Origin of the sequence: Burkholderia sp. Bp9099, from assembly GCF_003857805.1 — a bacterium.
Classification (GTDB): domain Bacteria; phylum Pseudomonadota; class Gammaproteobacteria; order Burkholderiales; family Burkholderiaceae; genus Burkholderia.
Map to the genome: position 1 here is coordinate 1 of NZ_QTPU01000045.1, position 49,025 is coordinate 49,025.

40 protein-coding genes and 4 pseudogenes are annotated in these 49,025 nt (G+C 69.8%); 16 read left to right on the forward strand and 28 right to left on the reverse strand.

Annotated elements, in window-relative coordinates:
- From DIE17_RS33955 to bcsB, 4 genes are all read right to left on the reverse strand, one after another.
- The coding region (locus tag DIE17_RS33955; protein WP_260439292.1) for a cellulose biosynthesis protein BcsE at positions 1–1,140 on the reverse strand (1,140 nt) is incomplete at its 3' end.
- A 16-nt stretch (positions 1,141–1,156) separates the two neighbouring features.
- Positions 1,157–5,092 (reverse strand): cellulose synthase subunit BcsC-related outer membrane protein, encoded by a 3,936-nt coding sequence (locus DIE17_RS33960; protein ID WP_124523901.1) that lies wholly within the window; start codon positions 5,090–5,092, stop codon positions 1,157–1,159.
- The gene (gene bcsZ, locus DIE17_RS33965) at positions 5,077–6,306 is read right to left on the reverse strand and encodes a cellulose synthase complex periplasmic endoglucanase BcsZ (RefSeq protein WP_124523921.1); all 1,230 of its coding nucleotides are present in this window, start codon (positions 6,304–6,306) and stop codon (positions 5,077–5,079) included. The genes DIE17_RS33960 and bcsZ overlap by 16 nt, the downstream gene beginning before the upstream one ends.
- Before the next feature lie 6 nt (positions 6,307–6,312).
- Positions 6,313–8,646 (reverse strand): cellulose biosynthesis cyclic di-GMP-binding regulatory protein BcsB, encoded by a 2,334-nt coding sequence (gene bcsB, locus DIE17_RS33970; protein WP_124523903.1) that lies wholly within the window; start codon positions 8,644–8,646, stop codon positions 6,313–6,315.
- 517 nt (positions 8,647–9,163) lie between these two features.
- Here bcsB and DIE17_RS33975 point away from each other — a divergent pair.
- A complete protein-coding gene (locus DIE17_RS33975; protein WP_044848432.1) occupies positions 9,164–10,186 on the forward strand; it encodes a sensor domain-containing diguanylate cyclase in 1,023 nt (340 codons plus the stop codon).
- Between the two features lie 138 nt (positions 10,187–10,324).
- Here the strand turns inward: DIE17_RS33975 and DIE17_RS33980 are convergent.
- Positions 10,325–10,578: pseudogene (locus tag DIE17_RS33980) on the reverse strand (class I SAM-dependent methyltransferase family protein); the annotation flags it as partial.
- Positions 10,579–10,865: 287 nt separating this feature from the next.
- Positions 10,866–11,471: a CDP-alcohol phosphatidyltransferase family protein gene (locus DIE17_RS33985; protein WP_124489496.1), complete on the reverse strand. Its 606-nt coding sequence runs from the start codon at positions 11,469–11,471 to the stop codon at positions 10,866–10,868.
- Between DIE17_RS33985 and DIE17_RS33990 the strand changes: the two genes are divergently transcribed.
- The 4 genes from DIE17_RS33990 to DIE17_RS34005 all read left to right on the forward strand — a co-directional run bounded on the left by DIE17_RS33990 (position 11,456) and on the right by DIE17_RS34005 (position 14,466).
- Positions 11,456–11,917 (forward strand): hypothetical protein, encoded by a 462-nt coding sequence (locus DIE17_RS33990; RefSeq protein WP_260426331.1) that lies wholly within the window; start codon positions 11,456–11,458, stop codon positions 11,915–11,917. The genes DIE17_RS33985 and DIE17_RS33990 overlap by 16 nt on opposite strands.
- Positions 11,914–12,546: a lysophospholipid acyltransferase family protein gene (locus tag DIE17_RS33995; protein WP_124489497.1), complete on the forward strand. Its 633-nt coding sequence runs from the start codon at positions 11,914–11,916 to the stop codon at positions 12,544–12,546. Before DIE17_RS33990 ends, DIE17_RS33995 begins: the two co-directional genes overlap by 4 nt.
- 36 nt (positions 12,547–12,582) lie before the next feature.
- The gene (locus tag DIE17_RS34000) at positions 12,583–13,512 is read left to right on the forward strand and encodes a phosphatidate cytidylyltransferase (protein WP_044848429.1); all 930 of its coding nucleotides are present in this window, start codon (positions 12,583–12,585) and stop codon (positions 13,510–13,512) included.
- A 132-nt stretch (positions 13,513–13,644) separates the two neighbouring features.
- Positions 13,645–14,466 (forward strand): carbon-nitrogen hydrolase family protein, encoded by an 822-nt coding sequence (locus DIE17_RS34005; protein WP_124523905.1) that lies wholly within the window; start codon positions 13,645–13,647, stop codon positions 14,464–14,466.
- A 52-nt stretch (positions 14,467–14,518) separates the two neighbouring features.
- Here the strand turns inward: DIE17_RS34005 and DIE17_RS34010 are convergent, their stop codons facing one another.
- The 3 genes from DIE17_RS34010 to DIE17_RS34020 are packed head-to-tail and all read right to left on the reverse strand — an operon-like array spanning position 14,519 to position 17,530.
- Positions 14,519–14,830 carry a hypothetical protein gene (locus tag DIE17_RS34010; protein WP_124489499.1) on the reverse strand — a complete coding sequence of 104 codons (312 nt, stop codon included), beginning with the start codon at positions 14,828–14,830 and terminating at the stop codon, positions 14,519–14,521.
- A complete protein-coding gene (locus DIE17_RS34015; protein WP_124523907.1) occupies positions 14,830–16,191 on the reverse strand; it encodes an acyclic terpene utilization AtuA family protein in 1,362 nt (453 codons plus the stop codon). The genes DIE17_RS34010 and DIE17_RS34015 overlap by 1 nt, the downstream gene beginning before the upstream one ends.
- A gap of 40 nt (positions 16,192–16,231) precedes the next feature.
- The gene (locus tag DIE17_RS34020; protein WP_124523909.1) at positions 16,232–17,530 is read right to left on the reverse strand and encodes a CitMHS family transporter; all 1,299 of its coding nucleotides are present in this window, start codon (positions 17,528–17,530) and stop codon (positions 16,232–16,234) included.
- Between the two features lie 97 nt (positions 17,531–17,627).
- Between DIE17_RS34020 and DIE17_RS34025 the strand changes: the two genes are divergently transcribed.
- Complete coding sequence (locus DIE17_RS34025) at positions 17,628–18,524, forward strand: LysR family transcriptional regulator (RefSeq protein ID WP_124523911.1); 897 nt, start codon at positions 17,628–17,630, stop codon at positions 18,522–18,524.
- Positions 18,525–18,563: 39 nt separating this feature from the next.
- Here the strand turns inward: DIE17_RS34025 and DIE17_RS34030 are convergent, their stop codons facing one another.
- Positions 18,564–19,148: a flavin reductase family protein gene (locus DIE17_RS34030; protein ID WP_124523913.1), complete on the reverse strand. Its 585-nt coding sequence runs from the start codon at positions 19,146–19,148 to the stop codon at positions 18,564–18,566.
- 452 nt (positions 19,149–19,600) lie between these two features.
- Here DIE17_RS34030 and DIE17_RS34035 point away from each other — a divergent pair, with 452 nt between their 5' ends.
- Positions 19,601–20,761, forward strand: a complete 1,161-nt coding sequence (locus tag DIE17_RS34035) for a porin (protein WP_124489503.1) — start codon at positions 19,601–19,603, stop codon at positions 20,759–20,761.
- A gap of 422 nt (positions 20,762–21,183) precedes the next feature.
- Entirely contained in the window at positions 21,184–22,431 is a 1,248-nt protein-coding gene (locus DIE17_RS34040; RefSeq protein ID WP_124523915.1) for a transglycosylase SLT domain-containing protein, read from the forward strand.
- A gap of 21 nt (positions 22,432–22,452) precedes the next feature.
- Here DIE17_RS34040 and DIE17_RS34045 read toward each other — a convergent pair whose 3' ends face one another.
- Together DIE17_RS34045 and DIE17_RS34050 are read right to left on the reverse strand one after the other, a co-directional pair.
- The gene (locus tag DIE17_RS34045) at positions 22,453–22,788 is read right to left on the reverse strand and encodes a hypothetical protein (protein WP_124489505.1); all 336 of its coding nucleotides are present in this window, start codon (positions 22,786–22,788) and stop codon (positions 22,453–22,455) included.
- A gap of 301 nt (positions 22,789–23,089) precedes the next feature.
- The gene (locus tag DIE17_RS34050; RefSeq protein ID WP_124523922.1) at positions 23,090–23,836 is read right to left on the reverse strand and encodes a MipA/OmpV family protein; all 747 of its coding nucleotides are present in this window, start codon (positions 23,834–23,836) and stop codon (positions 23,090–23,092) included.
- 248 nt (positions 23,837–24,084) lie between these two features.
- On the opposite strand from DIE17_RS34050, the gene DIE17_RS34055 reads away from it, so the two are divergent.
- From DIE17_RS34055 to DIE17_RS34095, 8 genes and pseudogenes are all read left to right on the forward strand, one after another.
- Complete coding sequence (locus DIE17_RS34055; RefSeq protein ID WP_124523917.1) at positions 24,085–24,813, forward strand: response regulator; 729 nt, start codon at positions 24,085–24,087, stop codon at positions 24,811–24,813.
- Positions 24,814–26,154 (forward strand): ATP-binding protein, encoded by a 1,341-nt coding sequence (locus tag DIE17_RS34060; protein WP_124523919.1) that lies wholly within the window; start codon positions 24,814–24,816, stop codon positions 26,152–26,154.
- Positions 26,155–26,539: 385 nt separating this feature from the next.
- Positions 26,540–27,178: a hydrolase gene (locus tag DIE17_RS34065; protein WP_124921720.1), complete on the forward strand. Its 639-nt coding sequence runs from the start codon at positions 26,540–26,542 to the stop codon at positions 27,176–27,178.
- A 658-nt stretch (positions 27,179–27,836) separates the two neighbouring features.
- Positions 27,837–28,790 carry a LysR family transcriptional regulator gene (locus DIE17_RS34075; protein ID WP_124521317.1) on the forward strand — a complete coding sequence of 318 codons (954 nt, stop codon included), beginning with the start codon at positions 27,837–27,839 and terminating at the stop codon, positions 28,788–28,790.
- 126 nt (positions 28,791–28,916) lie between these two features.
- Positions 28,917–29,060, forward strand: a pseudogene (locus DIE17_RS34080) (FUSC family protein); the annotation flags it as partial.
- 12 nt (positions 29,061–29,072) lie between these two features.
- Positions 29,073–29,348, forward strand: a pseudogene (locus DIE17_RS34085) (efflux transporter periplasmic adaptor subunit); the annotation flags it as partial.
- A gap of 53 nt (positions 29,349–29,401) precedes the next feature.
- Complete coding sequence (locus tag DIE17_RS38180; protein ID WP_260426340.1) at positions 29,402–30,001, forward strand: DUF3331 domain-containing protein; 600 nt, start codon at positions 29,402–29,404, stop codon at positions 29,999–30,001.
- A gap of 385 nt (positions 30,002–30,386) precedes the next feature.
- Positions 30,387–30,587 (forward strand): hypothetical protein, encoded by a 201-nt coding sequence (locus DIE17_RS34095; protein ID WP_044848408.1) that lies wholly within the window; start codon positions 30,387–30,389, stop codon positions 30,585–30,587.
- An 83-nt stretch (positions 30,588–30,670) separates the two neighbouring features.
- Here DIE17_RS34095 and DIE17_RS34100 read toward each other — a convergent pair whose 3' ends face one another.
- From DIE17_RS34100 to DIE17_RS34175, 16 genes and pseudogenes are all read right to left on the reverse strand, one after another.
- Complete coding sequence (locus DIE17_RS34100) at positions 30,671–31,108, reverse strand: nuclear transport factor 2 family protein (protein WP_124521289.1); 438 nt, start codon at positions 31,106–31,108, stop codon at positions 30,671–30,673.
- Positions 31,109–31,199: 91 nt separating this feature from the next.
- Complete coding sequence (locus tag DIE17_RS34105; RefSeq protein ID WP_124487620.1) at positions 31,200–32,180, reverse strand: NADPH:quinone oxidoreductase family protein; 981 nt, start codon at positions 32,178–32,180, stop codon at positions 31,200–31,202.
- Between the two features lie 140 nt (positions 32,181–32,320).
- Positions 32,321–32,518: pseudogene (locus DIE17_RS38185) on the reverse strand (acyl-CoA dehydrogenase C-terminal domain-containing protein); the annotation flags it as partial.
- Between the two features lie 186 nt (positions 32,519–32,704).
- Positions 32,705–33,451: a winged helix-turn-helix domain-containing protein gene (locus tag DIE17_RS34115; RefSeq protein WP_124487619.1), complete on the reverse strand. Its 747-nt coding sequence runs from the start codon at positions 33,449–33,451 to the stop codon at positions 32,705–32,707.
- Positions 33,452–33,568: 117 nt separating this feature from the next.
- Positions 33,569–34,306 carry a TenA family transcriptional regulator gene (locus DIE17_RS34120; RefSeq protein WP_124521293.1) on the reverse strand — a complete coding sequence of 246 codons (738 nt, stop codon included), beginning with the start codon at positions 34,304–34,306 and terminating at the stop codon, positions 33,569–33,571.
- A gap of 20 nt (positions 34,307–34,326) precedes the next feature.
- Entirely contained in the window at positions 34,327–36,726 is a 2,400-nt protein-coding gene (locus DIE17_RS34125; protein WP_124487618.1) for a putative bifunctional diguanylate cyclase/phosphodiesterase, read from the reverse strand.
- Positions 36,727–36,866: 140 nt separating this feature from the next.
- Entirely contained in the window at positions 36,867–37,643 is a 777-nt protein-coding gene (locus DIE17_RS34130) for a Crp/Fnr family transcriptional regulator (protein ID WP_124487617.1), read from the reverse strand.
- 421 nt (positions 37,644–38,064) lie between these two features.
- Positions 38,065–39,075: a lipase secretion chaperone gene (locus tag DIE17_RS34135; RefSeq protein ID WP_260426338.1), complete on the reverse strand. Its 1,011-nt coding sequence runs from the start codon at positions 39,073–39,075 to the stop codon at positions 38,065–38,067.
- A gap of 18 nt (positions 39,076–39,093) precedes the next feature.
- A complete protein-coding gene (locus tag DIE17_RS34140; protein ID WP_124521295.1) occupies positions 39,094–40,248 on the reverse strand; it encodes a triacylglycerol lipase in 1,155 nt (384 codons plus the stop codon).
- Positions 40,241–40,657 carry a DUF4345 domain-containing protein gene (locus tag DIE17_RS34145; protein WP_124521297.1) on the reverse strand — a complete coding sequence of 139 codons (417 nt, stop codon included), beginning with the start codon at positions 40,655–40,657 and terminating at the stop codon, positions 40,241–40,243. The genes DIE17_RS34140 and DIE17_RS34145 overlap by 8 nt, the downstream gene beginning before the upstream one ends.
- A 16-nt stretch (positions 40,658–40,673) precedes the next feature.
- Positions 40,674–42,002: a hypothetical protein gene (locus DIE17_RS34150; protein WP_124521299.1), complete on the reverse strand. Its 1,329-nt coding sequence runs from the start codon at positions 42,000–42,002 to the stop codon at positions 40,674–40,676.
- Entirely contained in the window at positions 41,999–42,778 is a 780-nt protein-coding gene (locus tag DIE17_RS34155; RefSeq protein ID WP_124521301.1) for an outer membrane lipoprotein-sorting protein, read from the reverse strand. Before DIE17_RS34155 ends, DIE17_RS34150 begins: the two co-directional genes overlap by 4 nt.
- Before the next feature lie 51 nt (positions 42,779–42,829).
- A complete protein-coding gene (locus tag DIE17_RS34160; RefSeq protein ID WP_124573151.1) occupies positions 42,830–44,239 on the reverse strand; it encodes an ABC transporter permease in 1,410 nt (469 codons plus the stop codon).
- Positions 44,236–44,952 (reverse strand): ABC transporter ATP-binding protein, encoded by a 717-nt coding sequence (locus DIE17_RS34165; RefSeq protein WP_124487611.1) that lies wholly within the window; start codon positions 44,950–44,952, stop codon positions 44,236–44,238. Before DIE17_RS34165 ends, DIE17_RS34160 begins: the two co-directional genes overlap by 4 nt.
- Positions 44,949–46,334: an NAD(P)/FAD-dependent oxidoreductase gene (locus DIE17_RS34170; RefSeq protein ID WP_124521305.1), complete on the reverse strand. Its 1,386-nt coding sequence runs from the start codon at positions 46,332–46,334 to the stop codon at positions 44,949–44,951. Before DIE17_RS34170 ends, DIE17_RS34165 begins: the two co-directional genes overlap by 4 nt.
- Positions 46,335–46,354: 20 nt before the next feature.
- A complete protein-coding gene (locus tag DIE17_RS34175) occupies positions 46,355–48,841 on the reverse strand; it encodes a KR domain-containing protein (RefSeq protein WP_260426337.1) in 2,487 nt (828 codons plus the stop codon).
- Positions 48,842–49,025: the final 184 nt, after the last annotated feature.

The following is a 49,025-nucleotide window of genomic DNA, read 5'->3' on the forward strand; positions in this document are numbered from 1 at the left end:
AGTGTTTGCGCCTTCGCTTTCATTCGGCGCGGGGTTCTGGTGCCTCCCCCTCCCCCCCCCCCCCACCCCCCCCGCCCCCCCCCCCCCCCCCCCCCCCCGGGGGGCGGGGGGGGGGGGGGGGGCCCCCCCCCCCACGACCGCCGCGTTGTCGTCGACGATTTCCCAGTCGGCCGGCACGCGTCCGCCTTCGTCGAGCACCGCGCGGCTGACGACGACGCGATCCTCGTCGGTCGCGAGCTTCATCCGGCGCAGCGGTTCGGCGGCGGCGCCGTCGACGATCGCCGCGAGCCGGCCGCCCGGCGCGAAGCGCAGCGGCCGCACTTCGCCGGCCGCGAGCGTCTCGCCCGCGCGCCAGAAATCGACGACCCACAGCAGCTCGCCGTGCGTGCGCTGCAGCTGCGCGACGCCCGCGCACACGCCGTGAAAGCCGCTGCGTGGCGCGCGATTCGCGTCGCGCACGAGCGGCGGATCATCGGTGTCCGGATCGGCGCCGGTGCGCACGATCTCGGGATCGACCAGCAGCACCAGCGCGATCCGGTGCGTGCGGCACCAGTCGGCGAGCGCGTGCGCTTCTTCCGCGAGCGCCGTCGGATCGTCCCAGCTGAACCAGCGTTGCGCGCCTTCGATGAAATACAGCGAGCGCGCGCGAAAACCGTAGCGCTTCATCGCGCGCAAGCCGCCCGTGAGCCGCGCGAACGGACCGGGCGCGGCACGGCGCGGCGCACCGGGCTCGCGCGCGGCATCGCCGTCGGCCGCCGCGGGCGCGGGCGGCATCGCCAGCACGTTGAGGTTGCGCGGCCAGCCGGCCGGCTGCGCGCCGCCCGAGAAACCGCGCGCCTGCAGCTGCGCGGCAACGTGCGCCGCGGCGCGCGACAGCACGACCGTCACGTCGCGCGTGCGCGACTGCCGCGCGCTTTCCCACACCAGCGCATCGCACGCCGGCGTGCCGGCGGCGGCATAGATCGCGTACAGGCCGCCCGCTTCCAGCTGCGTCCACGTGTCGGGCAGCCCGTCGATCGCGAGCCGGCTCAGCGGGCCGGCGCGGCCGCCGGCCGGCCCGGTGCGCAGCAGCGCGCGCAGGCGGCCCAGCAGGCCGGCGGCGCCGAGCGCGGGACGGGTTGCATCGAGTTCCGTATTCACGTGTTCTCCCAGTCCCCTAGTAATCCGAATAAAGCCGCACCGGCGTCGGCGTGACGAGCCAGCTGCGCGCCGCGCGTGCGTCGAACGCATAGCGCAGGTACACGAGCGCCGAACTCGGCGCGTAGTCGTGCGACCGGTCGACGTGCAGTTGCGCGCCGACGCTCAGGTGCGGATTCACGCGATACTCGACGATGCCGTTCACGCCGTACGAGAACGACACGCCGCGCGTCGAACTGCCCGCGTAGACGAGCCCCGCCGCCGCCTGCGCGGCGCGCTGGTCCGCGAAGGTCGGGTAGAACAGCGAATCCTTCTCGTAGCTGTTCGAGATCCCGCCCGTGACGGTCAGGTCCCACGACAGCGCGTCGCGCCGCCCCGCCCACTCGAGCGGCACGCCGAGCGACAGGTAGCGCTGCGGGCTGTAGTAGCCGCCCTGCCCGTACGTGTAGTAACGCAGGTTCTGCGCGTAGTGCCACGCATTGCCGACGAGCCCCGTGCTCACCTTCATCGTCGCGCGTTCGTACACGGGCACCGTGAAGCCCGAGCGCAGCGTGACTTCCGCGTTGCGCTCGACGTTGCGGCCGGACAGCACGCCCGCGCCGAGTTCCGCGAACAGGTTCACGCGGCCGACGTCGAGCGCCGCGCGCAGGTTCACGCCGTCGCGGCGCACGCCGCCCCACACCGCGCCCGTCCACGGATCGCGCATCCCCGCATACGACAGCACGCTGCTCGTTTCCGGCCGGCGCGACGCGTTCACGGTGAAGCTCGCCGGGCCCGCGTCGAAGCGGTAGCGCACGCCGCCGACCAGGTAATGCACCGGGAAGCCGAGCGGCGACGTGCCGAGATCGACGCGCCACGCATCGGTGCGATAGCCGGCGCCGAGCGCGACGCCCGTCATCGGCTGGTGCAGGTCGCCCTGCGGATGCGCGATCAACGCGGCGGCCTGCTGGTTCAACGGTGCCAGCGACGAGCCGGCCAGCGCGTTGAGCGCGCCGTAGGTGCCGAAGGTCTTCAGCGAATACGCGTTCGGCACGCTCGTATCGAGCGTGCCGGCGTCCAGATGCACGGTGTCGAGCTGCAGGAACGCGTGCCCGTCGTAGCGCACCGGCATCTGCGCGTAGATCGGCACCTGCTGCGCGCGGTACGCGGAAATCCCTTCGTCGCCCGACTTGTACGCGGGCAGCCAGCCGATCTCGATCTCCGGATCGCGCCGCTGTTCGAGATCCGCGAACGCGGCCTGCGCGGGCGTGCGGCCGTCGCGGCCCGGGCTCACGCCGCTCGTGCGTTCCTGCGACAGCGACAGCCGGTACAGCGACGCGGCATCGTCGTAGCGGCCCTGCGCCTCGGCCACGCGCCCGGCGGCAACCGTCACGTCGGCGCGCGCCGGATACGCGGCCTGCAGCGGGTCGATCACCTGCGCGGCTTCGTCCGGGCGGCGCAGCGCGTTCAGCCGGCGCACGACCGACAGCCGCGTATCGACGTCGTCGTCCGGCGTGCGCGCCAGCACGGCCTGCACGCGCGCGCGCGCGGCCGCGCGCTGGCCGCTGTCCTCGTCGATGCGCGCGAGCGCGAGCTGCGTGTCGGCATCGTCCGGCGTGCGCGCGATAACGGGCGCGAGCGCGTCGCGTGCCGCGTCGTAGTGACCTTGCGCGCGTTCGAGATCGGCCAGCTCGAGTGCATAGCGCTTGTCCGCGCGGCCGGCCGGGCTCGCGCGATCGAGCAGCGTGCGCGCGCGCGCATAGTCCTGCTGCGCGATCGCGTCGTCCGTCCGGCGCAGCACGAGCCGCAGCGACTGATCCTCGATGCGCGCGGTCTGTGCCGGCGTCAGCGCCGGTTCGCGGCGCAGCGTGTCGAGCCACGCGGCGAGCGCGTCGTCGCGCCCCGCGCTGCCGAGCAGGTCGCCGTAGCGCAGCCGCACGTCGGGATCGGCCTCGCGCGGATGCGCGGCGATCCAGTCGCGCAACGGCGCGAGGCCGCGCTCGGGCTCGCCCGCGTCGATCCACTGCGCGCCGATCGCGGCCAGCATGTCGGGATCGTCCGGCGCGCTCGCCTGCGCATGCGCGAGCGACGCGGCGAACGCCGCGCGATCGCCGCGGCCGAGCGCGCCGCGCGCGTCGGCCAGCGCGCTTTGCGCGTCGAGCTTGCGGGCGAGCGCACGCATGCCGTCCGAGCGCTGAGCATCGTCGACACCCGCGAGCGCGGCCTGCGCGCCGGCGACATCGTCGAGCGAGTTGCGATACAGCGCGGTCGCATAGCGCATCTCGGGCGTATCGCTTTGCGCAAGCCCATCATCCATCACCGTGCGGCCGAGCTGCGGCAGCCCCATGTCGCGATACAGCCGCGCGAGCGCGAAACGCGTCCACGGTGCGTCGGGCGCCGCGCGCACGGCCGCCTCGTAGCGTTGCACGGCCGGCCCGCGTTCGCCCTTGTCCGCGAGCGCGCGCGCCTGGCTCGCGAGCAGGTCGGCGCGCAGCCCGTCGAGCGCGCGGCGATCGTCGCTGCCCGTCACGCGGCCTTGCAGCGCGTCGAGCAGCGGGCCGACGCGGTCCGCGCGGCCGGTGCTCTCGTACAGCATCGCCGTGCCGCGCACCGCCGACACGTTCGGCGAACGTGCGGCCAGCAGTTCGCGCAGCAACGGCTCCGCGCGCGCCCAGTCGCGCTGCGCGAGCAGCGCGTCGGCGAGCTGCAGCTTCGCGTCCGGGCTGTCGGGCTGCATCGCGAGGGCGGCGCGCGCCGCGCGCTCGGCATCCTGCGGCCGCCCGGCCGACGCCGCCGCGCGGCCTTGCGCGAGCAGCCCCCAGAACTGCGCGGTACGCGCGAGGCTCTGCCACTTGCCGCGCTGGTCGGTCGACAGCGCCGCGGCGCGCGTGAACAGCGCGCGCGCTTCGTCGTGCCGGCCTTCGCGCAAGCGCAGCAGGCCGAGCCCGCCGAGCGCATCGGCGTCGCCGGCGCGCGCCTGCGCGGCGCGCGCGAGCAGCGGATCGGCACCGGCCAGGTCGCCGCGCGCGAGCGCCTGCAAGCCGCGCTGCTGCGCGATGTAGTCGGGGTCGCGTTCGAGCCGGCGCTGCGCGTCGCGCTGCCGGTCGAGTTCGGCGCTGCGATCGCGGAATTCGGTGTCGTCCGGCACCAGCGCGAGATACGCGTGCAGCGCATCGAGATACGCGGGATCGCTGCCGGCGGACTGCAGCACGCGTCGCCACACGGCCATCGCTTCCGTGTGATCGGCGTCGGCGCGCTTCGCGAGCGACCACGCGATGCGGTTCGCTTCCGCGCGCGTATCGGCGCGCTGGTTCAGCAGCCGCGCGAGCGCGAGCGCCGCGCTCGTGTCCTGCGGGTCGGCCGCGACCGCGCGGCGCAACGCGGCGAGCGCCGATTCGCGGCCACCCGGCGCATTCGCGACGATCTGGTAATACTCGGCGCCGAGCGCGCCGGACGGCGCGCCGTTCGGGAACAGCGCGACGATCCGCCGGGCCGCTTCGTCGGCGCGACCGCTGCGCGCGAGCAGGCGGATCTGCGCCATCTCGCCGCGCCCGCTCGTCGCGACGCGGTATTCGTCGGCCGCGCGCCGCGTGCCGGGCGCCGCGGGCGCGCGGGCCTGCAGGCGTGCCAGCGCGGCCTGCGCGCCTTGCGCGTCGCCGAGCCGCAGCAGCACCCGCATCTGTTCCGCGAGCAGTTCGGGATCGTCCGGCGCGATCAGGAGCCCCTTGCGCAGCGCGTCGCGCGCGAGGTCGTCGCGATGCTTCGCGCCCCACATGCGGGCGGTCGCGAGCTGACGCTGCGCGTCGGGCAGGTCGGTCGTGGCCGGCGCCGGCGCCGAGATGGCCTTCGGCGCGACGGTTTTCGGCAACGCGGGCGCGGGTGTGGCGACGGCGGCCGGCGCCGCCGCCGTGACCGACGACGCGAGCCACGCGAACCCCGCGACGCGCGGTGCGGTGCGCTTCATCGGGCCGCGCATGAACGGTCCTCCCAGCGCGCAGCGAGCGACCCGTCCGCGCCGAACCGGTAGCGGCCGTCGCGCCAGCCCAGGCCGAACAGCGTCAGCACGCTCGTGTAGTAGCCGGGCGCCGCCTGGCGCGCGAGCGCATCGACACGGGCCGCCTGCGCATCGGCGAGCGCATGCTGGCCGCGCGCGTCGAGGAACGGCACGGCCGCCGCGGAGAAGCCGCCATTGCCGTCGTTCGGCCCCGCGACGCCGGTCGTCGTGTCGACCTTCTCCGGCGGCGCGCCATGCGCGGCGATATGGTCGGCGAACGGCGCGAAGCGCGCGAGCAGCGGCGCGGCGAGCGGATCGGCGCGATCGAGCATGCCGGCCCACAGGTACACGCGGATCGCGTTGTACGCGCTTTCCGCATGGGTCTGGGGATCGGGGCCGAAGCCCGCGCCCGCGCGATACAACGCCCAGTCCGGCGAGAAGCCCTTCGGCGCGGTGTCGAGCAGCACGCGGCCGGTACTGGCCGCGAGCGCGGCCCAGCGGCGCTCGTCGGGCAGGCGCGCGGCGAGCCCGCGGATCACCTGCGGCGGCGAATAGCTCGGGTTCACGCGCCATTGGCCATCGGCCAGCTTGAACCCGGTCGGCCCGGGCAGCAGCGTGAGGCCGAGGCCCGGCACGCTGGCCGTCTCGTCGTCGAGCACGCGCTTCGCGAGCAGCGCGCCGCGCGCGGTGTAGCTGCGCTCGTGCCACAGCCGCCCGGCTTCGACGAGCGTGTAGGCGATCCAGAGATCGGCATCCGACGCCGCGTTCGCATCGAGCACGCGCCACGTGCCGTCCGGCGCGCGGCCCCACAGCCACGCCGGCAGCCGGGCGCTCAGGTCGCCCTGTGCGAGGTTGTTCTCGGTCCATGCGAGGATCGTGTCGAACGTGCGTCGGTCGTTCGCGACGAGCGCGAAGAACAGTCCATACGCCTGCCCCTCCGATACCGTGCGCGAATCGGCCGAGCCGACGTCGATCACGCGGCCGTCGGCCGACACGAAATCGCGCTTGAACGCGTCCCAGCGCGGCCACGCCGCGCCGCACCGCACGTCGGCCGCACCGCCTTGCGCCGCCTGCGCGCGCCCGGCCGTCCCGGCTACCCCGGCCGCTGTGCACGCCGCCGCGACGGCCAGCACGAGCGTCGTGCCGCCCCGCCGCGCCGGCCGCGCTGCCCGTCGCCTTGCGAATGCCCAAGCCATCATCCGTTACATCCCCCGGCGGCGCGCGGCGATTTTCTGCAGCACGCTGAACACGCCGAGCGCGAGCAACAGCCCCGCGACGACGCCGACCACGCCGAGCGCCACCGGGTACCGCGCCGCCTGCGTCCAGACGCGCGCATACCACGGCACGAAACCGACCACGTACGGATCGCCGACGCGCAGGCTGTCGACCTGTCCCGGCCGCACCAGCGCGAGGTCGCCCTGCAGTTGCGACACGAGGCCCGGCTTTTCGAAGACGTCCAGCAGGTCGGCCAGGCGCGTCTGGTCGGTCGCGGTCAGCGCGACGACGCTGCGGCCGTGGCTGCCCGGCAGTTCGAACCCGGCGAGCGCGGCGAGCGCGCCCGTCTGTTCGATATGCGCGCCACCGTCCGCCATGCCGACGCCATTGCGCCAGCGCTCCTTCACCGAGAACGCGACACGCGTCGCGCCCGTGCCGGCCTGCTGGTCGATCGCCAGCGGCAGCGCCGCGCGCCAGTGCGACAGCAGCGGCGACGCGGGCGAGCCGTCGATCACGAGCAGGTCCTTGCGGCCCGCCAGCGCGGTGACGTCGCCGGGCCGCGCGACCTGCACGCGCAGCGCCGGGAAGCCGGTCCACTGCCCCATGTGGCCGAGCATCGTCAGGTAGGTTTCCAGCTCCTGCGGCGACGGCCGGTCCGGGATCACGACCGCCGTCTGCGACAGGTCGGCGAAGCGCGTGAACGGGAAGCCGCTGTTCGCGAAGAATGCGAGGTTCGGCAACTGCGCGTAGTGGACGAAGTGCGAGAAGTCGATCGTCGAATCGGGATCGATCGCCGCGCGCTGCGGCTCAGTCGCGGTGCTCGAGCAGAGCCCCGTCTTCTGCGAATCGAGCGTGAAGCGGAACTGCAGCTGGTTGCCGCTGCCGACGCGGAACGCCGGGATATCGACATCGCTCGTCACGCGCCCTTCCGGCACCGCCAGCAGCGGCAGTTGCATGCGCCCGCGCGCGTCTTCGGCATGGGCCGGCCCGAGGCGGTACGACTTCACGAGCTGTTCGTTGATCTCGACGGCGAGCGTCGAGTTGTCCTGCACGGTCGGCGCCGTGTAGCGGTAGCGCAGCGTGATCGGCACGCCCGAGCCGTTCCACGAATGCAGGTCGGCCGGCACCCGCAGGTTCAGCCGGATCGCGTCCGGCGACGTGCCGCGCACTTCGAGTTCGCGCGGATCCGACACCAGTTCGCGGAACGCGATCGGCCGGTTCACCGGCAGCCAGCGCGGGGCGTCGTACGGCTTGCGCGGCGCGCCGAGATCGACGTGCGCGACCGTCGCCGCCGGGCCCGACAGCGCCGCGCGGCCGAGCACGAGCGCCGCGACCGCATCGTCGACCTCGGCTGCCGTGCGGCCCGTCACGACCAGCAGCTTGCGGCCCGGCGCGGCCGGGTTGTCGGCGACGGCGAGCAGCGGGCCGTTGACCGACGGCAGCGCGAGGCCGGCCGGCAAGGTCGCGGCCGTGCCGACCACCACCGCCTGGTCGTCGGCCGGCAGCGTCGCCGCGACCGGGAAGCGCGCCTGCCGGTAGTCGGCCTGCGCGCCGAACCACGACGCGAGCACGCCGGCACTGCGCAGCGTCGCCGAGTCGGGCGACGCCGGCAGCACGAACGGCAGCCGCAAGCGCCCGTTGTCGCGCCGGTCGAAGAACGGCGCCGGCAGCAGCGCGAGATCGTTCGGCAGGCGCACCGGCGACTCGTCGAGGATCAGCTCGCTCGTCGGGCTCACGTCGGCCCACAGCGCCGAGCTCGACGGGTCCTCGCAGTGATCGAGCGAGTAGTGCGCGATCAGGCGCAGGCCGATCTGGTTGAAATCGGAGAAGTAGCGCGGATCGATCGGGATGTCCTGCGTGACCGTGCGGCCCGCGCGCGTCGCGTCGAACGGGACGGTCGCGACCACCTCGTCGTTCACCGAAACCTTCAGGTGCGACATCGGGAACACGAGCGACGGCGAATACGCATAGGTCAGGCGCAGCCGCGCGCCGGTGACCACGCGGTCGAGCCGCACGCCCGCATGGATCGTGCGCGCATCGTCGGCGCCGCGCAGGTGCACCGGATCGAACGCGCCGAGCGACGCGAACGGCAGTTGCACGGTCGTCGCCGGCAGGCCGGCGGGCGTCGCGCCGGCGGCGCTCGATGCGGCCGATGCGCTCGATGCGGCCGCGCCGTCGACAAGCGCAGGCGTGGCCGGGCTGCCGGCGGACGCCGAAACGGATGCCGACGCGGCCGGCATCGGCGCGGCCGACAGCGCGGCCGCATGAAACGCGCCGAACGTGGCGAGCGACAGGACGAACAGCGACACGGCCGGCTTCATGCGCGGCTCCGCATCGTCGTGGTCGTCCGGTGATCAAGCGCGCCGCTGTCGACGCGCCCAAAGCAGCTATGCCCGTGAGTGCACATCCCCACTGCTTCCCCTCAAAGTCTGGCCTGAATGCATGTATCGAAACGACGCGGCGCATTCTTCCGCTGCCGGTCCATCGGACGGTGCGCGCCTGGCACCGGCGCTCGCACATTCGTCACACTATCTCAAAATCAGGACAAAACTCACCCTGATTCGCGCTGACGAAGCGAAAAACAACTCAATACGGTCGGAAATGCTGCGTGCGGCGACTGAATGGCAAGAATTACGCCGTTGCTGCCGGCCGGACCGATCGGCATACTGCCGACGCTGCCGGATCGGCGAACCGTCGCGCCGGCGAACCGTCCGGATACCGATGCCGGATGCCGGATGCGACCCCTTGCGGGCCGCCCGGAACGCGCTGCCGCGTGGGCGGCGCGTATGCTACCGCAAGCCGGCGCCGCGTGCCGGGCTTTCTTCATGGAAAACTGACTTGGATCAAATCGTCGACACCGCCACCCCTTCCCCCGACACGCTGCTGCGCATCATCGCCACCCAGACCGAGATCGCGAAACTCGGCCTCGACCTCGGCAGCGTGATGGCTTATGTGACCGAGCAGGTGCCGCAACTCACGGGCGCGAGCGGCGCGGCGGTCGAATTCGCCGAAGGCGACGACATGGTGTACCGCGCCGCGTCGGGTTCCGCCGCCGGGATGCTCGGGCTGCGGTTGCGCCGCTCGGGCAGCCTGTCGGGCCTGTGCGTGACGCGCGGCGAATTGCTGCGCTGCACGGATTCGGAAACCGACCCGCGCGTCGATCGCGATGCCTGCCGCCGCGTCGGGCTGCGCTCGATGCTGGTGATGCCGCTCACCCATGCGGACACGACGGTCGGCGTGCTGAAGGTGATGTCGCCGGAGGTCGACGGCTTCTCGGCCGCCGACGCCGGCACGCTGCGGCTCACGGCCGACCTGATCGCCGCGGCGATGTTCCACGCGGCGCGCAACGAGGCGAACGAGCTGTACCTGCGCGCGACGCACGACGCGCTCACCGGCCTGCCGAACCGCGCGCTGTTCTACGACCGCCTGCGCCAGTCGATGCACACGGCGCTGCGCGCGAACGGCCGGCTCGGCATCCTCAACATCGACATGGACGGGCTCAAGCCGATCAACGACGGCTACGGCCACCGCGCGGGCGACGCCGCGCTGCGCGAGGCCGCCACGCGGATGCTGGGCGCCGTGCGGCGCTCGGATACGGTCGCGCGGGTGGGCGGCGACGAGTTCGCGGTGATCCTGCCGAACGTCGGCAGCCGCGACGACATCGACGCACAACGCGCACGGCTCGCCCGGCAGGTCGCCGAACCGTTCGAGTTCGAGGGGCAGCCGCTGCGGCTCGGTGTCAGTGTCGGCGTCGCGATGCTGCCCGAAGACGGCACCGACATGAACGCGCTGATCGAGCATGCGGACCAGGCGATGTACGAGGTGAAGCGCACGCGGACGCAACGGGCATGCCACGCGTGACGTGGGACGCCCGGCCCATTCGGCCAGCCGGGCCGCTCGCGCACGGCTGACCGGACTGCGGCACCGCGATCGCCGCCCCGACCACGATCCACTGCACGATCGCGACCAGCACGCCGGCCCGGCACAACCCGAGCGCGCTCATGACGCGTCGACCCGCTTCGCGAGGCCGACCGTGAAGATGCCCAGCTCGCGATCCGCTGGTCGAGCTTGCGACAGCCCGCGCGCGCGACGAGTTCGTCCATCCCGGCCTGCGAGCGGCGGCGCATCACCCAGGTCGCCTCGCCGCGATGATTGTTCAGCGCACGCGCGATGAATTCCAGCTGCGGATGCCACGGCTGTCCGGTGCAGACGAGATAGCCGCCGGGCGGCACCGCCTGTGCGAGCCCGCGCAGCTCGAACGCACGCAGCGGCGCGAGCGCCTGCGCGCGGTCACGCTCGCCGAGTCGACGAGGTGCGCGACGCGCGCCGAATGTTCGTGGCCTCGATGCAGCAGCACGATCGCGTCGCGGCAGCGCGGGCCCGTCGCGGGCCAGTGACGCTAGAACAGCGTGTCGCCGTCGTGCGTGACGAAGCCGGCCTCGCGGGCCATGCGTGCGCTCATGCGATCTCTCTCGTTTCGTTATTCGAATCATGCGGCGCCCCCCTCCGGCGCCGGTCCCGCCACGGCCGCCAGCCGCCGTCAGCCACCCGCTTCGGCGACGCCCGCCTGCACGCGCCGCACCGCCGTCACGATCGACAGCACGATCAGCACGCGCCACAGCCACGCGGCGACACCGCCGACCGGCAGGCCGAAGCCGATCCACAGCGCGAACGCGCCGAGCGCGAGCGCGCGGTCGCTCTTGCCGAACGGGCCGTCGTAGCGGCGCGTCGCACCGGCGAGCGGGCCGATCAGCCCCGCGCATTCGACGATGATCGCCGTGAGCGCGAACAGCCAGACATCTGCCGGCGCGAACGCGGGAATCGCGAGGAACGGCAGCACGAGCGCGACATCGGACACGATGTCGCCGAGCTCGTTCAGGTACGCGCCGAGCGTGCTCTTCTGCCCGTGCTCGCGGGCGAGCATGCCGTCGATCGCGTTGAGCGCCATCCGCACGAACAGCCAGATCGGAATCAGCAGGAACAGCACGCGGGCGAACACGCCGAGCCCCGCGAGCGCGCCGACGACGATCGAGCCGCCGGCCGCGAACAGCGTGACCTGGTTGGCCGTGACGCCGCGCTCGGCAAGCGAATCCGCGAACGGACGCAGACGGTTCTGGAATTTCGGTTTGAGTGCGTAAAGGCTCATCGTTTTATTGGTTCGGCACGTTCGGATACGTTCGTCGCCGCCATGCCCCGGGCGGCGCAACCGCCGGCGGCGGCTTTCGACAGGTGGTCGTAATCGTCGCCGAGCGGCCCCGACGCGTCAAGCCGCGCGCCGCGCCGGGCAATCTGGCGTTTTCGACGGAAACTCGCGATAATCCGCTGGCCCGTGAGCGCAGCAATTCACTCGAACTGTCGCCGGGCGCTCGTGCAACAGCCGATTATCACGCCGTCGAACGGCGCATTCGCCGCAACGCAACTCTGCCGGCGCATCGTCCGATGATCGCGGCCCTGCGACAGGCAGCCACGAATTTGAAAAAACTTGAACAATGGCCGTCCGGCGCGCATCCTGCCGCGCCGGCATTCCGGGATTCCGCCCGCCGCGCCCGCGCGGCCGCGCGGGCATGCACGCAGGAGGCGCGGCGCCGATGAACATCCTGAACATCTGGCAGCGCGATTTCCTGCTGTCGATCGTGCGGCTCGTCGCCGGCGCGTATCCGGTCTGGCATCAGGCGCCGCCTTCCCCGACGCAGAAGATCTACTTCTCGAACCACACGAGCCACATCGACACGCTCGCGATCCTCGCCGCGCTGCCGCGCGACGTGCGCGCGGTCGTGCGGCCCGTCGCCGCGCGCGATTACTGGGACAGCGGCGACCTGAAGCGCCACATCGCGCAGAAGCTGCTGAACGTCGTGCTGATCGACCGTCACCGCGAAAGCGGCGGCGACCCGTTGGACCCGGTGCGCGATGCGTTGCGGCAAGGCCACTCGATCATCATCTTCCCGGAAGGCACGCGCGGCGCGGACGTGTTGCCGCAGCCGTTCAAGAGCGGCCTGTTCCATCTCGCGACCGAGTTTCCGAACGTCGCGCTCGCGCCGGTCTATCTCGAGAACCTGCAGCGCATCATGCCGAAGGGCGCGATCTGGCCCGTGCCGCTGATCTGCAAGGTGCACTTCGGCGCGAACGACGCGCTCGGCGCCGGCGAAGACAAGCCGACCTTCCTCGCCCGCATGCGCGACGCGATCGTCGCGCTCGCGCCGCCGCAGCGGCCGGCCGGCTGAACGCGGCGCCCACCTCTCCCTTTTCCGGACCTCTTCATGCGAACTCTTTTCTGGGAACTGGTCGCGGGCGTCACCGGCGTGCTGGTGCTCGCGACCGTGATCGGTGCGATCCTCGGCGCGCGCAGCGGCGGCGCGAGCGCGACCATCGTCAACCTGAACCAGCGCATCCGCGCGTGGTGGGCGATGATCGCAATCATGGTCATCGCGATCAGCCTCGGCAACAACGTCACGTATCTGGTGTTCGCGCTGCTGTCGTACCTGACGCTGCGCGAGTTCATCACGCTCACGCCGACGACCGCGAGCGACCATACGACGCTCTTCATCGCGTTCTTCGTCGCGATTCCGGTGCAGTACCTGCTGCTCGGGATCAACTGGTACGGGATGTATTCGATCTTCGTTCCGGTACACCTGTTCTTCGCGATGTCGCTGGTGTCGGCGCTCACGCAGGACACGCGCGAATTCCTGAGCCGCAACGCGAAGATCAACTGGGCGCTGATGGTGTGCGTGTACGGGCTGAGCCACGCGCCGGCCGTGCTGATCCTCGACATTCCGCGCTACGCCGGGCAGAACGCGCTGCTGCTGTTCTTCTTCCTGTTCGTCGTGCAGATCAGCGACGTGCTGCAGTACGTGGTCGGCAAGCTGTGCGGGCGCCGCAAGATCGCGCCGCAGCTGTCGCCGTCGAAGACGGTCGAAGGCTTCGTCGGCGGCGGCCTGCTCGCGACGCTGTGCGGCGCATCGCTGTATCGCGTGACGCCGTTCAGCTTCGGCGCGGCGTTCGGGATCTCGCTCGCGATCGTGATCGCGGGCTTCGTCGGCGGCCTCGTGCTGTCGGCCGTGAAGCGCTCGCTCGGCACCAAGGACTGGGGTTCGATGATCGCGGGCCACGGCGGGATGCTCGATCGCGTCGACTCGGTCTGCTTCGCGGCGCCGGTGTTCTTCCACCTCGTGCGCTACCTGTACGTGTGATGCGCGGGCGGCGCGGCATCGCAAGCGCTAACGCGTCGGCGGGATGGGAAACCGGCGCGTTCGGCGCATACTGACGCTCCTCCCCACCCTTGCGCCGCATCGCGCGACGAGCCACTGCCACCGAACCCGCCCATGAAATTGAAACTCGACATCGTGCAGCTGGCCGGCCGCGACGGCGACACACCGTACAACCTGCGGCGCACGCTCGACGCCATCGCGAGCTGCGCGCCCGGCACCGACATCGTGATGTTTCCGGAAGCGCAGCTCACCGGTTTTCTCGATCCGTCGAATCTCGCGCGCGTGGCCGAGCCGCTCGACGGTCCGAGCATCGGCGCGGTGATCGCGGCCGCACGGGCGCGCAACGTCGCGGTGGTGGCCGGGCTGATCGAGAACGACGGCGGGCGCTTCTACAACACGACCGTGTTCGTCACGCCGGACGGCATCGCGCTGCGCTATCGCAAGACACATCTGTGGCTGAGCGAGCGCGACGTCGTGCTGCCCGGCGACCGCTACGCGAGCGTCGAATGGCGCGGCGCGCGGATCGGCCTCTTGATCTGCTACGACAGCGAATTTCCGGAAACCGGCCGCGCGCTTGCGGCGCTCGGCACGCAGCTGATCCTCGTGACCGACGGCAACATGGAGCCGTACCGTCAGGTGCATCGCACGTCGGTCTCGGCCCGCGCGATGGAAAACCAGGTGTTCGCGGTCGTCGCGAACCGCGTCGGCGCAGGTGCGCACGACGTCGTGTTCGCGGGCGGCAGCCTCGCGGCCGATCCGTTCGGAAACCTGATCTTCGAAGCCGGCAACGGCGAATCGCGCCACACGGTCGAACTCGATCTCGACCAGGTCGCCGCATCGCGCGCGGTCTACGACTATCGTGCGGATCAGCGCCTGCACATCGCGGGCGAACGCATCGAGCACGCGGACGGGCGTCGCGAGTGGTTGATTCCGTGAGCACGAACCTGGCGGCGAACGCGGCCGGTTGGCGATGCACGCCGCCACGTCGTCACTCAGGCTCCGGCACATCGATCGCCAGCAACACCGAGCTGACCGACTTGCCGTGCGCATCGAGCGCGAGCGAACGCGTGACGCCGCCGCCGAGCGCGTCGCGCAGCACGAAGTTGAACGCGGCAAGCGCCGGCAGCTCGTAGCGCACGACGTCGCCGTGCACGATGCCCGCGAGCCATCCCTTCACCGCGGCCGCATCGAGATGCGCGCGCAGGTGTTCGTAGTGACGCGGATCGCGGCAGATGACCGATACGTTCAGCGTATTGCCCTTGTCGCCGGTGCGCGCATGCGCCAGTTCACGCAATTGCATCATGCCTCCACGAAAGAAAACGACGGCGTCACGGCCGTGCGCGGCAGCAGCACCGACTGCACGGCGATCACCTCGCGCGTCGACTTGAACGCACCGCCGCCGCCGGCCGGCCCGTTCGTATAGAGCGTCTCGACTTCGTTGCCGATCCGCGCGGCCTCGGCGGCACTCGCCGCACGGCCGGCCACCCGCACGCGGACTTCGGCCGGCTCGCCGCGCACGGCGGGCGTCGCGTCGCCGTACAGCGCATCCACGCCGATCAAATCGAAACGCAGTTCGGTCGCGGCCACGCCCGTCAGCGCGAGCCGCTCGCGGACGATGTCGAGCGCGAGCCGCGCGCGTTCCAGCGCGCCCGGCCCGCCGTACGAGATCTGCCCTTCGCCGATATGGCCGTCGACATACGCGACCGACACCTTGAGCGTCCCGGTGCGTGCGCTGCCGCGCCCGCCCGTCACGCGCACGCGGTCCGGCGCCTCCTCCGCCACCGCCACGCGCGTGAAATCCGCGACGACGTCGGGCTGCAGGTAGCGCGCCGGATCGTGAATCTCGTACAGCAGCTGTTCCTTGCAGGTCGCCGCGCTCACGCGGCCGCCCGCGTGCGGCACCTTGGTGATCACGACCGAGCCGTCGGCCGCGACCTCGCCGATCGGGAAGCCGAGCCGCGCGAGGTTCGGCACATCCTTGTAGCCGGGGTCGGCGAAATAGCCGCCCGTCACCTGCCCCGCGCATTCGAGCAGATGGCCGACGACCGTCGCGGCCCCGAGCGTGTCCCAGTCGTCCATCCGCCAGCCGAACGCGTGGATCAGCGGCGCGGCGAACAGCGACGGATCGGCGACGCGCCCGGTCAGCACGACGTCCGCGCCGGCCGCGAGCGCATCGACGATCGGCGCGGCGCCGAGATACGCGTTCGCGGACACGATGCGGTCGCGATACGCGGCGACTTCGTCGCCCGACTCCTCGAAGCGGAACGCGCCGCGCAGCACGACGTCGAGCACGTCGTCGCCTTCGACCGCCGCGACCTTCAGCCCCGCGAGGCCGAGCGACTGCGCGATCCGCGCGGTGCGCCGCGCGGCCGCGCGCGGGTTCGCCGCGCCCATGTTCGACACGATCCGCACGCGCTTGTCCGCCGCCACCGGCAGCACGGCATGCATGCGCGCGTCGAGCAGCGGATCGTAGCCGAGCGCCGGATCCTTGCGCCGCGCCTGCTGCGCGAGCGCGATCGTGCGCTCGGCCAGGCACTCGAAGACGAGATAGTCGAGCTGCCCGTGTTCGGCCAGCTCGACCGCGGGCTCGATCCGGTCGCCCGAGTAGCCGGCGCCCGCGCCGATGCGCACGCGCCGTTCGTGTGATGGCTTTGCTGTCATGTCGGTACCGTGATCCGGCGCTCGCGCGCCGGGAAAAAAATCAAAAGACGCCCATCACGACGCACGCGATCGTCATCACGATCGAGGCGCCGAACAGCAGCGGGAACGTGAACTTCTGGTGCTCGGCCAGCTCGATGCCGCACAGGCCGACGACGAGGAACGTCGCGGGCGTCAGCGGGCTGACCGGAAACCCGGTCGTCATCTGGCCGAGCAGCGCGGCCTGCCCCACGTGCACGGCCGGCACGCCGAGCTGGCCGGCCACTTCGGCGATCACCGGCAGCACGCCGAAGTAGAACGAATCGGGATCGAACAGCATGCTGAGCGGCATCGACGCCAGGCCGAGCGCGACCGGAATGTGGCCGGCCATCGACGGCGGCACGAAGCCGACCGCCGCCTGCGCCATCGCCTTCAGCATCCCGCTGCCCTGCATGATCCCGGTGAACACGCCGGCCGCGAGCAGGATGCCGGCCATCATCAGCGCCGCGCGCGCATGCGCGTCGATGCGCTTCCTCTGCATGTCGACGTCCGGGTAGTTCACCATCAGCGCGACACACAGCCCGACCATGAACATGATCGCCGGCGGGATCTTCTCGCCCATCACGACCATCGTGCCGAGCACGACGAGCGTCAGCAGCAGGTTGAACCAGAACAGGCGCGGCCGGCGCAGCGCCTGCTCGTCGGGCGTGAGCGCCCGGGTCGGCAGCGGAATCGACGCATCGTCGCGCGAGAGTCCGAGCCGCTTCTCCTCGCGCCGCCCAAGCCAGTACGCGACGCCGAACACGAACACGAGCCCGATCGCCTGCACCGGAATCAGCGGATTGAACAGCGCCGACACCGGCAGGTGCAGCGAGGCCGACGCACGGATCATCGGCCCCGTCCACGGCAGGAAGTTGATCCCCGCGGCCATCGACACGGCCGCGGCCAGGACGCGCCGGTCCATCTTCAGGCGGTCGTAAAGCGGCAGCACCGCGGGAATCGTCACGAGAAAGCACACGGCGCCCGAGCCGTCGAGGTGGATCAGCAGCGCGAGCAGCGTCGTGCCCATCACGATCCGCGTGGGCCGCGTGCCGACCGCGCGCAGGATGCGGTCGATGATCGGGTCGAGCGTGCCGGCGTCGGTGATCGTCCCGAAATAGAGGATCGCGAACACGAACATCCCGACCACGGGCGCGAGGCCCTTCAGCCCGTCGATCACGAACTTGCTGGTATGCAGCCCGAAGCCGCCGATCAGCGACGCCGCGATCGGCACGATGATCAGCGCGACGAGCGGCGACATGCGTTTCGACAGAATTGCGGCCAGCAGCACGACGATCGTGCCCAGCCCGAGTAACGGCAGCATCGGTGTCTCCTACCTTGTCTTTTGTTGGAGACGAGCGTAAGGTCGGCGCAGCGATAGCACAATTGAAATGATTTGATTGCAGCAATCACGAACCGTTATGGATCTAAACCTTCGCGACATTCGCGCGTTCGTCACCGTCGCGCAGGCCGGCAACTTCACGCGCGCCGCCGCGCGGCTGCACCTGTCGCAGCCGGCGCTGACCGTGCAGATCCGCCGGCTCGAGGAGATCGTCGGCGCGCGGCTGTTCGACCGCAACAGCCGCAGCGTCGCGCTCACGCAGACCGGGCGCGAACTGCTGCCGCTGCTGCAGCGCTCGCTCGACGACATGGAGCGCGTGCTGCGCGATGCGCGGGCGCTCGGCGAAGGCGCGAGCGGCACGGTGCGGCTCGCATGCCTGCCGACGTTTGCATCCAGCCTGCTGCCGGAGCTGATCCAGTCGTTCCGGCGCGACGTGCCGCGCGCGGGCTTCGACATTCGCGACGGCGTCGCGAGTCTCGTCACCGCGCTGGTGCGCAACGAGGAAGCCGATCTCGGGCTGACCGGCGGCGACGCGTTCGACGCGTCGCTGGACGTGCTGTACGCGGGCGCCGACCGGCTCGTCGCCGTGTGCCCGAAGGATCATCCGCTCACGCGCAAGCGGCGCGTGCGCACCGCCGACGTCGCCGCCGTGCCGCTCGTGCTGACCGCACAGGGCACGAGCGTGCGCAGCGTCGTCGATGCCGCGCTGGAAGCGGCCGGCTGCACGCCCGACATCGCGTGCGAACCGACCTACATGATGACGGCCGTCGCGATGGTGCGCGGCGGCCTCGGCGTGACGATCCTGCCGGCCGCCGCGCGCGAGGTGCGCGCCGAGCCCGACCTCGTCGCGAAACCGATCGACGACCCGGCGTTCGTGCGGCCGATCGCGCTCGTCGCGAAACGCGGGCGCACGCTGTCGCGCGTCGCGCAGGCGTTCGCCGACGTGATGCTGGCGGAATTGAACAAGCGCGCGTGAACCGCGCGCCCGAATCGCGAACGAAAGCCCGCTTTCTGCCTACTGCGCGTCCGGATCGACGTGCAGCGATTCGCCGATCGCATAGAAGTTGCCGCCCGCGATGTAGTGCAGGCTGCGCAGCGCCGGATCGGCCGATTCGAAATACCAGTGACCGTCGCGGAACACGCGCGTGTCGGACCATGCACCGACCACCTCGCCGATGAACAGGTCGTAGGCCTGCTGGTTGTGCGGCTCGGGTATCAGCCTGCACGCGAGCCAGCCCGAGCAGCCGGCGACGAACGGCAGGTCATGGCCGGCGACGTCGAACAGCGTGACGCCCGCCTCGCGCAGCTTGTCCGGCCGCTCGGCGAGACTGTGACTGCCGACCGCATGCGTGAGCTGGAGCTGCGCGGCCGTCGGCACCTGGATCACGAAGGTGCCGCTGCGCTCGACCAGCTCGCGCGTCTTCGCGGACTTGTCGAGCACGACCGTCAGCTTCGGCGGCAGGAAATCGAGTGCGCAGGCCCACGCGGCGGCCATCACGTTGTCGACGCCGTCGTGACGGGCCGACACGAGCACGGTCGGGCCGTGGTTGAGAAGACGGTAGGCTTTCTTCAGCTCCACCGGAGCGATGTGACTGTCCATGCGGGCTCCCTGGTGAGCGGCACGACGCGTGCCGGCCGAGGCCAGCATTCTCGCACTCCGTGCCGATCGCCGCTGACGGCGCGCGCGGGCGCGCTGCGTCACACCCAAATCGCTCGCGCGGTGCGCGCAATAACACACTCGGCCCGCATCACGCGATTCGATTCGTTAAATAATCAATTGATGAATCGACGACCAATGCATCGTCGTCGAAATTCGACTGGAAATCGTGCGGAATTATCACGATTCCGGCAATACGCCGGTCGCGCCATCTCGAAATTCAAATCGATTGATACACGATTCTCAATAATGTGAATCTCTCAATGGACCTTGCCGCAGCATGCATCTGTCGGCTTTATGTCACATCGGAGAATTTCGTTTTTGCCGTTCGTCGGCGGCTCGGTAGTCTCCTGCCATTCCGGTTCAAGAAAACAGGCCAATCGCAAGGAGATGAAATGAAACGCACGACCCTCTCGCTGATTTCGCTCGCGTCGTTCGCGGCGATGCCCGCCGCGCATGCGCAGTCGAGCGTCACGCTGTATGGCGTAATCGACACGTCGATCACGTACGTGAATCACGCGCAGGGCAAGGACAACGCGTGGATGCTCGGCAACAGCAGCGCTGGCAATCTCTCCGGCAGCCGCTGGGGCGTGAAAGGCAGCGAGGATCTCGGTGGCGGGCTGAAGGCGCTGTTCCAGCTCGAGAACGGCTTCGACCCGAGCAGCGGCCGGCAGGGCCAGGGCGGCCGCCTGTTCGGCCGGCAGGCGTTCGTCGGGCTGTCGAGCGACCGCTACGGCACGCTCACGTTCGGCCGCCAGTACGACCCGCTCATCGACCTCGTGCAGGGCATCACCGCCGACAACTATCTCGGCAGCGTGTTCGCGACGCCGGGCGACGTCGACAACTACGACAACAGCTTCCGCGTCGACAACGCGGTGAAGTACACGTCGGCCGTGTATTCGGGCCTGCAGTTCTCGGCGATGTACTCGTTCGGCGGCATCGCCGGCAGCACCGGCGCCGCGCAGTCGTATTCGGCCGCCGTGTCGTACAACAACGGGCCGTTCAGCGTCGCGGGCGGGTACTTCCACGCGACCAACAGCCCCGCGTCGAACGGGCTGCGCAACGGCTGGACCAGCTCGTCGGACGGCACCTTCGACGGCCCGATCAACACCGGCTATGCGAGCGCGCATTCGATCGGCATCGCCCGCATCGCGGGCCAGTATGTGGCCGGCCCGTTCACGTTCGGCCTCGGCTACAGCAATGCGCAATACCGCCGCGACGCGAGCTCGGTGTTCAACTCGAACGAGCACTACAACACGGGGCAAGGCTTCGTGAACTACCAGGCGACCAATGCGCTACTCGTCGGGCTCGGCTACAGCTACACGCGCTCGGGCGGCGATACGTCGGCGACTTATCACCAGGTGTCGGCCGGCGCGGACTATACGCTGTCGAAGCGCACCGACGTGTACCTCACCGCCGCGTACCAGCACGCGAGCGGCCAAACCGGCGACGGCAACGGCGGGTCGATGGCCGCGCAGGCGTCGATCGGTTCGTACGGCTATGCGGGCACGAGCTCGCAGACGATGGTCAACCTCGGCCTGCGTCACCGCTTCTGATCGACGACGGCCGGCTGCGTGAGGCATCGCGCGGCCGGCCGGTCGGAACCGGATTTCGGGAGCCGGGGATGCATCGACACGGCGGCTGCGGCCGCCGTCGCCGTTTCCACGCCCCGCGCACCGGTGGCCGCGCCTTTTATCGTCCGTTTCGCTGCACCATTCATTGCCGCATTCGCCGCGCAACTGACGCGTGGCGTCAGTATTCCGATAGCGGCCGCACGCTGGCATGCGCACGATAATCGGCCCTTTTTACCGATTCCATCCTGTCGCACGGAGATACCGGCGCCCGCGAAAATCCGCGACAAATCCGCCGGCAAATGCAAAGGAAAGTTTGACGCGAGCCATTTGCCTGCGCGCTATGGCACACTTCGCGTCTGCGTAATTTCCTTGCACCGGGCGGCCGGATTCCGCCCCATCCTGCCATGCCGCGTCAGACTGCCCGTTCGATCAGCCAAGCCACGCCGAAGATCGCCGCGACGATCGTGTTGTCGTGCGCGCTGCACGGGTTCGCGCGGGCCGACTGCCTCGACGACGCGGCCACGTTCCAGAAAGTGAGCGTGAGCCTGTTGCGCGGCATCGCGCAGGTCGAATCGGGGATGAATCCGAACGCCGTCAACACCAACACGAACGGCACCGTCGACATCGGCCTGATGCAGATCAACAGCACCTGGCTGCCGACGCTCGCGCGCGAAGGCATCACGCGGGAAAGCCTGTTCGATGCGTGCACCAACGCGTACGTCGGCGCGTGGATCCTGTCGCAGAACATCCGCCAGCTCGGCGCCAACTGGAACGCGATCGGCGCGTACAACGCCGCGTCGCCCGACAAGCGCCTCGCGTATGCGCGCAAGGTCTATGATGCAATCCGGACCATGCCGGATTCGCCGGATACTCCCATGCCCATCCTTCCGCCCTCCTTCACGCCGCCGCAACAGGTCCAGGCGTACAACCCGTTCGCCAGCCTGAGCGTGTCGGCACCGCCGGTCGCACGGCCCCGCACGCTCGCGCCTGCCGCGCCGCCGCCGCAACCGCAAGGCGGGCCGGCCGGGCCGGCCGGCACGTACAACTTCGGCTGGACCGTCACGGGCGCCGACCAGGCCAAGCCGACCCAGGTGTTCGACGACGGCGCGCGGATCTACGTGCAGTTCAGCGACATGAAACACGTGCCGGCGATCTTCACCGAGACGTCGTCGGGCCGCGTGCTGATGTCGTGGGAGCTGCAGTTCCCGTATGCCGTTCTGACGCGTCCCGCGCAAACGTTAATCTTCCAGCTCGGGCCGTTCGAGGCGCGCGCGCAGCGCGGCGCGACGGGGACGACCGCTCAGGCGGGCGCGGCACCCGCAGCGGGCACGCAGCGTTCGGGGGCGACGGCCGCCACGGCAGCGACGGCGACGGCAGCGCCCGCATCCAGACACACCGCCGATGCAGCGGCCAAGCGCACCGCATCGGCCGATGCGCTTTGGTATATCGACACGGCGTCCACGTCGGGTTCGGCAGCAACCTCGAGTCAGGCCAATACGTCGACGGCATCGACCGCGTCGAACACGCCTGCGACGTGGCCCACCGCAGTGACGTCGAACACGCCGCCGCCGGTTGCGACACCTCAGGCGCCCGCCGCGACGAAGCCGGGCGCACGCGTCAGCACCGACGCGCTCTGGTACATCTCGAAGTAACGCTCGGGCCGGCCCGATCCCTCACCCGCGCCGCACCCAGATCACCTTGCCGTCGCGAATGCCGAGGTCGCGGCGCTCCTCGCGATAGTCCATCGTGCCCGGCAACGACCGGCCGTCGCGCTCGAGCACGCGCCACAGGCAGCCGTCGAGCAACGCGGCCGCATCGGCCTCGGTCTTGCCGATCAGCGCGTCGTCCGGGGTGGCGTCCGCCTTGCACGCGTTCACGGCGCCCGACGGCGCGGGGTTCGTCACCGCGCCGCCGGCGGTGGCGTTGGGGTGCTTCGTGTTCATGTCCGCACATCCCGCAAAGGTTGCGCTCGCAACGAGTGCCGCGAGCATCGCGATCGTGTTCTTCATCGGTTTCTCCGTGTCGCGGCCCGGCGCGGCAGGTGCGGGATGCGCGCACGCACCGGGCGTTGGATCCATGATGGGTTCTGCGCGCCACCGGCCGGCAAGGCACCGTATTGCGCGATCCGTTCGAGTCGAATCGGCTCCGCGCAGTCGCCTCGACAGCCTGACACCGAAGCCGAAGCCGAAGCCGAAGCCGAAGCCGAAGCCGAAGCCGAAGCCGAAGCCGAAGCCGCCTTCATGTTACCGCACCGATCCGCGGCGAAGTCGTGCTCCCCGGACGGGGCGCAGGCGAATCAGGCCGGCCGCGTCAGAACTTGTACGTCACGCCGGCCATGCCGAAGTAGTTGCTGCGCGTCTGGACGATCGGGCTGTCGCCATAGCGTCCGAGCAGCCGCGTGAAGCCGCTGGTCGCATGCACCGACCAGTGCCGCGACACGCCCCAGTTCCATGCGAGCGACAGCGTTGCGCTGTCGACCCCGCCGCTCGTCGAATACGGCCTGAAGCCGCTCGCCGCCGACTGCGCATCGGTCACGCCGTAAAACGTCTGCATGTAGCGCCCCGTGCCGGCATGCACGCTGCCGGTCACGACGATATCGTGGCGGCCGGCCTTGAATACCGGCACCGCGAGATCGACGTGGCCGGACAAGCCGCGCGACGTATGCGTGACCGGCGCATCGATGGCGACGCTCAGTTCGCCGCCATCGAGCAGTTGCACGCCCGCACGCATGCCGACGAGCACCGAACCGGGGATCCGGCCCATCCCCTTCAGGTGATCCGAACCCGCCAGGTCGAAACGGTTTTCGTCGGAACGGCCACCGGCATAGCCGAGCGCCGCCGACACGAATGCCCCGTGCGGCAGGTTCAGACGGTAGCCGGCGCCGGCTGCCGTGTCGATGAAGAACCCGTTGCCGAACATCGCGGAGAACGACGGCGCGACGACGGCGCGATACTGGTTGCTGCCCTGGTAGCGCGGAGCGAACCCGCCGCCGAGCGATATCGCGTACTGGTTTTCGGCGTGGGCGACAGCGGCAAGGGTCAGGCCGGCAAGCGGCATGCAATAGCGCAACGAGCGCAGCGAACGGAAGGATGGACTCACGATGTCGAGACAAGAGTGACGGAGCCCGAAGTCTAGGTACGACGGCGCGGCAGCACTGTCCTGAATCTGCGGAAAATGTGTGCTCAATTGTGATCGTTTGTTCCCGATTGTCGTATCGCGGCCCCGGCGGTCGCCACGCCGGATAGAATTCGCCGGCCGCGCATTCATCGGCATGGAGAGGCTGAACGCGCGGATCCGAGGAGAACATGAACGACAATCCGCTCAAATACCGTGTGCTGCTGATCGAGGACGACGACCGCCTCGCCCAGCTCGTGCGCGAATATCTCGACAACTATGAATTCGCGGTGACGGTCATACGGCGCGGCGATCTCGCGGTCGCCGCGGTGCGCGAGCATCAGCCCGCGCTCGTGATACTCGACCTGATGCTGCCGAACCTCGACGGGATGGAAGTCTGCCGGCGCATTCGCGCGTTCACCAACGTGCCCGTGCTGATCCTCACCGCGCGCGCCGACGTGTACGACCAGGTCGCGGGCCTCGAAACCGGTGCCGACGATTACGTGACCAAGCCGATCGAGCCGCGCGTGCTCGTCGCGCGCGCCCGTGCGCTGCTGCGCCGCGCGCAGCCTGCCGCGTCCGAACCGGCGGCCGACACGCAGCCGCATGCCCTCGTGTTCGGCGAGCTGACGATCTCGCCGCCGAACCGCACGGTCACGTGGCGCGGGGAACTTGTCGACCTGAAGACCACCGAGTTCAACCTGTTGCTGATTCTCGCGCGAGCGGCAGGCACCGTGCTGAGCCGCGACGACATCCTGAAGCAGTTGCGCGGCATCGAATTCGACGGGCTCGACCGCTCGGTCGACTCGGGCATCTCGAAGCTGCGCCGGCGCTTCGAGGACGCTTCGTCGGAGCCGCAACGGATCAAGACGATCTGGGGCCGCGGCTACCTGTTCAGCCCTTCCGCGTGGGACGACTAAATGCTGCGCCCGTTGATCAAGCTGTACCTCATCGTGATCCTGTGCTGTGCCGCCTCGATCGTATTCATTCAATGGTCGTTCAACAGGATTTTCTACGAGCGCGTGGCACAGGCGCAGCGCAACGCGCTGACCACTTACGCGTTCGTGCTGAACGACTACCTCGAACGCCATCCGGGCGGCAAGCGCAGCCTCGCGCTGCGTGAACTCGCGCAGCACGGCAACGAGCGATTCGGTTTCGTGACGATGGCCGACGCCCGTGCGCAACTGCGCGGCGCGCCGCTGCGCGATCTGGACGCCGGCCGGATCGCGATCAGTTACGACCGCAGGAACTACTACATGCCGCTCGCGGACGGCTCGGTCCTGCATGCCCGCCCGATCGCACCGGCCGACCTCGACATCCAGATCTACGCATACGGGATGACCGCACTCGCGGCACTGTTCGCCGTCGCGCTGTGGACCTCGTATCACTGGCGCGACCTGCGCAAGCTGCAGGCCGCCGCGCACGCGTTCGGCGCGGGCAACCTGTCGACGCGCGTGAAGCTGTCCGGGCGCTCGAACATCTACGCGCTGTCGCAGCAGTTCAACGACATGGCCGAGCGGATCGAGGCGTCGATCAAGCAGCAGCGCGAGATGATGCACGGCATCTCGCACGAGCTGAAGACGCCGCTCGCGCGCCTCGAATTCGGGCTCGCGCTGCTCGCCGAATCCGACGAAAGCGGCCGCATGCGCGAACGCCGCGACGAACTGCGGCGCGACGTGCGCGAACTCGACGAGCTGGTGACCGAGCTGCTGACGATCGGGCGGCTCGAACAAGGCGCAAGCGAACTCGCGCCGATGGACGTCGCCATCGATGCGCTGATCGACAGCGTGGCCGGCAACGTCGCGAACGACGTCGCCGACCGCGGCCTCACGCTCGGCGTGTCGACGACCGGCGCGCCCGCCACCCACGTGTGCGATCCGAAACTCGTCGCACGGGCGCTGCTGAACCTGATCCGCAACGGCGCACGTTATGCGTCGCGCACCGTGCTGCTGTCCGCGACGCACGACGCGTCCGGCGCGCTGGTGCTGAGCGTGGACGACGACGGTCCCGGCATCCCGGTCGCCGAACGCGCGCGCGTGTTCGAACCGTTCCAGCGGCTCGACTCGAGCCGCGACCGGCAGACCGGCGGGTTCGGGCTCGGGCTCGCGATCGTGCGACGCGTCGCGCTCGTGCACGGCGGCGACGTGCGGCTCGAGGATTCACCGCTCGGCGGCGCCCGCTTCGTGATTTCGTTGCCGCCGCGGGCATTGCCGGAATTCCTCGGCGACACGCCACCGCGCACGGAGCACTCTCGTATCTAAACACTCTCTCCTGGGGCCGGCCGCCGCGCCGCTCGATCGCTGCGTGCGCGGCAACCGTCGCCTTCACACCTGTCAGTGCTCCTGATCATGCCGCTCATGGTAGTGGCACGCCGCGCCCGGTCGCGCCCGCATGCCGTTCGATGAACGAGAACACTATGTTCTGTCCGCGCGCGCTACGCACCGCCGCGCGAATCGCATAAGCTGACGACACTCGCCGGCACCCGAATCCGGCGAATCGCCAGGCGCGCGCCGCGTCGAGGTCGCGCCGCACCGTCGCGCTTCGATCGTCGTGGCACCGCACCGCAGCAGAATCGCATCGCGTCCGCACGACGGGGCGGCGCGATCGTGATCCCCAGCCGCCCACCACCCTGATCTGGAGAGAACCATGGCAAGCGAACCGATTCGCGATCCCGCGAACGACCACCTGCTCACCCCGCAGAACGCGGCGTTCATCGTCATCGACTACCAGCCGGTCCAGGTGAACTCGATTGCATCGATGGATCGCCAGCTGCTGATCAACAACATCGTCGGCGCATCGAAGGCCGCGGTCGCGTACGACCTGCCGATCGTCCACTCGACCGTCAACGTGAAGACCGGCCTGAACAAGCCGCCGATCCCGCAGCTGCGCGCCGCGCTCGAAGGCTATCCGACCTACGACCGCACCAGCATCAACTCGTGGGAAGACGTCGAGTTCCGCAAGGCCGTCGAGGCCACCGGCCGCAAGAAACTGATCATGACCGCGCTGTGGACCGAAGCGTGCCTGACCTTCCCCGCGCTCGACGCGCTGAAGGCCGGCTACGAAGTCTATGTGGTCGTCGACGCAGTCGGCGGCACGTCGGTCGCCGCGCACGAAGCCGCGCTGCGCCGCATCGAGCAGGCCGGCGGCCAGATGATCAGCGTCGCGCAGCTGTTCTGCGAACTGCAGCGCGACTGGGCGCGCAGCGCAACCGTTCCGGCATTCATCAACCTGTTCATCGAAACCGGCGGCACCGCGGGCATCCAGTTCTCGTACGACAAGAACTGAGCCGCGACGGCGCATGCCGTTTCGTGCGGTTGCGACCGTCCGGATACCGGCGGTCGCAACCGCGACACCACCCTGCGTCGACGCATTCCCTCCGATCCGTTACGAATACGCACGCACATCGCGGCGTTCCAGGCTCGCGACTGGGATGCCGTCGACACGGTGGAGGTCTATCGCCTCGATCAGATCGCCTGAAGCCCGCCGCCGCGCCGGCAAGCACCGGCAGCGATTCGCAGATCGTGCCGTCCCCGATGGTGGCGCGATCGATTGTTCCCTGCACGGAACACTGAGGACCATCCGGCCCGGCTATCGACAGGCGACACGTTCCACTACGCTTGGACTCATACGGATTGCCAACGGCATCGGACTCGCATCAAGCTCGCGTAACCCGCCACGCCCCCGAACCGCCCGTTCGTGCCGCGTTGCAGCGCAGCCGCGCGAAGTCGTTCGCGCGGCTGCGACATGCCGGCGGCGCGTCGCGTTTCCCACGCGTTGCAGCCGTTTCGGCGCATGCCGCCGCGCGCCGCGCTTTCGTCACACGATTCGCGCGGCCGGCCGCCGCCGTCGCGTCGCCCGTCGATCGCCTCGGCATGCGTGGCAGCGCAGCAAACGGCCGCCCTTTACTCATGCCCGACGCCCCTCGGACAGCATCATGAAATCCCTGAACATAGACGATATCCAGGCCTTCCTGTTCGCCGTCGAGCGGCAAAGCATCACCGAATCCGCACGCCGGCTCGGCCTGTCGAAGTCCGTCGTCAGCAAGCGCATCAGCGACCTCGAGCGCACGCTCGGCGTGCAGCTGCTGATGCGCTCGACCCGCAACGTAACGCCGACCGAAGACGGCATGATCTTCTATCGTGCCGCGTCGGAATCGATGCGCCGGCTCGTCGACGTCGCCGAAGAAATCGCGGAACGCTCGCACGGACTGTGCGGCGAGCTGCGCATCACGTCGCCGGTGAGTCTCACTCGCCGCCTGCTCGGGCCGGCGGTCGCGGCCTTCGCCGCCGCGCATCCGCAGCTGCGCGTCACGCTCGACACCGACGATCGCACGATGAACCTCGAAGTCGAGCGCTTCGACGTCGCGATCCGCTCCGCGCGACTGCCCGACAGCGCGCTGATCGCACGCCGCGTCGCCGCATGCGAGCGCGTCGTCGTCTGCAGTCCCGACTACCTCGCCGCTCACGGCGAACCGGACTCGATCGACGCGCTGCTCGAGCACCGCTGCCTGAACTACAGCCATACGGCGCCGTCGGCCACCTGGACGTTCACGACGCCCGGCAGCCTCGGCAAGCCGCGCGCAATCAGCCCGGGCAGCGTGTTCCTGTCCAACAACGGCGAAACGCTGTGCGACGCCGCGGTGCAAGGCATCGGCATCGCGATGCTGCCGCGCTACATCGCGGACGACTGCCTGCGCGACGGCCGGCTGGTGCGCGTGCTCGCCGATGAAGCACCGCAGGACGAAGTGATCTACGCGGTCTATCCGCGCAATCCGTACGCGAGCAACAAGCTGAAGCTGTTCATCGAACACGTGCGCATCGCGCTGCTCGATCCGCCGCCGTCCGCCGGCACGGACAAGGAGCTGCATGTCGAAATGCTGTCGACGGATTCCGTCTGACGCGATGCGCGCCACCGTGTCGCCGCCGTCCCGCCGGATCCGTCCTGCCGTCACGCCATGCCGCCGACCAAGCCCGCGCTGGCCAGGCCTGTCAACGCAGCGGCGTTCGCTCGCATGCTGCTCGGCATGAGCCGCGAATACGGCCGAACCGACGGCGCGCGCCTGATCCACGTCGCGAAGACCATCGTCGCCGTCGTGCTGGCGGTGGGCGTGTCGATGCGGCTGGAGCTGGCAGCGCCGCGCATGGCGATGGTGACGGTCGTGATCCTGATGATGCCGGCGATCCGGCTGCTGTCCGGCGGGCCGTCGCTGACCGGACACGTCGAAAGCGTCGCGCGCGGCCTCAGCGATCGCGACAATCCGGCCGGCGCGACGCTGCTCGCCGACCTCAACCCGATCTTCACGTGGGTGCGGCTCGCGCAGCGCGTGCCGGTCCGGATCCGGCTGGACGGTATGCCGCGCGACGGCTTCCTCGCGGCGGGCACGACCTGCACGGTCACGCTGCGCCCGATGCCGCACTCGATGGCGCGCGGCGCGGCGCCGGATACGCGCACTTGATGCCGTGGTGCGGCCGTAGGCACACACGCCCGTGTTCGATATCGGGCAACACCGTGTTCTTGTTCGCGCGCCTTCCGGTGGCCCGGCATGCGCTTTTACACTGGGCATTCGTCGGCGATGCGAGCGGTATGTACTGCGCACCCGCTCCGTCGACGCATCCCGAACCGGCCGCGTCGAGCGCGCGCGGCCTCGATCGACCCCGCGCCGGCCTCGCCGGCCGGCAGGAGACTGGCAATGGCATTCAGCTTAACTCACGAACTCCGGCGCCGCACCGGGCGGCCGATGCAGTGCCGTTCGTTGCCGCGCGATGCGGATCGGCGCCGCGGCGGTCGCGCCGAAAGCAATCGATCATGCTGAACGTCTCTTTCGTCGGCATCGCGCCGCGCATCTCGTCACCCGGTCGCAGCCAGATTCACGTCACGCTGCTGGAGTGGTCGCACGATTCGCTACTGGTCCGCTGGGTCGAAAGCGGCCGCCTGCACTACGGCGAACAGAAATGGCGCCGCGCGGTCGCCCGGCGAGACGGACGGTGCGCGTATTCGGGCCGCGCCATCGTGCAGGGCGAGGCCGTGTTTCGTCCGACCGGCCGGCCGCGGCCCGCGAATCACCTCGCGATGATCGCGGCAGATGCGGTGGCGTCGCTCGATGCGTGATGCGTGATGCGTGATGCGCGGAGCGCGTTGTGCGTTGTGCGTTGTGCGTGGTGTGATGCGGTGCCGTGTCGTGCAACATCGATCGCGCGGAACGGTACTTGCTTCATCGGCAATTCACTGGCGCGAAGCGAGCCGCGCATCGCTGCGAGCCAAGTCGATCTTGGCTGCAACGCATCTTTCGCACTCCCGAGGCCCGTTCGCACACGCTTCACCGGATTCGTTGATCAACGGGCGACAGTGCGTCACGCGCATGCCGGCTTATCGTTCGACGCGATCGCGCGTATCGTCGACCCATGTTGTCCGATCCCGTCGACGTCATCGGCTTCGTTCGCCAACCGGCCGCTCTCGCTCATGTGAATGCGGCCGTCAAAACAGGAAATTGATCATGGAATTCGTACTGGACCACTCGCTCGACGAGGATACCGCCCGCGCGGTCGAACATGAAATCTGGCGCGTCGATCCCGACGCCAAGGTCGAGATCGATCGCGCGACGTCGCACGTGAAGGTCGAGTCGTGGCTGTTCCCCGAGGAATTCGTCGTCGCGTTCGAGGATGCGGGCTACAGCGTCAGGATCAAGACTCACTGACGCGCGCCCGGCCGGCGCCGCACGCGAGCGCGACCGTCGCGTTGCGCCGGCGACATTTTCCGCACCGGCCGGCGGCCCGCCGCTCACCCGCCGATCTTGAACCCCGGCAACTGCTGCCCGAGCCGCGCGCCCATTGCCGCGCCGAGCGCCTGCAGCGCATTGAACGGCCGGATCATCACCTCGAATTCGACGATCCGCCCGTCGACGTCGAAGTGGATCATGTCGATGCCCTTCAGCCGCTTGTCGCCGACCGTCGCACTGAACTCCAGCACGACGCTCGTGCCGTCGTCGTCGGCGAACGCGCGGTGGTATTCGAAGTTCTCGAGGATCGTGAGCACCGTGCGCAGCGCCAGCAGCAGCGGGGGCGCCGGTCCGTACGGCTTGAACGCCATCGGCGAGCGGAACACGGCGTCCGGATGGACGATCGTGTCGAGTTCGCTGAAATCCTTGCGCGCGAGCATCGCGTGCCACGTCGCGAGCGATGTCGCGACGGCAGGTTGCAGATTCGACAGGGGTTGCATGCTCAACGACTCCGGTAACGTCACACGAAAGAAACCCGCTCGAAGGCGGCGCCCGCTCGGGTCGCCGCCGCATGATGCCGCGCCGGCGTCGTCACGCGTCCGGCAGGATCACGACCTTGCCCTTCACCTGCCGGCTCGCCATGCGCGCGATTGCGTCGGCCGCGCCCGAGAGCGGCACGCGCTCGGTGATCGCGGGCCGCACCTTGCCGGCCGCGAACCATTGCGCGAGCTGGTGCATGTTCGCCGCATGCTGCGCGGGGTCGCGCCGCACCGCGTCGCCCCAGAACACGCCCAGGATGTCGCGCTCCTTGAGCAGCGCGAGGTTCAGCGCGATCTTCGGAATCTCGCCGGCCGCGAAGCCGACCACGAGGAACCGGCCGCGCCACGCGGTCGCGCGCAGCGCCGCCTCGCTGTACGCGCCGCCGACCGGATCGTAGACGACGTCCGCGCCGCGTCCGCCGGTCAGTTCGTCGACACGGCGCCGCAGGTCCTCGGTCGCATAGTCGATCGTGTCGTCGGCGCCGGCCGCGCGGCACAGCGCGAGCTTGTCCGCGCTCGACGCGGCCGCGATCACGCGTGCGCCCAGCGCCTTCGCGATCTCGATCGCGGCGAGCCCGACACCGCCGCCCGCGCCCAGCACCAGCAGCGTCTCGCCCTGCTGCAGGCGCGCGCGCTGCTGCAGCGCATGCAGCGACGTGCCGTAGGCCAGCACGAGCGCCGCGCCCTGCTCGAACGTCATCCCCGGCGGCAGCGCCGCGATCTGCTGCACGTCGGCCACGCAATGCTCCGCGAAACCGCCATGACCGGTGAACGCGACCACCTCGTCGCCGGGCCGCCAGGCGCTCACGCCGTCGCCGACCGCGTCGATCACGCCGGCGAATTCCGCCCCGGGCGAGAACGGCAGCGCCGGCTTCACCTGATAGAGCCCCTGGACGATCAGCGCATCGGGGAAGTTGAGCGACGCCGCCTTCACGCGAATCCGCACCTGGCCGGCGGCCGGTTCGGGAACCGCGACGTCCTCGATGCGCAAGCGGTCGATCGGGCCGAATGCGGTACACAACAGGGCTTTCATGCTCTCCTCTCTCCTCGCGCGACGTCGTCGCGCAGCGATACGGCATCGATACGGCAGCGGGACGCGCCCGCGCGATCGGCGCGCAGCGCACGCGCATCGGCCCGCGCCGCGTCACCATCATTCGTGCTGCGCGGCGCTCTGAACCACGCGTCGCGCATCTCGAGCGTCGTCGTATCGGCGCTCGCCAGCAGGTCGAGCTGCGCATCCACCTTCGGCAGCTCCCGGCGAAAGAAGTAACGCGCGGCGGCACGCTTGCCGGCGTGGAAATCGCGATCGCACGCGTGCGCGGCGAGCGTCACGTCGAGCCACGGCCACGCGACGACCCGATGACCAAAGGCTCCGAAACCGGATGATCGGGTCGGCGACTGCCAATGCTGGCGGGAAATTTAGCACGGTCGTTCTAAACCGACAATGGCGGGTCGCCCCGATGGTGAACCGGGGCGATGGCGGCATGCGCAGGCGAAGGTTGGTCGATGCCGGCGCGCGACGCACCGGGCGCGATGCCCGACGTGCCCGCGCCCCGCTCACGCGTGCGGCGGGGGGGCCGCGTCGTCTGCCAGCGTGCCGAGCGGCACGAAGATGTAGCCCTTGCCGCGCACCGTGCGGATGTAGCGATAGTCGCCGACCGCCTGCTCGATCAGGTTGCGCAGCCGGAAGATCAGCACGTCGAGCCCGCGCTCGGAGCGCCCGGCCACGGTCAGCCCCAGCAGCGCGAGGATCTCCGCGCGCGACAGGACGCGCAGCGGCTGCGAGATGAACAGTTCGAGCAGCGCGAATTCGCTCGCGCGCAGCCCGAGGTCGTCTCCCGCGCGGGTCGCGCGCCGCGTGACGAAATTCACCTCGATGTCGCCGAACGCATAGGTTTCGGCATTCCGCGGCCCGCGCGGCGACTCCGGCCGGTTCGGCGCGTAGCGGCGCATCGCGCTGCGCACGCGTGCGACCAGCTCCATCGGCTCGAACGGCTCCACGACATAGTCGTCCGCGCCGATCTCGAGCGCGACGACCTTGTCGACCACCTGCGCGTCGCGGCTGATCACGATCACCGGCATGTCGTAACCGGCCCGCCGCAGTGCGCCGAGCGCCATGTAGAACGTCGTGGCTGGCCGTTCGACCCGCAACACGATCAGGGTGGGCGGTGCCGCGCTCACGTGCGCGAGCAGCATCGACACATCGTCGAGCGCCGACGTATCGATCTGGCAGCCGCGCAGGAGCACGCGGATCCTGTCGCGCATGCGCGGATCGGGCTCTACGACGAGAACTTGGGTGGCCATGGAAAATCGTCCAGCACGACGGCCCGCACGGCGCATCGCGACGTCACGCCGGCCCGCCTTCCAGCCGGAACGGCCGGGTGCGGCCCGCACGAACCCGCGCGCGCACGACGCCGGCGACTACACATGCATGCAGCAATCGAGACTCGTCAGGAAATAGCTCAGGCTCTTGCGGATCGACGTCTCGACGTCCCGCACGTCGCGCGCCGCGGGCGACTGGCCGAGCAGCGTCGCGACGATGTCGAGCGCCTCCCACGGATGCCGGTCGTCGTAGTCGGCGTGCAGCTTGAGCCAGCGCATCGCGCGATGCCGCACGGCCGGTTCGAACTGCCGTTCGTACGGCGATGCGCACAGCAGCGCGCTCCACTCGCCCGTCACGCCCTCGATCGCATAGTTGGTCGCGGCGATGCTCGGCGCGAGCGCGTCGGTACTGCCGCTCTTCCAGCACCAGTGGCTCAGCGAGAATCCGGCCAGCGGCGCGTCTCCGCGCAGCAGCATGTCGATCGTCACGCCCGATTCCGCCGCCCAGTTGGCCCAGTGATCGACGTGGTTCTGCTCGACGCGGATATTGCGGATCAGATAGCGCCGCGCCTTCTCGTCGCCGCGCGACCGGTAGGCGGCGGTCTTCACCAGGTTCATCGCCATGTATTCCGGAAACTGGCTGACCACCGCCCAGCCGGTCACGAAGAATGCGCGCAGTTGCGACGCGCGCAGCGTCCCGCCGCTCATCGCCGCGAACACCGGATGCGCACGGACGCGCGCCTTCAGTTCGTCGGTCGCGCCGACCACGTCGCGCAGCCAGGCCGGATAGCTCGCCAGGTCCATCAGGTCGCCGGTCAGTTCAAATGGAGCACTCATGCGTTCGTTCCTCGCTTGGTTCAATGGAATCCCCCTTCCTGCCAGGGCGCGGGGCGGCTGAAGTAATAGCCCTGGCAATAGTCGACGCCCAGCGCGCGAAGCATCTCGGCCGTCGCCGTATCCTCGACGTGCTCGGCGACGGTGCGGTACTGCATCACGTGCGCGATGTCGTTGATCGCGGACGCGATGCCGCGCTTGATGCTGTCGGACGTCATGGTCGACACGAGGCCGCCGTCGATCTTCAGGTAGTCGATCGGCAACTGGCGCAGATACGAAAACGACGACATGCCGGCGCCGAAGTCGTCGAGCGCGAAGCGGCAGCCGAGGTCGCGCAGCTCGCACATGAAGCGCGACGCGACCTCCAGGTTGCGCACGGCGCTCGTCTCCGTGATCTCGAAACACAGCAGCGACGGGTCGAGCCCCGACGCCGACAGTTCGGCGATCACGAACTCCACGAAGCGCTCGTCGGTGATCGACATCGCCGACAGGTTCACGTTGTATTCGACGTAGCGGCGCTGTTCGAGCCGCGCGAGGCGCCGGATCACGGTGCGTACGACCCAGCGGTCGATCATCGTCATGTGGCCGTAGCGCTCGGCGGCCGGCAGGAACACCGGCGAGATCAGCTTGCCGTCGGCGTCCGGAATGCGCAGCAGGATCTCCGCGCGCTCCCGCGCGCCGAGCGCGGGCTGGATCGGCACGATCGGTTGCGCATACAACTGGAAGGAATTCGTCTCGAGCGCCGTCTTCACGCGCCGGCTCCACTGCGTGTGATACGCCTGGCGGCTCGAATGCATGTCGCGCGAATCCGCGACATGCACGCGGTTGCGGCCGCGATCCTTCGCGACGTAGCACGCGACGTCGGCCATCTGCATCGCCTTCTCGACGCTCTCGGGCCGGCACGCGAGATCCAGCACGCCGATGCTCACGCTGAGCTTGAACGGCTCGCCTTCCCACAGGAACGTGAAGTCCTCGAGACTCGCGCGCAGGCGTTCCGCCTTGCCGCCGTCCGGCGCGCCGTCGCGGCCGGCCGGCAGCAGGATGCCGAATTCGTCGCCGCCCAGCCGGCCGAACACGTCGTCGTGGCCGAGACTGCGCGCGAACACCGCGGTCGCGTCGCGCAGCAGCGCGTCGCCCGCCGCGTGGCCGCACACGTCGTTGACTTCCTTGAAGCCGTCGAGGTCGAGCACCAGCAGCATCCCGCCGCCGCGCTGCGCCAGCGCGTCGCCCAGGCGTCGCTCGAACGCCGTGCGATTGATGAGGCCGGTCAGCGCATCGTGCGACGCCTGCCAGGTCAGCTTCTCGATCAACTGGTGTTCGCGCGTCATGTCGCGCAGGATCAGCACGTAGCCGACGCAGCGGCCCGCGGCGTTGTCCATCTTCGACAGCGACGCGCGCACCGACACCGCCGAGCCGCACACGCGGATCAGGTCGAGATCGCGGGTGAACGTGGGGTCGCTGCGGTTGCCGAGCGACGCGAGCAGCTTGATCGACATGCCCGTCGACGTGTCGATCAGGTCCAGCACGTCGTTGATCGGCTTGCCGACACACTGCCGCGACGACGTGCCGAGCAGCTGCTCGGCCGCCGGATTGACGGTCTCGATACCGCGCGTGAGGCCGATCGTGACGATCGCATCGGCGACCGAGCGCAGCGCGGCTGCCGCGAATGCCTGGCTCCGGTCCAGCTCGGTCTGCATCGACACCTGCTGGCGTTGCGCGCGGCTCGCCCACCGCACCGACAGCAGGATGATCAGCAGCGAGGCCACGATGTACGACAGGAACAGCTGGATGACGGCCGAGCGGAATTCGGCGCTCAGTTCGTCGGAAAAGCGCTTCGGCAGCGGTTCGATGTGCGCGTTGAGATCCCAGATCGCGTGGTTCAGGCTGCTCGTGCGCCGGACGTCGTCCGCATGCACCGACGCGTGCAGCGCGTTGGCGATCCTGCGCAGGTCGACCAGTTGCCGGTCCGCGTCCTCCCAGTATTGCAACGCGGCGTTCAGGCGTGCGAAGCTGCTCAGGATCGGGTAGAACCACACCACCGCCGCCGCATCGACCGGATTGATGCCCGCCTCGATCAGCGCCTGGCGCGCCACGCCGTGGTCCGGCGGCGTACTGGTCATCGCGCGGCGCGCGGCGCCGAGGAAGGTGAGGGTCCGGTCGACCGCCAGGTATTCGTCGAACAGCTTTTCGTCGCCGGTCTGCCCGTAGCGGCTCAGCAGCAGGATCTCGTCCTTCTGCGCCTTCGACCAGCTGCTTTCGCCGCCGACGTACACGCGCAACGACATGATCACGATCAGGCTGACGGCGACGAACCCGGCCAGCGCGACGACCACGACGACGATCGGCAGGATGCCGAGCGCCGGACTCCATGGCCACACGTGGAACGAGCTGCGCTGACTCTGGAGCTTCGAAATGTTTTCCATACCTGAATGACTGTTTTTCTGATTCTTGTCGATGCCGCCTGCCCGACGCGTCGCCGCACCGCCTGCGCCAGGCACCTCCCCGTTCCCTTTGCGCGCCGCGCCGCCGTGCATGCCATCGCGCCACGACGCGGTGCCGGCGACTATGTCGTCCGGACGCGGCGCGACAACTCGGCGCCGGCATCCGTACCGGCATCGGTCGCGAGAATGCGGCGTGTTTCGTCGCGCACGACCCGATGGCAATCGCAGCCCTGCCGTTCGAGACCGGCGAGATCCGTGAGCACGATGGCACCGCGATGCTGATGGATCAGGCCAAGCTCGTGAAGCTGCCGCGTGGCATCGGTGACGGTCTCGCGGCGCACGCCCAGCATCTGCCCCAGCATGCCGTGCGTGACCGGGATTTCGATGCTGCGTGCGCGCTCGTAGGCGATCAGCAGCCAGCGGCCCAGTTGCTGCCGCATCACGTGATGACGGCTGCAGAACATGACCTGCGACGCCTGGGACAACGCCAGCTGCATCCGCACGAAGACCTGCCGCCGGATCGCCGCCGACACGTCGCACGCGTCCGCGAAGCGGCGCGCATACAGCCGGTACGCGAACCCGCCGCGATAGACGACGACGCGGCGCTGCATCGCGCTGCCGATGACGTCGTCGCACACGATGCCTTCGCGGCCGATTTCCGTCACGCCGAGTGTCGTCTTGCCGCCCGCCGTGTATTGCAGGGAAATGCCCGCCGTCACCGGAAAATAGACGGCCTCCAGATTCTCGCCGGCATCGCACAGCACCTGGCCGGTCTCGAGATTCGAAAGCATCAGATGAGGCGCCAATTCGGAACGGTTAATTCCGTCGAGCGCTGACAGGAAATGATTGGCACCAAGTGCATGCGGCAACTCGATGACGTTGTTGGCCTGATGTATCACGGCGCACCTCGTACGTTGTATCCCTGCCCCTCGGCCACCGGACCTTCCTGCTGTTTTCACCGCACCGGTTTAACGGTTTCTCCGCCTTTTCAGCGCGGTGACATTGAGCAAAAAGGTATCACGCAGCCCAACCGTACGCGACACTCCGCTTTTGTTACATGAAGTAATTTGACAGTTCGGCTCGCCATCCGAAGATACTTGCATTGTCAATAAAAAATTGGCGATTTAAATCCCACCCATATAAAACGGATTGCGCAATGAATCATTGAAAACGGTGCATGAATGTCAATGCGCGGTAATGCGATTTACACTGGAAATTAAAATCATTCCCGAATCGAAAAGAATGCGGAAAGTGTGGGTTATCCCACACTTCTCCCTCGTCAGGTGAGCGCCGTGACGGCGTGCACGTCCGAGACGGGTGCTAGTGCGCCGATGCCGTGGCCCGGCCCGCGTCGAGCGATGCGGCCCGCAATGCGTCCGCCGGATCCGGGAAGTCGCGTTGCCGCAATTGCGCGAGCCGCGCATCGCGCGCGTCGGGCGCAAGCGGCTGCGCGTCGAGCCGGTCGCGTTCGGCCGCGTAATCGCGATAGCGTGCCCGCCACGCATCGTCGCCCTGCTGCATCCGCTCGACGCGCGCGGCGACTTCGGCGCCGAGCTGCGCACGCAGCGCATCGGGCGTCGCGCGCTGGCCGTCGAGCCGCGCGAGCGTTGCAAGCGCATCGCGTTGGCGCGCCGCGCGCTCGCGTGCGTCGCGCTCGTCCGGCGGCAACGCCTGATCGAGTGCGGCGAGGCGTGCGCGCTTCTGCGCGTCGTCGAGCGTCGGATCGCGCGCGATCCTGATCCGGTCGAGATCGCCGCGCTGCCGCCGCAATTCCGCGTCGAAGAACGGCGCGCTCCAGTCGCCGAGCCAGCGGCGCGCGAGCGCCGCACGCCGCTCGAGTTCGCCTGCGATGCCGTCCGGATCGAGACCGGCGCCTGCCGGCAGCGCGCCCGGCAGCGTGTCGAACGCGGCGATGCACGCGCGATAGCGCGGCCACAGATCGAGCGCATCGCGGCGGGCCGGCTCGCCGATCGGCTGCGATGCGATTTCGTGCGCGACCAGCGCATCGAGCGCCGCGGGCGTCAGGTCATGCTGCGCAAGCAAAAAGTAATCGAAGAATTCCCGCACCGCATGCGCGTGCGCGAGGCGCCCGCCGGGCCCGACCGGCAGGCGCGGCGCACGCGCGCCCGCGAGCGATGCCGGCAGCGTGACATCCGACACGGCAAGCACCGGCCGCGGCACCGCCGCACCGCTCGGCGCGGCGTGGCCGGGCGGCGCGGTATCCGTGGCGGCCACGGCAGCCGTCGACGCAGCCTGACGACCGAACGCGTGCCAAACGGCGGCCGCGGCGATCGCCCCGGTCGCGCCGTACAACACCGCGCGGGACAGCATGGTCCGGACCTCCATCGCTCAGGCGCCCTGCTGCTTCAGCCGGTTTGCCTGCACGCGCAGCGCGGCGACCGGGTCTTCCGCATAGGCGCCGCGAACGCCGAGCAGCTGGTTGATCGCGTCGAAGTGATTCCAGCGATAGCGCGTCGAAATCACCGTGCCGAACCGCGCACTGCAGGTCGACGTGAAACCGTCGTTCGGGCCGGCGCCGGCCAGCGCCATGACGTTGCCGGCCGTCAGGAACACGAGCGTCGAAGGATCCAGCACGTTCGCCGGATCGATGACCGGAATCACGCTGGTGTCGACCGCGCCGGTCACGATGCCGAGCAGCGACACCGGCTGATACGCGGCCCCGCTCCACGAGTACAGAAGATGCACGTTGCCGCCGATCGTCTCGATCGGTGCGCCGGTGCCGCACGCGCCGGCGCCGAGCCCCGGGCTCGGGAACAGCTGATTGAACTGCGCGGCACGGGGCGTGCTCAGCGCGTTGAGCGCGGCGATCGCATCCTGGTTCGTGTTGTGCGTGTCGCTGGTGAGGATCCCGAACAGGTTCAGCAGCGCACCGAATATCGGCGTCGACAGGCCGGTCGGGTCGAGCTTCAGCGCGCCCAGCACGAAATCGGCGAACTGCGAGCCGCGGTGCGGCGTCGCGATCGTCGTGACCGACGCGACGAGCGCGGGCGCGACCGACGCCACGTAGCGCGACGTCAGCCCGCCCTGGCTGTGGCCGATCAGGTTCACCCTGGCCGCGCCCGTGACCGCGAGCACCTGCTTGACGTACGCCAGCAACTGCTCGCCGCGCCCGTTCGGGCCGAGGTCGCCCTGGAAACCGGACAGGTCGGCGACGTAGACGGTCGCGCCATGCCGCTGAAGATCGGCCTGGATGCCGTACCAGTACGGCAGGACGCCGAAATAGTCGTCGGTCCCGGTCAACCCGTGCACGAGGACGATCGGATAGCGGGTCGCCGCGTAGTCGTCGACGGCCGTCTGCGCATCAGCCTGCACCGGGCCCAGCAGGACCCACGCGAGCAGGGCAATACGGGCGATGAACCGCGCGTACCCGATTGGCACGCAGCGTGCCGACACGGCGTGCAGGAACGCCACCGCGATGCCCCGCACGGCCGCGTCGGCGCCACGACGCGGCGCGATGCGCTGGTCGATGTCGATGTCATGCATTCGCGTGCTCCCCTGCGGCATGCGCGGCCACGCGCCGCTGCCATGCGATGAACAGCGGCGCGCCGACGACTTCGAGCGCCGTGAAACCGACGAACGGCGGCCACGGCAGCCCGAGCGCCGCGAGCGAAATCAGCCGCCCGATACCGCCGAGAAAGATCATCGTCCACAGCGTCGCGAACAGCCGCCCCTGATGCTCGATGCGCGGGATCACCGAAAACGCCGCGAGCCCGAGCCCGAGCCAGACGCCCGCATAGAAACGCAGGTTGCCGTCCAGCGTCGCGTCGGCCGGCAGCGCGATGCCGAGCGACGCGTACAGCGGATCGTGGATGCCCATCATGCCGAGCACCCCGGTGATCGTCGGAACCAGCGCAAGCACGGCGGTCGCCGCCTGAAGCGCGCGTTTGCTCATTCGAATTCTCCTTGCGTCATCGATAAAAAATGCCCAGCACCTGAACGCTCGTCGACTCCGGCATCGCGCCGAAGCGGCTCCACGACGGCCCGCCCTGATGCAGCCATTGCAGCGCGACGTCGAAGCGGTCGAAACGTCGCCGCAACTCGAGCCAGTATTGCCGGCCGCCGCCGAGATCGGCCTGCACGAAACCCGACAGGTCGAGGCGACGCACGCCGACATTACGCCACGCCGCCATCACGAACACGCCGTGACGGGTTTGCAGTTCCTGCGCGGCAATCGAGGTCTGCACCGCACGGCCCCATGCGAGCGGGTTCGCGCGCTGCAGCGACCGCCATTGCGCCGCGTTTGCGCCGCCGCCGTTGCTCTGGAATTCGGCGGTCAGCGACAGGTCGACCGGCAGCGTCCACGTCGCGCCCACCGATGAACTGGTGCGAAACGCACGATCGTCGGCCGCGCCGGTGGCACGCGCGATCAGCGAGCGCCGGTAGCCGCCCGTCCATTCGAGGTACGCGACCACCGAGTTGCCGAGCAGCACGCTCAGATTCTGGCCGAACTGCGGCGCCTGCCCGCTTTCGCCGTAGACGATCCATTGCGGCTGGATCGCCGCGGTGAGCCGCTGGCTCGCGACGAGCATCCAGCGGTCGACGCCGTTGGTGCGCTGCAGGTCGGACGACGCGGCCGGATCGCCCGGCAGGCTGCGGCGCTCGAGCCGCGGCGACAGCAGCGCCGCGAGCGAGCCCGAGTCCCACACCTGTTGTGCGCGCAGCCCGACCGTGCCGAGCCGGTTCGTGTGCCGGCTGTCCGGATCGGGCGGCACGTCGAGACTCACCGCCCCGGCCCGGAAGAAGTCGGTCGGGTTGTAGCCGATCGCCGCGCCGAGCCGCTCGTTCACGCGCCCCGCGTCGACCACGAACGCGGGGGACGCGCGCCAGCTCGCATACGCTTCCTTCACGAGCGTCACGTCGCGCGACGACGTGCGCGACGTGCCGAGCGGATCGAAGCGGTCGAAGCGCATCGAGAAATGCGCGGCGAACGACGGCGTCAGCCACTGGCCGTATTCGAACTCGATCGACAGCTGGTTGCGGCCGGCCTCGCCGCCGTCGCGATAGCGGCTCGTGCGCAGCGCGTCCTGCACGTTCAGCTTCCACGGCTTCGCGGTATCGGCGGGGGGCGCGGCCGGCTGGTCGGCCAGCGCGAGCGCCGCGGCATCGGCCGCGTCGACGCCGGCCGTGCCATCCGCCGCACCCGCTCCACCCTCCCCACCCGCATCCGCTGCATGTACGAGCGCGGGCAGCAGCACGAACGCGAGCGCCGCGATCCGGCCTCGGCGCCGCGCCGTCATTGCGCCTGGAAGCGGGACAGGTAGTCGCGCTGCAGCCATGCATCGGGAATGTCGCGCCACGCGTAGTCGGAGAAGCGCATGACCGTGACCCAGTTGCTGTCGAGCCCGTCGACGATGACGGTCTCGGTCGGCCGCTCGACGCCCAGTTGCATCGTGTAGCGGCGATAGAACGCGGTCTTCAGCAGCCGGTCGCTTTCCGAATAGAAGCGTGCCTTCAGCGGCCGGTTGTTCGCCGCGTCGATCCAGATCTCGATGCGCCGGTACGTGAGCCCGTCGCCGTGGCCGGCGAGCGCGAGCCGGTACGCGCGACGGGTCTGCCGGTCGCCGTCGACGATGTCCTCGACGCCCTTCAGCGCGGCCGTATAGTCGTGCGCGAGATTGACCGTCACGACGTCGCCGTTGGCGGCCTGGCCGAGCAGCCGCTGGTCCGGCGAGATCCGCACGCTGGCCTGGTTCACCGGATCGTAGAACCACAGGTCGTTGCCGTTCTTCAGCATCAGCTTGCCCGTGTCGCGCGCCGGCGCGACGAAGCGCACCAGCGTGCGGAACGCACCGCCGGGCGCGTCGGGCTTCGAATGGATCGACAGCGTATTGCCGTCGACCTGCTTGCCGGACCGGTACTCGACGAGCGTCGCGGTCAACACGAACGATTTCTCCGGCGTGCGGATCGCGTCGCTCGCGGCGAGCACCTTCTGCGGATCGGGCGCCGGCTGCGCAGGCGCGACGCCGGCCAGGAACGAAAGACTCAGACAGCATGAAACGAACAGGCGACGCACGGGCGCTCTCCCGAAAGTGAAGTGAACGAAAAACGCGGCAATCGGGCGACCTCACACGTGCCGCAGCGCATCGACGATCGACAGCCGCGCCGCATGCCGCGACGGCAGCCACGCGGACAGCCCGGCCACGCACGCGAGCCCGGCGAACGTGACGGCGATGGTTCGCCACTCGCCCCACACGCGCACCGTCAGCGCGACGGCGTCGATCCGCGCGGGCGGCGTCCAGGCCAGCCCGCTGCGATTGACGATCGCGGCAATGGCGAGCGCGACCAGCACGCCGAGCGACGCGCCGGCCACGCCGAGCAGCGCGCCCTCGCAGACGAACAGCGCCTGGATGCCGCCGCGCCGCATGCCCATCGCGCGCAGCGTGCCGATCTCGACGGTGCGCTCGATGATCGCGGTGCTCATCGTGTTGCTGATCACGAACAGCACGATCGCGCTGATCAGCACGAACACGAAACCGAAGATCACCGAGAACATCCGGTTGGTCTGGTCGTAGAACGGGTTCAGCGTCGCGAAATCGACGACGTCGAGCGCCTGCCCGTCGAAGCCGCCGTGCAGCAGCTCCTCGATGCGCGCCCGCGCCGCCGGCAGGTCGGCCGTGCGCGCGAGCTGGATCTCGATCGCGGTCGCGCGCGGCGCGGCGCCGCCGTAGACGAGCCGCTGCGCCTGCGGCAGTTGCACCGCGAGATACACGTCGTCGAGTTCCTTCACGCCCTGCTGGTCCGCCTTCACAACCGAGAAGCGGCCGACGTTCGGCGCGCCGCCCGCGCTCGCGGTCAGCACTTCGACATGGGGCGCGCCGTCGGCGGCCGGCCGCGTTCCGGCCTCGGCCTGTGCGAGCGCGAGCACGTCGGGCGGCGCGGTCGCAGCCGGGCCGTCGGCAGGCGGCTCGGCCGGGGCCGGCGGCGCATCGCGGCAATCCGGCACGCGCAGCGGGCCGCACAGGTGCAGCACGCGCGCGACGCCGAGGCCGACGATCGCCGCGTCGCCGGCGCTGCCGCGCAACGCGAATGTGCGCGGCTGCAGCGGGAACCCGTAGGCGTTCCATTGCTGCATCCGGTACTGGTCGTCCGCAATCGCGCCGAAGCCCATCACGGTGCGCGACACGCCGGCCGCGAAATTGCCGGCGATCCCGCCGAACTGCAGCGTCGGCGTGACGACCTGCAGCAGCGGCGCGAGCTGCGGGTCGTGCCGCAATCGTTCGATCAGCGCCGGGTAGCCGCGAATCCCGTACGCGGCCGGGTCGCCCGTGCCGTACAGGAAATAGCCCTGCCGCTGGATCTGCAGGTGGCCGCTGCGCTGCACGAAGTCGGTCTGCAGGCCGAGCGTGATGTCGCGGCTGAAGCCGCCGAACAACAGGATCGCGCTGACGCCGACGATCATCGCGAGCAGCGTGGTGAGCGAGCGCCGGCGGTTGCGCTGCAGGTTGCGCAGCGCGAGCATCAGCGTATGGGTCATCGGTACACCTCCTGCGTCGCCGTGTCGTCGCCGGCCCGCTCGTGGCCGACGATGCGGCCGTCGAGAATCCGGATCACGGCGTCGGCCACCTTCACCACCTCCGGATCGTGCGACGACACGATGAACGACACGTCGCGCTCGCGCTGGATCGCGCGCATCAACGCGATGATCGCGTGCCCGGTCGCGCTGTCGAGGTTCGCGGTGGGTTCGTCCGCGAGGACCATCGCGGGCTCGGCCGCGAGCGCACGCGCGATCGCGACGCGCTGGCGCTGGCCGCCCGACAGCTGGCTCGGCCGGTGCCGCGCCTTGTCGGCCAGGCCGACCGCGTCGAGCAGGTCGCGCACCCGCGCCGCGCGCCGCGCGGGTAACCAGCCCGCCATCAGCAGCGGATACTCGACGTTCTCGTACGCGGACAGCACCGGCAGCAGGTTGAAGGTCTGGAACACGTGGCCGACATGGCGCGCGCGAAAATCCGACAGCGCATCGTCCGACAGCGACGCCGTGTCGTGACCGGCGATCATCACGCGCCCGCTGTCGGGGCGGTCGATGCAGCCGATCAGGTTCAGCAGCGTCGTCTTGCCGCTGCCCGACGGGCCGCTCAGCACGGTGAAGCGGCCCGCGTCGAGCGTCGCCGACACGTCGGCGAGCCCGGTCACGCGCACGCTGTCGAGCAGGTAGGTCTTCGACAGGTGTTCGACATGCACGAGGCTCACGACGCACCTCCCGCGCGCACCGCGTGCGCCGGCGCCACCTTCGATGCGTCCGCGCCCGCACCGCCGGGCACGGCCGGCAACCCGCGTATCAGCCGCCGCAGCTGCAGCCGGTACGCGAAATGCTCGACCTCGATCACGTGCCGCGGCGTGCGATGGAACGCGATGCCGCCGCTCCAGTCCGAGCGGCCGCGCCGGATCAGCCGGTCGATGCGCGCGGCCTTGCGCGGCGCCGCGTCGCGCGCATGCAGGTAGCGGGCGAGCAGCTGCGCCTGGTAGTCCATCAACGGCCAGTTGCCGGTCGAGGTCTGGAACAGCCCGATGAAGAACAGGTCGCGATGCTGCGCGTCGAACAGGTTCAGGTACAGCGACGGCTGCTGCTTGCGCCATTGCAGGTGCGCCTGTTCGATGAACGGGAAGCTCGGCTGGTAGCCGGTCGCGTACACGATCACGTCGATCGCCTCCTCGCTGCCGTCGACGAACACGACGCGATCGCCCTTCAGTTCGCGCACGTCCGGCCGCGCGGCGAGGTCGCCATGGCCGAGGTGATAGAACAGCGTCGAATTGATGATGAAATGCGATTCGAACAGCTTGTGGTCCGGCTTGCGCAGCCCGTAGTGTTCGGGTTGCCCGGCCGTCGTCAGGCGCAGCAGCCGCTCGCCGAAAAAACGCCGCGCCCACAGCGGCATGCGCAGCCGCAGCGGCCATTCCGCCCACTCGTCCGCCGGCATTCCGAACAGGAATTTCGGCCAGTAGTAGTACCCGCGGCGCGTGCTGTGGAAGACCGCGCGCGCACGATGCGAAGCCTCGACCGCGATGTCGCAGCCGGAATTGCCGGCGCCGACCACGAGCACGCGCTTGCCGTCGAAGATCTCCGGCGTGCGGTACTGCGACGAATGCAGCTGCAGCCCGTCGAACCGCCCCGGATAGTCGGGCAGTTGCGGATGCGACAGGTGGCCGTTGCAGACGATCACGCCGCGATAGGTCCGCACCTCGCCGCGATCCAGTTCCACGCGCCACTGCGTGCCGCCCTGCACCGGTGCGATCTCGAGCACCGAGCGGCCGAACTCGATCCGGTCGTACACGCCGAAGCGCCGCGCGTACGCGCGCAGATACGCGAGTGCCTGGTCGCCGCGTGCATAGGTCGGATAGTCGTCGGGAATCGGAAAGTCGGTGTACTCGGAAAACCGCTTCGAGCTGATCATGTGGATCGAGCGATACACCGCGCCGCTCGGGCGGCCGTAGTACCAGTTGCCGCCGACGTCGTCCTCGCGCTCGATCACGTCGAAGCCGATGCCGGCCGCGAGCAGGTTCTTCGCGGCGGTGATGCCCGCCGCGCCCGCGCCGATGATGCAGTACCGCGCGCCGTCGTTGCGCTCCGTCATGGTGAACCTCCTCTTCCCGTTCAAGTAGCCGACGCCGTCACGGCTTGCGTGTCGGTCGCGCCGGCGAGCCGCGCGTCGTACAGGTCTGCGATCGATGCGCCCGCGCGATCCGCGATCGCGAAGCGATCGTCCGGATAGCGCAGCAGCATGTCGGCGTCGCCCGCGTGCGCGGAGCCGAACACGATGCGGCCGATGCGCCATGCGTGCGGCGGCTCGCCGTCGGCGGGCCACGCGCCGAGCAGCACGCGCAGCACGTTTTCCAGGTGATTGACCGGCAGCCACAGCTGCGGACACGGCACGCGCCCTGCATCACCCTGCACACCCTGTACACCCCACAGCGCGGCGGGGTCGGCGGCCTTCGCCTGCGCGATGCCGCCGCTCCATCGGGCCTCGGGCAACAAGTCGTCGCGCCAGCTCGCGCGTGCGGACCGCCGGGCCGGGCCGTCCTCCGTCTCGCGCGGCAGCGCGACGGTCGTGCCGCCGGGTGGATGACTGCGGTACACGAACGTCGCATCGAGCAGCACGCGGGCGGCAAGCGACGCGCAGCGCACCGTCACGTGCCAGCCGTCGTCCACCGTGCGGCCGCTCACGTCGGTGTCGAGCGCGAGATCGCCATGGCCGTCGAGCGCGTCGGCGAGCGCGTCGAGCGCGATCGTGATGTCGACGGCTTCCTGCAGGCAGGCCCGCTCGCCGCCGGGCGGCGCGACCCAGTCGGCCACGACGCGCGCGTGCTCGAGCAGCAGCGACGCCGGCACGGCCGCGCGGCCGTCGACGCGGAAGGCATGCGTGTACGGTGCGCCGGCCGTGCGATAGCGCGTCGAGAAGCAAGCGAACGGCCGGAAGCGTCGCGGCGCGCCCGCGTGATGCCGGCGCGTCGCGAGTTCGCCGAGGTTCGGCAAGCCTTCCACCGCGTCGAACCCGCGCAGCTGGATCGGCGTCAGTGCGCGGCCGACCGCGCCCATGTACATCGGCTCGCCGCTGCCGGATGTCGCTGAATTCGCTGGATTCGCGAGTTCCGCGAGCCAGTGGCGCACGCCTTCGTCGATTCGCATCGGCGTTACGTAGCGCCGCGTGACGGCGAGGTTCGTGATCATCCCGACACCGTCCCAGGTCGGCCACGCGATCGTCTTCACGACGCGCTCGCCGGCGTCGCGCCGCGCCCACCAGCCGAGCCGCGCCAGCGCCTCGTTCGCGGCCGCATAGTCGGTCTCGCCTGTCATTCCGCCCCAGCGGCCGGTCAGCGAGCCGACGTTGACGAAACAGTCGACGCGCGGCCGGTTGCGCACCGCCGCGTAGAGATTGAGAAAGCCGAGCACCTTCACGCGCGCGATGCCGATGAACTCGTCGGCGCGCTTGCGCGGCAAGCGCACCGGCTGATCGATGCCCGCGTTGTGGATCACGGCGCGCAGCCGGTCGCCGAATGCGTCGCACAGCGTGCGCACGGCCTCCGCGTCGGTCACGTCGCATACGCGGTAGTGCACCGGCAGGCCGAGCGCGGCCACGGCGTCGAGCGACGCCTTCAGGTCGCGCCGGCGTTCGAGCTGCCGCAGCGCATCCCGGATCGCCTTCGGCGATCGCCCGGGCGTCGCCTGGCGCAGTTGCTCGAGCCCGTAGCGCTTGAAGCCCGCGTCGTCGAGCGCGAGCCACGGCTCGTCGCCGGCGGGCAACGCATCGCGCCCGGTGACGACCACCGTGCAGCGATGGCGTTTTGCCAGCGCGCACGCGGCCAGGAAACCGATGCCGCGCGCGCCGCCCGAGAACAGCACGACGTCGTCGGGCGCCCAGTCGGGCGCCGCGTCGGCCGGCAGATCGTCGCGGGTCGCGACGAGCGTATGGCGGCGTCCGCCGCGGTGGCCGACCTCGAAGCGTCCCCAGCGGTACAGTTCGCGCGCGACCAGCTGGTCGACGCGCCCCGTTTCGTCGGGCGCGATGTCGAGCACGCGCACGTTGCAGTTCGGCAGTTCCTGCGGCAGCGTCTTCGCGAGGCCGGCCCACAGTCCGCCGAGCGGCTGCACGAGCGGGCCGTGGCCATGGCCCATCAGGCCGTCCTGCCAGGTGAGCGCCAGATAGAACAGCCGCGACGTCGATTCTTCCTGCGACCAGTCGCCGTAGCACGCCTGCAGCAGTGCGACCGTACGGCGCAGCGGCGCTTCCCATTGATCGCGCGCGTCGAGCGAGAACTGCGCTTCGATGCCGAGATCGACGATCCCGTCGAACGGCCCCGACTGCGCGGCGAACGCGCTCGCGGCGGCTGCCGGATCGACGCCGTCGGCCGGCGCGAACACGCCCGGTTTCGCACAGGCGCGCGTAAGAGTCGCCACCACGCGCTCGACCGTGCGACCGCGGCCGTTGACGATCGCGATCCGCTTGCCGCTCAGCTCGGCCGCCGGCAGGTCGGGCAGCGGCTCGATCTCGACCGGCCGCCAGGTGAAGCGGTGCGTCGGCGTGGCGTCGGTACGCTGAGGCGCGTCGTCCGCGATCGCGTCGCGTTGCAGAAAGGCCAGCACGTCCGGCGCCAGCGTAGGGCCGGCGGAATGAACGGGCGTGGGTGATGCCGCGCTCGCCGGTTGCTCGGCACCGGGTGTCGGTGTCGGTGTCGGCGTTGGCGTTGGCGTTGACGCTGGCGTCGGCGTCGGCGTTGGCGTTGGCGTTGGCGTTGGCGTTGGCGTTGGCGTTGGCGTTGGCGTTGGC

What these genes read in the sequence shown, in the direction of transcription:
- DIE17_RS34100 (WP_124521289.1), bottom strand. Translation starts at nt 31,108, where the DNA reads ATGCAACCCCTGTCGAATCTGCAACCTGCCGTCGCGACATCGCTCGCG.
- DIE17_RS34000 (WP_044848429.1), top strand. Translation starts at nt 12,583, where the DNA reads ATGCGAACTCTTTTCTGGGAACTGGTCGCGGGCGTCACCGGCGTGCTG.
- DIE17_RS33985 (WP_124489496.1), bottom strand. Translation starts at nt 11,471, where the DNA reads ATGAGCCTTTACGCACTCAAACCGAAATTCCAGAACCGTCTGCGTCCG.
- DIE17_RS34025 (WP_124523911.1), top strand. Translation starts at nt 17,628, where the DNA reads ATGGATCTAAACCTTCGCGACATTCGCGCGTTCGTCACCGTCGCGCAG.
- DIE17_RS34115 (WP_124487619.1), bottom strand. Translation starts at nt 33,451, where the DNA reads ATGGCCACCCAAGTTCTCGTCGTAGAGCCCGATCCGCGCATGCGCGAC.
- DIE17_RS34035 (WP_124489503.1), top strand. Translation starts at nt 19,601, where the DNA reads ATGAAACGCACGACCCTCTCGCTGATTTCGCTCGCGTCGTTCGCGGCG.
- bcsB (WP_124523903.1), bottom strand. Translation starts at nt 8,646, where the DNA reads ATGAAGCCGGCCGTGTCGCTGTTCGTCCTGTCGCTCGCCACGTTCGGC.
- DIE17_RS34020 (WP_124523909.1), bottom strand. Translation starts at nt 17,530, where the DNA reads ATGCTGCCGTTACTCGGGCTGGGCACGATCGTCGTGCTGCTGGCCGCA.
- DIE17_RS34040 (WP_124523915.1), top strand. Translation starts at nt 21,184, where the DNA reads ATGCCGCGTCAGACTGCCCGTTCGATCAGCCAAGCCACGCCGAAGATC.
- DIE17_RS34055 (WP_124523917.1), top strand. Translation starts at nt 24,085, where the DNA reads ATGAACGACAATCCGCTCAAATACCGTGTGCTGCTGATCGAGGACGAC.
- DIE17_RS34120 (WP_124521293.1), bottom strand. Translation starts at nt 34,306, where the DNA reads ATGAGTGCTCCATTTGAACTGACCGGCGACCTGATGGACCTGGCGAGC.
- DIE17_RS34045 (WP_124489505.1), bottom strand. Translation starts at nt 22,788, where the DNA reads ATGAAGAACACGATCGCGATGCTCGCGGCACTCGTTGCGAGCGCAACC.
- DIE17_RS34145 (WP_124521297.1), bottom strand. Translation starts at nt 40,657, where the DNA reads ATGAGCAAACGCGCGCTTCAGGCGGCGACCGCCGTGCTTGCGCTGGTT.
- DIE17_RS34060 (WP_124523919.1), top strand. Translation starts at nt 24,814, where the DNA reads ATGCTGCGCCCGTTGATCAAGCTGTACCTCATCGTGATCCTGTGCTGT.
- DIE17_RS34005 (WP_124523905.1), top strand. Translation starts at nt 13,645, where the DNA reads ATGAAATTGAAACTCGACATCGTGCAGCTGGCCGGCCGCGACGGCGAC.
- DIE17_RS33995 (WP_124489497.1), top strand. Translation starts at nt 11,914, where the DNA reads ATGAACATCCTGAACATCTGGCAGCGCGATTTCCTGCTGTCGATCGTG.
- DIE17_RS33960 (WP_124523901.1), bottom strand. Translation starts at nt 5,092, where the DNA reads ATGCGCGGCCCGATGAAGCGCACCGCACCGCGCGTCGCGGGGTTCGCG.
- DIE17_RS34015 (WP_124523907.1), bottom strand. Translation starts at nt 16,191, where the DNA reads ATGACAGCAAAGCCATCACACGAACGGCGCGTGCGCATCGGCGCGGGC.
- DIE17_RS34150 (WP_124521299.1), bottom strand. Translation starts at nt 42,002, where the DNA reads ATGACGGCGCGGCGCCGAGGCCGGATCGCGGCGCTCGCGTTCGTGCTG.
- DIE17_RS34160 (WP_124573151.1), bottom strand. Translation starts at nt 44,239, where the DNA reads ATGACCCATACGCTGATGCTCGCGCTGCGCAACCTGCAGCGCAACCGC.
- DIE17_RS34030 (WP_124523913.1), bottom strand. Translation starts at nt 19,148, where the DNA reads ATGGACAGTCACATCGCTCCGGTGGAGCTGAAGAAAGCCTACCGTCTT.
- DIE17_RS34050 (WP_124523922.1), bottom strand. Translation starts at nt 23,836, where the DNA reads ATGCCGCTTGCCGGCCTGACCCTTGCCGCTGTCGCCCACGCCGAAAAC.
- DIE17_RS34140 (WP_124521295.1), bottom strand. Translation starts at nt 40,248, where the DNA reads ATGCATGACATCGACATCGACCAGCGCATCGCGCCGCGTCGTGGCGCC.
- bcsZ (WP_124523921.1), bottom strand. Translation starts at nt 6,306, where the DNA reads ATGGCTTGGGCATTCGCAAGGCGACGGGCAGCGCGGCCGGCGCGGCGG.
- DIE17_RS34065 (WP_124921720.1), top strand. Translation starts at nt 26,540, where the DNA reads ATGGCAAGCGAACCGATTCGCGATCCCGCGAACGACCACCTGCTCACC.
- DIE17_RS34135 (WP_260426338.1), bottom strand. Translation starts at nt 39,075, where the DNA reads ATGCTGTCCCGCGCGGTGTTGTACGGCGCGACCGGGGCGATCGCCGCG.
- DIE17_RS34125 (WP_124487618.1), bottom strand. Translation starts at nt 36,726, where the DNA reads ATGGAAAACATTTCGAAGCTCCAGAGTCAGCGCAGCTCGTTCCACGTG.
- DIE17_RS34010 (WP_124489499.1), bottom strand. Translation starts at nt 14,830, where the DNA reads ATGCAATTGCGTGAACTGGCGCATGCGCGCACCGGCGACAAGGGCAAT.
- DIE17_RS34105 (WP_124487620.1), bottom strand. Translation starts at nt 32,180, where the DNA reads ATGAAAGCCCTGTTGTGTACCGCATTCGGCCCGATCGACCGCTTGCGC.
- DIE17_RS34170 (WP_124521305.1), bottom strand. Translation starts at nt 46,334, where the DNA reads ATGACGGAGCGCAACGACGGCGCGCGGTACTGCATCATCGGCGCGGGC.
- DIE17_RS34095 (WP_044848408.1), top strand. Translation starts at nt 30,387, where the DNA reads ATGGAATTCGTACTGGACCACTCGCTCGACGAGGATACCGCCCGCGCG.